At 72.2% G+C, this 56,283-nt stretch carries 52 protein-coding genes and 1 tRNA gene (1 of these 53 only partly in view); 26 read left to right on the top strand and 27 right to left on the bottom strand.

All coding sequences use genetic code 11. The annotated features are described in order from the left end of the window. Nucleotides 1–792 carry the end of a SpoIIE family protein phosphatase gene (locus tag BMX74_RS26520; RefSeq protein WP_091103465.1) on the top strand. Its footprint begins 1,302 nt before the window's first position, so only the last 792 of its 2,094 coding nucleotides appear in the window; its start codon lies off the left edge, out of view; the stop codon is at nt 790–792. Between the two features lie 242 nt (nt 793–1,034). Then, on the top strand, nt 1,035–2,672 hold the full coding sequence (locus BMX74_RS26515) for an RNA polymerase sigma factor (protein WP_082535373.1): 1,638 nt from the start codon (nt 1,035–1,037) through the stop codon (nt 2,670–2,672). Nucleotides 2,673–3,317: 645 nt separating this feature from the next. Here the strand turns inward: BMX74_RS26515 and BMX74_RS26510 are convergent. Continuing rightward, a complete protein-coding gene (locus BMX74_RS26510) occupies nt 3,318–4,055 on the bottom strand; it encodes a YaaA family protein (RefSeq protein WP_091103575.1) in 738 nt (245 codons plus the stop codon). A 59-nt stretch (nt 4,056–4,114) separates the two neighbouring features. On the opposite strand from BMX74_RS26510, the gene BMX74_RS26505 reads away from it, so the two are divergent. Beyond that, complete coding sequence (locus BMX74_RS26505) at nt 4,115–4,822, top strand: GNAT family N-acetyltransferase (protein WP_091103463.1); 708 nt, start codon at nt 4,115–4,117, stop codon at nt 4,820–4,822. Nucleotides 4,823–4,964: 142 nt separating this feature from the next. On the opposite strand, the gene BMX74_RS26500 is transcribed toward BMX74_RS26505, so the two are convergent. Further along, the gene (locus tag BMX74_RS26500; protein ID WP_055506131.1) at nt 4,965–5,195 is read right to left on the bottom strand and encodes a DUF7455 domain-containing protein; all 231 of its coding nucleotides are present in this window, start codon (nt 5,193–5,195) and stop codon (nt 4,965–4,967) included. A 248-nt stretch (nt 5,196–5,443) separates the two neighbouring features. Here BMX74_RS26500 and BMX74_RS26495 point away from each other — a divergent pair, with 248 nt between their 5' ends. Together BMX74_RS26495 and BMX74_RS26490 are read left to right on the top strand one after the other, a co-directional pair. Further along, on the top strand, nt 5,444–7,510 hold the full coding sequence (locus BMX74_RS26495) for a DNA gyrase/topoisomerase IV subunit B (RefSeq protein WP_055506130.1): 2,067 nt from the start codon (nt 5,444–5,446) through the stop codon (nt 7,508–7,510). Between the two features lie 923 nt (nt 7,511–8,433). Continuing rightward, the gene (locus BMX74_RS26490; protein ID WP_177227523.1) at nt 8,434–9,552 is read left to right on the top strand and encodes a DUF3466 family protein; all 1,119 of its coding nucleotides are present in this window, start codon (nt 8,434–8,436) and stop codon (nt 9,550–9,552) included. Between the two features lie 15 nt (nt 9,553–9,567). Here the strand turns inward: BMX74_RS26490 and BMX74_RS26485 are convergent, their stop codons facing one another. Further along, the gene (locus tag BMX74_RS26485) at nt 9,568–10,062 is read right to left on the bottom strand and encodes a beta-class carbonic anhydrase (RefSeq protein ID WP_055506128.1); all 495 of its coding nucleotides are present in this window, start codon (nt 10,060–10,062) and stop codon (nt 9,568–9,570) included. A 138-nt stretch (nt 10,063–10,200) separates the two neighbouring features. Here BMX74_RS26485 and BMX74_RS26480 point away from each other — a divergent pair, with 138 nt between their 5' ends. Beyond that, nucleotides 10,201–10,509: a hypothetical protein gene (locus tag BMX74_RS26480; RefSeq protein WP_055506127.1), complete on the top strand. Its 309-nt coding sequence runs from the start codon at nt 10,201–10,203 to the stop codon at nt 10,507–10,509. A gap of 20 nt (nt 10,510–10,529) precedes the next feature. Here BMX74_RS26480 and BMX74_RS26475 read toward each other — a convergent pair whose 3' ends face one another. The 4 genes from BMX74_RS26475 to BMX74_RS26460 form a co-directional block, all read right to left on the bottom strand. Further along, complete coding sequence (locus BMX74_RS26475) at nt 10,530–11,333, bottom strand: SAM-dependent methyltransferase (RefSeq protein ID WP_055506126.1); 804 nt, start codon at nt 11,331–11,333, stop codon at nt 10,530–10,532. A 95-nt stretch (nt 11,334–11,428) separates the two neighbouring features. After that, entirely contained in the window at nt 11,429–12,475 is a 1,047-nt protein-coding gene (locus BMX74_RS26470; RefSeq protein ID WP_091103460.1) for a sugar ABC transporter substrate-binding protein, read from the bottom strand. Nucleotides 12,476–12,580: 105 nt separating this feature from the next. Continuing rightward, complete coding sequence (locus tag BMX74_RS26465; RefSeq protein WP_091103459.1) at nt 12,581–13,144, bottom strand: thioredoxin family protein; 564 nt, start codon at nt 13,142–13,144, stop codon at nt 12,581–12,583. Between the two features lie 609 nt (nt 13,145–13,753). Further along, nucleotides 13,754–16,267, bottom strand: a complete 2,514-nt coding sequence (locus tag BMX74_RS26460; RefSeq protein ID WP_055506362.1) for a DNA gyrase/topoisomerase IV subunit A — start codon at nt 16,265–16,267, stop codon at nt 13,754–13,756. 138 nt (nt 16,268–16,405) lie between these two features. Here BMX74_RS26460 and BMX74_RS26455 point away from each other — a divergent pair, with 138 nt between their 5' ends. Beyond that, nucleotides 16,406–18,493, top strand: coding sequence for a RecQ family ATP-dependent DNA helicase (locus BMX74_RS26455; protein WP_256257271.1), 2,088 nt, complete (start codon nt 16,406–16,408; stop codon nt 18,491–18,493). A gap of 177 nt (nt 18,494–18,670) precedes the next feature. On the opposite strand, the gene BMX74_RS26450 is transcribed toward BMX74_RS26455, so the two are convergent. Further along, nucleotides 18,671–19,564 (bottom strand): carbohydrate kinase family protein, encoded by an 894-nt coding sequence (locus BMX74_RS26450; protein ID WP_055506122.1) that lies wholly within the window; start codon nt 19,562–19,564, stop codon nt 18,671–18,673. Between the two features lie 169 nt (nt 19,565–19,733). On the opposite strand from BMX74_RS26450, the gene BMX74_RS26445 reads away from it, so the two are divergent. The 4 genes from BMX74_RS26445 to BMX74_RS26430 all read left to right on the top strand — a co-directional run bounded on the left by BMX74_RS26445 (nt 19,734) and on the right by BMX74_RS26430 (nt 25,045). Beyond that, complete coding sequence (locus tag BMX74_RS26445) at nt 19,734–22,394, top strand: bifunctional acetate--CoA ligase family protein/GNAT family N-acetyltransferase (RefSeq protein WP_256257270.1); 2,661 nt, start codon at nt 19,734–19,736, stop codon at nt 22,392–22,394. Nucleotides 22,395–22,506: 112 nt separating this feature from the next. Beyond that, a complete protein-coding gene (locus BMX74_RS26440; protein WP_055506120.1) occupies nt 22,507–23,097 on the top strand; it encodes a DUF5998 family protein in 591 nt (196 codons plus the stop codon). Between the two features lie 26 nt (nt 23,098–23,123). Further along, complete coding sequence (locus tag BMX74_RS26435) at nt 23,124–24,236, top strand: alkaline phosphatase family protein (RefSeq protein WP_091103572.1); 1,113 nt, start codon at nt 23,124–23,126, stop codon at nt 24,234–24,236. Continuing rightward, the gene (locus BMX74_RS26430; RefSeq protein WP_055506119.1) at nt 24,233–25,045 is read left to right on the top strand and encodes a sulfurtransferase; all 813 of its coding nucleotides are present in this window, start codon (nt 24,233–24,235) and stop codon (nt 25,043–25,045) included. The genes BMX74_RS26435 and BMX74_RS26430 overlap by 4 nt, the downstream gene beginning before the upstream one ends. Here BMX74_RS26430 and BMX74_RS26425 read toward each other — a convergent pair. The 4 genes from BMX74_RS26425 to BMX74_RS26410 form a co-directional block, all read right to left on the bottom strand. Then, nucleotides 24,985–27,714 carry a CHAT domain-containing protein gene (locus tag BMX74_RS26425; protein ID WP_143078773.1) on the bottom strand — a complete coding sequence of 910 codons (2,730 nt, stop codon included), beginning with the start codon at nt 27,712–27,714 and terminating at the stop codon, nt 24,985–24,987. The two genes, BMX74_RS26430 and BMX74_RS26425, sit on opposite strands and share 61 nt — an antisense overlap. Before the next feature lie 62 nt (nt 27,715–27,776). Then, nucleotides 27,777–28,223: a hypothetical protein gene (locus BMX74_RS26420; protein ID WP_055506117.1), complete on the bottom strand. Its 447-nt coding sequence runs from the start codon at nt 28,221–28,223 to the stop codon at nt 27,777–27,779. Then, nucleotides 28,220–28,756 (bottom strand): RNA polymerase sigma factor, encoded by a 537-nt coding sequence (locus tag BMX74_RS26415; RefSeq protein ID WP_055506116.1) that lies wholly within the window; start codon nt 28,754–28,756, stop codon nt 28,220–28,222. The genes BMX74_RS26420 and BMX74_RS26415 overlap by 4 nt, the downstream gene beginning before the upstream one ends. A gap of 71 nt (nt 28,757–28,827) precedes the next feature. Then, nucleotides 28,828–29,841 (bottom strand): S8 family peptidase, encoded by a 1,014-nt coding sequence (locus tag BMX74_RS26410; protein ID WP_055506115.1) that lies wholly within the window; start codon nt 29,839–29,841, stop codon nt 28,828–28,830. A gap of 174 nt (nt 29,842–30,015) precedes the next feature. On the opposite strand from BMX74_RS26410, the gene BMX74_RS26405 reads away from it, so the two are divergent. After that, complete coding sequence (locus BMX74_RS26405; RefSeq protein WP_091103454.1) at nt 30,016–30,510, top strand: DUF3145 domain-containing protein; 495 nt, start codon at nt 30,016–30,018, stop codon at nt 30,508–30,510. 189 nt (nt 30,511–30,699) lie between these two features. Here the strand turns inward: BMX74_RS26405 and BMX74_RS26400 are convergent, their stop codons facing one another. From BMX74_RS26400 to BMX74_RS26360, 9 genes are all read right to left on the bottom strand, one after another. Beyond that, entirely contained in the window at nt 30,700–32,124 is a 1,425-nt protein-coding gene (locus BMX74_RS26400) for an acyl-CoA carboxylase subunit beta (RefSeq protein WP_055506113.1), read from the bottom strand. Further along, entirely contained in the window at nt 32,124–33,356 is a 1,233-nt protein-coding gene (gene fabF / locus BMX74_RS26395; protein WP_055506112.1) for a beta-ketoacyl-ACP synthase II, read from the bottom strand. The genes BMX74_RS26400 and fabF overlap by 1 nt, the downstream gene beginning before the upstream one ends. Before the next feature lie 33 nt (nt 33,357–33,389). Next, nucleotides 33,390–33,629: an acyl carrier protein gene (locus BMX74_RS26390; protein ID WP_055506111.1), complete on the bottom strand. Its 240-nt coding sequence runs from the start codon at nt 33,627–33,629 to the stop codon at nt 33,390–33,392. Between the two features lie 65 nt (nt 33,630–33,694). Further along, the gene (locus BMX74_RS26385; RefSeq protein WP_091103452.1) at nt 33,695–34,651 is read right to left on the bottom strand and encodes a beta-ketoacyl-ACP synthase III; all 957 of its coding nucleotides are present in this window, start codon (nt 34,649–34,651) and stop codon (nt 33,695–33,697) included. After that, nucleotides 34,648–35,544 carry an ACP S-malonyltransferase gene (locus tag BMX74_RS26380; RefSeq protein ID WP_055506360.1) on the bottom strand — a complete coding sequence of 299 codons (897 nt, stop codon included), beginning with the start codon at nt 35,542–35,544 and terminating at the stop codon, nt 34,648–34,650. The genes BMX74_RS26385 and BMX74_RS26380 overlap by 4 nt, the downstream gene beginning before the upstream one ends. 103 nt (nt 35,545–35,647) lie before the next feature. Beyond that, nucleotides 35,648–36,772 carry a PucR family transcriptional regulator gene (locus BMX74_RS26375; RefSeq protein WP_055506359.1) on the bottom strand — a complete coding sequence of 375 codons (1,125 nt, stop codon included), beginning with the start codon at nt 36,770–36,772 and terminating at the stop codon, nt 35,648–35,650. A 71-nt stretch (nt 36,773–36,843) separates the two neighbouring features. After that, on the bottom strand, nt 36,844–37,275 hold the full coding sequence (locus BMX74_RS26370) for a DUF350 domain-containing protein (protein WP_055506109.1): 432 nt from the start codon (nt 37,273–37,275) through the stop codon (nt 36,844–36,846). Then, nucleotides 37,272–38,420: a glutathionylspermidine synthase family protein gene (locus tag BMX74_RS26365; protein ID WP_091103450.1), complete on the bottom strand. Its 1,149-nt coding sequence runs from the start codon at nt 38,418–38,420 to the stop codon at nt 37,272–37,274. Before BMX74_RS26365 ends, BMX74_RS26370 begins: the two co-directional genes overlap by 4 nt. Nucleotide 38,421: 1 nt before the next feature. Further along, nucleotides 38,422–38,835 carry a hypothetical protein gene (locus tag BMX74_RS26360; RefSeq protein ID WP_055506107.1) on the bottom strand — a complete coding sequence of 138 codons (414 nt, stop codon included), beginning with the start codon at nt 38,833–38,835 and terminating at the stop codon, nt 38,422–38,424. Between the two features lie 102 nt (nt 38,836–38,937). Between BMX74_RS26360 and BMX74_RS26355 the strand changes: the two genes are divergently transcribed. After that, nucleotides 38,938–40,008, top strand: a complete 1,071-nt coding sequence (locus BMX74_RS26355; RefSeq protein ID WP_091103448.1) for a PHP domain-containing protein — start codon at nt 38,938–38,940, stop codon at nt 40,006–40,008. Between the two features lie 86 nt (nt 40,009–40,094). Further along, a complete protein-coding gene (locus BMX74_RS26350; protein ID WP_055506105.1) occupies nt 40,095–40,823 on the top strand; it encodes a helix-turn-helix transcriptional regulator in 729 nt (242 codons plus the stop codon). Between the two features lie 275 nt (nt 40,824–41,098). Here BMX74_RS26350 and BMX74_RS26345 read toward each other — a convergent pair whose 3' ends face one another. The 4 genes from BMX74_RS26345 to BMX74_RS26330 form a co-directional block, all read right to left on the bottom strand. Beyond that, entirely contained in the window at nt 41,099–42,619 is a 1,521-nt protein-coding gene (locus tag BMX74_RS26345; protein WP_091103447.1) for an alpha/beta hydrolase, read from the bottom strand. 166 nt (nt 42,620–42,785) lie between these two features. Next, entirely contained in the window at nt 42,786–45,533 is a 2,748-nt protein-coding gene (gene aceE / locus BMX74_RS26340; RefSeq protein ID WP_055506103.1) for a pyruvate dehydrogenase (acetyl-transferring), homodimeric type, read from the bottom strand. Between the two features lie 346 nt (nt 45,534–45,879). Further along, nucleotides 45,880–46,524 carry a response regulator transcription factor gene (locus BMX74_RS26335; RefSeq protein WP_055506102.1) on the bottom strand — a complete coding sequence of 215 codons (645 nt, stop codon included), beginning with the start codon at nt 46,522–46,524 and terminating at the stop codon, nt 45,880–45,882. Next, nucleotides 46,521–48,056: a HAMP domain-containing sensor histidine kinase gene (locus tag BMX74_RS26330; protein WP_177227522.1), complete on the bottom strand. Its 1,536-nt coding sequence runs from the start codon at nt 48,054–48,056 to the stop codon at nt 46,521–46,523. Before BMX74_RS26330 ends, BMX74_RS26335 begins: the two co-directional genes overlap by 4 nt. Nucleotides 48,057–48,156: 100 nt before the next feature. On the opposite strand from BMX74_RS26330, the gene BMX74_RS26325 reads away from it, so the two are divergent. From BMX74_RS26325 to BMX74_RS26295, 7 genes are all read left to right on the top strand, one after another. Further along, nucleotides 48,157–48,339 carry a DUF1918 domain-containing protein gene (locus BMX74_RS26325; RefSeq protein ID WP_055506100.1) on the top strand — a complete coding sequence of 61 codons (183 nt, stop codon included), beginning with the start codon at nt 48,157–48,159 and terminating at the stop codon, nt 48,337–48,339. Between the two features lie 9 nt (nt 48,340–48,348). Further along, complete coding sequence (locus BMX74_RS26320; RefSeq protein WP_091103442.1) at nt 48,349–48,756, top strand: secondary thiamine-phosphate synthase enzyme YjbQ; 408 nt, start codon at nt 48,349–48,351, stop codon at nt 48,754–48,756. Between the two features lie 117 nt (nt 48,757–48,873). Further along, nucleotides 48,874–49,302 (top strand): DUF3052 domain-containing protein, encoded by a 429-nt coding sequence (locus BMX74_RS26315; protein ID WP_055506098.1) that lies wholly within the window; start codon nt 48,874–48,876, stop codon nt 49,300–49,302. A 37-nt stretch (nt 49,303–49,339) separates the two neighbouring features. Beyond that, nucleotides 49,340–49,792 carry a peroxiredoxin gene (locus BMX74_RS26310; RefSeq protein WP_091103441.1) on the top strand — a complete coding sequence of 151 codons (453 nt, stop codon included), beginning with the start codon at nt 49,340–49,342 and terminating at the stop codon, nt 49,790–49,792. Nucleotides 49,793–49,809: 17 nt separating this feature from the next. Beyond that, nucleotides 49,810–50,118 carry a hypothetical protein gene (locus BMX74_RS26305; protein WP_091103439.1) on the top strand — a complete coding sequence of 103 codons (309 nt, stop codon included), beginning with the start codon at nt 49,810–49,812 and terminating at the stop codon, nt 50,116–50,118. A 94-nt stretch (nt 50,119–50,212) separates the two neighbouring features. Further along, nucleotides 50,213–51,154 (top strand): ROK family protein, encoded by a 942-nt coding sequence (locus BMX74_RS26300; protein ID WP_055506095.1) that lies wholly within the window; start codon nt 50,213–50,215, stop codon nt 51,152–51,154. A gap of 17 nt (nt 51,155–51,171) precedes the next feature. Next, nucleotides 51,172–51,243: transfer RNA gene (locus tag BMX74_RS26295), tRNA-Val, on the top strand. Between the two features lie 6 nt (nt 51,244–51,249). Here the strand turns inward: BMX74_RS26295 and BMX74_RS26290 are convergent. Next, complete coding sequence (locus BMX74_RS26290; RefSeq protein WP_091103437.1) at nt 51,250–52,737, bottom strand: site-specific integrase; 1,488 nt, start codon at nt 52,735–52,737, stop codon at nt 51,250–51,252. A gap of 667 nt (nt 52,738–53,404) precedes the next feature. On the opposite strand from BMX74_RS26290, the gene BMX74_RS26285 reads away from it, so the two are divergent. Further along, a complete protein-coding gene (locus tag BMX74_RS26285; RefSeq protein ID WP_143078772.1) occupies nt 53,405–53,716 on the top strand; it encodes a hypothetical protein in 312 nt (103 codons plus the stop codon). A gap of 27 nt (nt 53,717–53,743) precedes the next feature. Here the strand turns inward: BMX74_RS26285 and BMX74_RS26280 are convergent, their stop codons facing one another. Further along, nucleotides 53,744–54,265 carry a helix-turn-helix domain-containing protein gene (locus BMX74_RS26280; RefSeq protein ID WP_143078771.1) on the bottom strand — a complete coding sequence of 174 codons (522 nt, stop codon included), beginning with the start codon at nt 54,263–54,265 and terminating at the stop codon, nt 53,744–53,746. Nucleotides 54,266–54,441: 176 nt separating this feature from the next. Here BMX74_RS26280 and BMX74_RS26275 point away from each other — a divergent pair, with 176 nt between their 5' ends. The 4 genes from BMX74_RS26275 to BMX74_RS45840 all read left to right on the top strand — a co-directional run bounded on the left by BMX74_RS26275 (nt 54,442) and on the right by BMX74_RS45840 (nt 56,198). After that, nucleotides 54,442–54,720 carry a helix-turn-helix domain-containing protein gene (locus tag BMX74_RS26275; RefSeq protein WP_091103432.1) on the top strand — a complete coding sequence of 93 codons (279 nt, stop codon included), beginning with the start codon at nt 54,442–54,444 and terminating at the stop codon, nt 54,718–54,720. Continuing rightward, a complete protein-coding gene (locus BMX74_RS26270; RefSeq protein ID WP_091103431.1) occupies nt 54,717–55,055 on the top strand; it encodes a hypothetical protein in 339 nt (112 codons plus the stop codon). Before BMX74_RS26275 ends, BMX74_RS26270 begins: the two co-directional genes overlap by 4 nt. After that, the gene (locus tag BMX74_RS26265; protein WP_091103429.1) at nt 55,052–55,864 is read left to right on the top strand and encodes a phage antirepressor; all 813 of its coding nucleotides are present in this window, start codon (nt 55,052–55,054) and stop codon (nt 55,862–55,864) included. The genes BMX74_RS26270 and BMX74_RS26265 overlap by 4 nt, the downstream gene beginning before the upstream one ends. Nucleotides 55,865–56,063: 199 nt before the next feature. Then, a complete protein-coding gene (locus BMX74_RS45840) occupies nt 56,064–56,198 on the top strand; it encodes a hypothetical protein (protein WP_256257269.1) in 135 nt (44 codons plus the stop codon). The last annotated feature ends 85 nt before the right edge of the window (nt 56,199–56,283 follow it).

Here is a 56,283-nt window from a genome sequence, read left to right as displayed (position 1 = left end):
GAGGCCCTGGCCGGGCAGTGCGCCCTGGCCGTGGAGCGGGCCACGCTCTTCGAGCGCGAGCACCGCACCGCCGAGACGCTGCAGCGCAGCCTGCTGCCCGACCGCCTGCCCGTGGTCAAGGGCCTGGTGCTCGCGCAGCGCTTCCGCTCGGGCAGCCGCCACGTCCAGGTGGGCGGCGACTGGTACGACGCGTTCGTGCTGCAGGACGGCCGCGTGGCCGCGGTCGTCGGCGACGTCATGGGCAAGGGCGTCAAGGCCGCCGCCGGCATGGGCCGCATCCGCAACGCGATGCGCGCGCTGGCGCTGACCAACCCGCCGCCCGCGGCCGTGCTCACCGGGCTCGACAGGGTCTTCGAGGCGACCGAGGAGGAAGAGCAGGTCACGACGCTGGCGTACATGGTGGTCGAGCCGGTCACCGGCGAGGGCACGCTGGCGATGGCGGGTCACCCGCCGCCCGTGCTGGTCTCGCCGCAGGGCACCGCGATCCTGTGCGACGCCGAGCCGGGCACGCCGCTCGGCTGGCCGACCAGCAGGCGGCAGTTCCGCTTCGTGGTGCCGCCGGGTCACACCGCCGTGCTGTACTCCGACGGTCTGGTCGAGAACAGGAAACGCGGGCTGGACGCAGGTCTCGCAGACCTTTGCAATGTTGTGACTGAAGCGCCGCCTGAGGTGGTGAGTAGTCCGCATATGCTGCTGGACTTCCTGGTTGACCGGATGTTGTCGGGATATGAACAGGATGATGACGTTACCGCGCTCGCTATCCACGTACCGCCGGTCACGAAGAGTGACTGAATGAAACAGTCATAAGGGTTGCTTTCGGGTATCAGTGCCGCCCTTCCGTACGCACTACTGTCTTCGTCGGCCTAGGGTGGAGGTCAACCGCCGGGAGGTGGCCGTATGGAGTGCGAGGTCGTGCCAGAATGCTGTGCAGGTCCGTCGCGATCCGCACGGCCTCACCGATCTCCGAGAGAGGCAACAGCCCCCCAGCGGGCATCTGGGTCCATTGTCGCCACGCGTTCGTTCGAGAGGTGTTCGTGTCGCCTGCAAGTTCGACTCGCTCGAAGCCACAAGAGCTGAACGAGCCCGTCATTCAGCGACTGCTCGAGCGTGGGCGCTCGCAGGGTTTCCTCGAGTCTGAGGATGTCCGTCAGGCCTTCGAGGAGGCGGACATCCCCATGTCGCACGCCGCCGCGTTCTTGCGGAACCTCAGCAAAGAGGGCGTGACCGTGGTGGTGACCGCCGCGGATTCGGCTGCGCCGAAGAAGTCTCGTGGTCCAGCAAAGCGCCGCACTGCCGCCCCCGTCAAGACCAAGACGGCCGCGGCCGCCAAGGAGCAGCAGCCCGAGACCGTGACCGCGGTCGTCGGCACCGCTGAAGCCGAGCCCGCCGCCAAGAAGGCGGCCCCAGCCAAGAAGGCCGCCCCGGCGGCCAAGAAGGCCGCGGCCCCCGCCGCGCCGAAGAAGGCCGAGCCGAAGAGCGCTGGGCCTGCCGACACCAAGCCGAAGCCGGCCGAGGGCGTCGACGACGACGAGGACATCGAGCTCGACGGCGACGTCGAGCTGGACGACCTCGAGGACATCGACGTCGAGGACATCGTCGCCGACGATGTCGAGGACGGCGACGACTCCGACGACGACAGCGACGACGACGAGCCCAAGGCCGCCGAGGTCGCCGTGGCGGAGAAGGTCGAGGACGAAGTCCTCATCCTCTCCGACGACGACGACGACGCCCCCGTCGCCCAGGTCGCCGCCGCCGGCGCGACCGCCGACCCGGTCAAGGACTACCTCAAGCAGATCGGCAAGGTCCCCCTGCTCAACGCCGAGCAGGAGGTCGAGCTGGCCAAGCGCATCGAGGCCGGCCTGTTCGCCGAGGAGCAGCTGGGCGGCTCCGAGACCGACACCCTCCCGGTCGACGTGCGCGCCGAGCTGGAGTGGATCGCCGAGGACGGCCGCCGCGCCAAGAACCACCTGCTGGAGGCCAACCTCCGGCTCGTGGTCTCGCTGGCCAAGCGCTACACCGGCCGCGGCATGCTCTTCCTCGACCTGATCCAGGAAGGCAACCTGGGCCTCATCAGGGCCGTGGAGAAGTTCGACTACACCAAGGGCTACAAGTTCTCGACGTACGCCACGTGGTGGATCCGGCAGGCGATCACGCGTGCCATGGCCGACCAGGCGCGGACCATCCGCATCCCGGTCCACATGGTCGAGGTGATCAACAAGCTGGCCCGCGTCCAGCGGCAGATGCTGCAGGACCTCGGCCGCGAGCCCACGCCGGAGGAGCTCGCCCGCGAGCTGGACATGACGCCCGAGAAGGTCGTCGAGGTCCAGAAGTACGGCCGCGAGCCCATCTCCCTGCACACCCCGCTGGGTGAGGAGGGCGACAGCGAGTTCGGCGACCTCATCGAGGACTCCGAGGCCATCGTCCCGGCCGACGCCGTCAGCTTCACGCTGCTGCAGGAGCAGCTGCACTCCGTTCTCGACACGTTGTCGGAACGCGAGGCGGGCGTCGTGTCGATGCGGTTCGGCCTCACCGACGGGCAGCCGAAGACGCTCGACGAGATCGGCAAGGTCTACGGCGTGACGCGCGAGCGCATCCGGCAGATCGAGTCGAAGACGATGTCCAAGCTGCGCCACCCGTCGCGTTCCCAGGTGCTCCGCGACTACCTCGACTGACGGGCGGCCCGCTCGGGCCGCCACTCAGCCGTCCCACCGCCCCGCCCGGACCTCCGGCGCGGGGCGGCGCCGCTTCCACCACCCGTGCGGGGCGGTGCCGCTTCCACCCGCCGCCGCGGGGCGGCGTCACCTTCAGCGGCGTCCCCGCCTGGGCCGGCATCGCCAGGCCGGGCGGCGTGCAGGTACATGCGCAGGTCCCAACCCTCGGGGTTCTCCCCGACATAGGCGCGCGCCTCCTTGACGACGACCGGCCGGCCCGAGGGGTCGGCGGCGCGGTAGGCGTTGCCGCGCGGGCCGCATCCCGGAGGTGACCCGGTACCGGTTGCCGATCAGCCGCGCCGGCGCGTCTCACGCGCAGGTTCCCTCGGAGCCCCCTCCGGCGCAGTCCCGCGCCTCCGCGGCCGGGCCCGCGCCGTCGGGCGGGCGGAACGGGTCGTCCGGCGCCTGCGCGCCGTCCGGCGACGCGCACCGGGGCCCGGCGGGCGCGCCGCTCGGCCACCAGCGCGGGCGGCGCCCTTGAGCAGCCTCCACGCCTGGGCCTCAGCGCGCCGGCGGCCTTTTCAACCGCCTCCCTGCCTGGACATCAGCGCGAAGTGGCGCTTTGAGTGGTCTGCGTGCGGGTGGCGTCCCGGTGTGGAGCGTGGGTCAGGTGACGGCGACGTCGAGAGTCCAGGGGCGGCCGGGACGGGGCGGCGGGGCCAGGGTGACGTCGTGGCCGAGGTCCTTGAGCACGGTGGCCAGCTCGTCGGGGGTGGCCGGGTCGGCGCCCGACACGAGCAGCGCCCTCGCGATCTCGCCGCGCGTGGCCTTCGCCATGTGGCTGACGACCTTGCCGTGCCTGAACACGCGCACCCCGACGGCGCGCTCGCCCGGCTGCCAGGCGGCGGCGTACGTCGCCGAGCGCAGGTCCACCACCAGGCCGGGCAGCCGGTCGAGCTCCTTCGCGACGAACGGCTTCCAGAACGCCGCCAGCCCGCCGAGCGGCGGCAGGCTGACCCCCATGGACAGCCGGTACGGCGGCACCATGTCGGTGACGCGCAGCACGCCCCACAGCCCGGAGAAGATCAGCACCGACTCCTCGGCCCGCCGCGCCGCGCCCGCGTCGAGCGTGGTGAGGCCCAGGTTGTCGTACAGGACGCCGGTGTAGAGCCGGGCGGCGGGCAGGGTGGGGGCGGTCCTGAGCGCGACGTTGGCCGCGAGCTCCGAGGCGAGCCCGGGGGTCAGGCCGAGCACGTCGAGCGCGTCGCGCCGCCTCGACGCCTTGACCAGCGCGGAGACGACCCGCTTGCGGGCCCGGTCGAGCGCGGGGAAGGACAGCTCGCCGACGGGCGGGCCGCTGCCCTCCCGCGCCTTGCCCTCGGACGGCGGCAGCACGATCAGCACGGTCACCAACCCTATAAGCCCTGGCCAGCCACCGTTCACGGGAGGGATAGGCTGCGCGCGTGAACGTCGACCTTCTCGTCCACGAGGCATGGCCCGCCTACGAGCAGCACGCGCACGACGGCTGGGTGCTGCGCTACGCCGGCGGCGTGACCAAGCGCGCCAACTCGGTCCTCCCGCTGGGCGTCCCCGCCGACCTCGGCGCCGCCGTCGCCACCGCCGAGACGTTCTACGGCGAGCGCGGGCAGCGGTGCGCCTTCTCCATCGGGACGAGCGCGCCCGCCGGCCTGGACGCCGAGCTGGAGCGGAGGGGGTACGACCTGGTCGACCCCACCGTCGTGATGACCCTGGCCCGGGGGCGCGGGCCGGCCGCCGCGCCGGGTCGCGTCGTACGCGTCGAGGAGCGGCCCTGGCCCGGCTGGCTGGAGACGTGGTGGTCGGTGGACGGCCGGTACGGCGGCGGGTTCGAGGAGGCGGAGCGCATCTGCACCGGCGTTCCCGCGCTCTACGCCGCCGTCGAGGAGGACGGCGTGGCGCTCGCCGTCGGCAGGGGCGTGCCGCAGGACGGCACCCTCGGCGTCTACTGCATGGCCACCCGCCCGGAGGCCAGGCGCAGGGGCCTGGCGCGGGCGGTGCTGCGAGCGCTGCTGCGCGAGGGCGCCGCGCCCTCGGCCTACCTCGTCACGACCAGGGCGAACGTGGCGGCGCAGGCGGTGTACCGGGGTGAGGGCTTCGAGATCACGGGCGGCTACCACTACCGCGTCCGCTGACCGGTGGGGCAACAGCTCGGGAAGGACGAGACGGCGGGAAACAGCTCGGGGAAGACGAGACGGCGGGAAAGACGAGACGGCGGCCCCGGGCTCGCCGGGACCGCCGTCTCGCTCGCTATGCGGTTATGTCGGAACGAACGCCTCAGCGCTCGTCGTTCGGTGCCATGGACGGTGTTTCGCTGAGCCGAGCCGACTCGTCCAGGATGTCGGCGCCCTTCTCACGCAGCGCCGCGATGTGCTGACGCCCGTGGTGGGCGCAGAACAGCAGCTCCCCACCCACAGGCAGGGTCGCGCGAATGTAGGCCTGGGCGCCGCAACGGTCGCAACGGTCGAGGGCCGTCAGCGGCTTAACGGGGGCAAGAGCTCCAGTCACGTATCGCCTTTCGGGTCACCCCCGCCGAAGCGAGGATCTGGCGTCAGTCACTTGGAACAACATCTAACCGGACCAGGACGTTCCCAACCGCCCCCGCAGTACGCCGAGAGCGGAATGTGTCCGAAAGTAATGGTGATCAGCCCGTTGGTAACGGCAAACACGACGCCATGGCAAGCTTGTACGTGCGCGTAGGGGAAGACCGGTAAGCTACGCACTGGTGTTCGATGCTTTAAACCAGGGGAGCTGTAGTGACGCTAGTGGAGGCGGGGTACACGGCTCGGCACCTGTCGGTGCTGGAGGGCCTTGAGGCCGTCCGCAAGCGGCCCGGCATGTACATCGGGTCCACCGACAGCCGGGGCCTCATGCACTGCCTCTGGGAGATCGTCGACAACGGCGTCGACGAGGCGCTGGCGGGCCACTGCGACCGCATCGAGGTCGAGCTGCACCCCGACGGGTCCATCGAGGTCCGCGACAACGGCCGCGGCATCCCCGTCGACGTCGAGCCCAAGACCGGCCTGGCCGGCGTCGAGCTCGTCTACACCAAGCTCCACGCGGGCGGCAAGTTCGGCGGCGGCTCCTACGCGGCGTCCGGCGGCCTGCACGGCGTCGGCGCTTCCGTGGTCAACGCCCTGTCCTCGCGGCTCGACGTCGAGGTCGACCGCGACGGCCGCGTCCACCAGATCAGCTTCAGGCGCGGCGTGCCCGGCGTCTTCGACGGCGACGGGCCCACGGCCAAGTTCAAGAAGAAGTCGGGGCTGCGCGACGGCGGCCCCGCGGAGCGCCCGGGCACCGGCACCCGGGTCCGCTTCTGGGCCGACAAGCAGATCTTCCTGCCCGACGCCGAGGTCTCGGTCGATGAGATCCACGTACGCCTGCGGCAGACCGCCTTCCTCGTGCCCGGCCTGACCCTCGTCGTCTACGACAGCAGACACGAGGAGCGCCTCGAGGACGAGTTCCGCTTCGACGGCGGCATCTCCGAGTTCACCGAGTTCCTGGCCCGCGACGAGCCCGTCTGCGAGGTGCTGCGCCTGCAGGGCGTCGGCCACTTCCACGAGACCGTGCCCGTGCTCGACGACCAGGGCCACATGACGCCCACCGAGGTGCAGCGCGAGCTGTCCGTCGACGTCGCCCTGCGGTGGGGCAAGGGCTACGAGTCCACCGTCCGCTCGTTCGTGAACGTGATCGCCACCCCCAAGGGCGGCACCCACCTCACCGGCTTCGAGCGGGGCCTCCTCCGCACCGTCAACGAGGTGCTGCGCGAGACCCGCCTGCTCAAGAACGGCGACGACCCGGTCAACAAGGAGGACCTCTCCGAGGGCCTCACCGCCGTCGTCACCGTGCGCGTGCCGGAGCCGCAGTTCGAGGGCCAGACCAAGGAGGTGCTCGGCACCTCCGCGGCCACCCGCATCGTCTCGCACGTGGTCTCCAAGGAGCTGAAGGAGATCTTCGCCAACCCGCCGCGCGGCTTCAAGCAGCCGCTGCGCGCCGTGCTGGAGAAGATCGTCGCGGCGGCCAAGGCCCGCATCGCCGCCCGCGAGCACCGCGACAACCAGCGCCGCAAGAGCGCCCTCGAGAACTCCGCGCTCCCGGCCAAGCTCGTCGACTGCCGCAACGACGACGTCGACCGCAGCGAGCTGTTCATCGTCGAGGGCGACTCGGCGCTCGGCACCGCGAAGCTCGCCCGCGACTCCGAGTTCCAGGCGCTGCTGCCCATCCGCGGCAAGATCCTCAACGTGCAGAAGGCGTCCGTGAGCGACATGCTCAAGAACGCCGAGTGCGCCGCGATCATCCAGGTCGTCGGAGCCGGCTCCGGCCGCTCCTTCGACCTCGACGCCGCCCGCTACGGCAAGGTCATCCTCATGGCCGACGCCGACGTCGACGGCGCCCACATCCGCTGCCTGCTGCTGACCCTGTTCCACCGGTACATGCGGCCCATGGTCGAGGCGGGGCGCGTCTTCGCCGCCGTGCCGCCGCTGCACCGCATCGAGCTCACCAACCCCGGCAAGGGCAAGGACAAGTACATCTACTGCTACTCCGACGCGGAGCTGCAGAAGGTGCTGCGCGACCTGGAGCGGCGCGGCAAGCGCTGGAAGGACCCGGTGCAGCGCTACAAGGGTCTGGGCGAGATGGACGCCGACCAGCTGGCCGAGACCACCATGGACCCTCGGCACCGCATCCTGCGCCGCGTCCGCATCGAGGACGCCGAGCAGGCCGAGTCGATCTTCAGCCTGCTCATGGGCAGCGACGTCGCACCACGCCGCGAGTTCATCGTCAAGAGCGCCGCCGAAGTGGACCGCGACCACATCGACGCCTGACCCGGGGCGTACGCCGCCTCGGGCCAGCCGGGCCGCGCGGTGCCGGTCACCGGCACCCGGGCCTGGACCCCCACACCCGGGGCCACCGCTACCCGTCCGGGGGCGGCGGCACCCCGGGTCCCGCCATCCCGTTGGGCCACCCGGCACCGGGGGCGGGACCGAAACACCCGGCGCCCCCACCACCTCACCCACCCTCCTCACCCTTGCCGAGGGCGCAGAGCGGGCTTGCGGCTCGGCTCGGTGACCGGGTACGGCGCACGCCGTACCCGGCTGGCCCCGCACCTTGGGAGGCTCCCCGTCGTCTCAGGCACCGGACCGTCCCACCTGCCATGGCTGTGTCCCACATGCCATGGCTGCTGCCGTGCCTTCCTGTCACGGTCGTAGGGCGTTCCTGCCGCGGTTGTGCGGGGCGGCGTCCAGCGCTCCTGGACGCCAGGGGCGCCTGAAAGGCTCTCTCCGGCTCCGGCGGCTTCCCCCCTGCGCCTGGAGTCTCGTACGACCGTGTGACGGCGGTCCAGCGTGCCCAGGACCGGGTTCGGCTCAGCGGCGGGCCGGGTTTCATCCTTGGGAGGCAGGCAGGGCTTGTCATCACAGCGTGCTCGCTGCCGCCGGCTGCTCGGGGTGGCGTGGCACCGACCCTGAGCGGGCGGCCCCTCGGTTCACCTCCTGGGTCGCCCACATCAGCCCCGCGGGCCTCCCGCTGCCGAGCCGGGCCCGCTCTCGGCGCGCTCGTGGGTTCCTGACGGTGTCGTCGGCTGCTCCATCCGCGTCCGGGGTTCCCGGGGCTTTCGGGGTTCTGGGTTGTTCTTGGTTGGTTCCGGATGGGGCGGGCTTCGCGGGGGCGGGTGAAAGGGACTTGTAAGGAATTGGCGGCCTGTCGTGGATCAACATCGTCTCGAAACCCCTCTCGAAAGGTGGAGACGATGAGATCTCGGCGCCTTGCGCTCCTGCTGGGTGGTGTCGGGCTGGTGGTGCCCATGCTCACCGCGCCCTCCGCCGCCGCCAGTACGGCGGCGGTGACGACCTACACGTACGTGGACCTCGGCTGGCTCGCCCCCGCCCCGGCCGGCGCCCCGAGAAGCGGCGCCCTCGACGTGAACGAGCGGCGGCAGGTCGTGGGCTACTCCTCGAACGAGCGGGACAGCTCCGCCCACGCGTTCCTCTGGCAGGACGGCGCCATGGCCGCGCTGGGCGCGATCCTGCCCGAGGGCAGCAGCACCGCGTCCGCCGTGAACGACCACGGCGACGTAGTGGGGCAGACCCATGTGAGCACGTACGAGCCGTCTCACGCGTTCCTCTACCGGGACGGGCGGATGACCGACCTCGGCACCGGCTGGGGGAGCGGCAGCCGCAGCTCCGCCGACGACGTCAACAACGACGGCGTGGTCGTGGGCCAGCGGGGGAGGACCGGGAGCAGCCCGACCAGGGCGGTGCTGTGGAAGGACGGCGTCCTGCGTGACCTGGGCACGCTCGGGGGCCGCAGCACCGATCCGTTCAGCACGGAGAGCGAGGCGCACGCGATCAACGACAAGGGCCAGGTGGTGGGTGCGGCGCTGCCGCGCACGGGCTACCCGCTGCACGGGTTCCTGTGGGAGGACGGCCGCATGCGCGACCTCGGGTCGCTGGGCGGCGCGCCGGGCGCGACGGTCGCGTACGACGTGAACGAGCGGACGCAGATCGTCGGCCACTCGCAGAACCCGGCCGGGCGGATGAGCGCGTTCCTCTGGGAGGGCGGCGTGATGCGTGACCTCGGCGTGCTGCCAGGAGGCACGGGCAGCGTCGCGTACGGGATCAACGAGGCGGGGCAGGTCGTCGGCACGTCGCGGACGAACGACGGCTACTACGGGCAGCACGCGTTCGTGTGGCAGGACGGCCGGATGACCGACCTCAACGCGGTGACGACGAACCTGCCCGCCGACGTGTCGCTGGAGCTGGCGTACTCGATCAACGACGAGGGCGTCATCGCCGGGCAGACGTGCCTCTACTGTGAGAGCGGCAAGACGGCCGCCACGCGGGCCTTCCTCCTGATCCCGAACTCCTGACGCGTCAGGGTGGGGTCAGTCCTCGGCGGGGAGCAGGCGGCCGCTGCGGACGTCGTAGATGGCGCCCGTGACCGGCATGCCCTGCGGCAGGAACGGCGACGTGCGGATGCGCGTGAGGTCGTGCCGCAGCGCCTCCTGCTGGTCGGGGACGGTGTGGAAGTCGAGGCTGCGGGTGTCCACGCCTCTGGCCTGGGTCAGGGCGTGGACGTCGTCGTCGGTCGCCTTCGTCATGCCGCAGTCGGTGTGCGGCATGACGAGGACCCGCTCGACGCCGAGCAGGTACACGGCCAGGACCAGCGTGCGCAGCACGTCGTCGGTGACACGCGCACCGGCGTTCCTGAGGATCTTGGCGTCGCCGGGCTGCAGGCCCAGCAGGCCCAGCGGGTCGATGCGGGAGTCCATGCAGGTGACCACGGCAAGGCCGCGGGCTGCCCGGCCGCTGAGCCCGGAGTCCCCGAACGTCTCGGCGTACTTCGCGTTGGCGGCAAAGAGGTCGTCGAACGCAGTCATGGAAGAGATGATTCCTCATGCGGCGAACGTCCGAATTCCCGGGGTGGCAACTGGCGGGACTTGGCGAACGTCCCACGAAACCTGCTTACATTACGTGATGATGTCGTAGCCATCTGTACGTGATCGAAGAAGGTTGTCGTGAGCAGGTCCGAATCGCTCGCCGTGTTCCTCCGCGCCCAGGCCCGGCGCTGCCTCGACCGGGTGGAGACCAGGGATGACGGCCGCAACGCCAGACGCGCCCTGGCGCTGCTCGACGCCGCCGCCTACGCGGGAAGCCTGCCCGATGACGACCCCCTCATCCGCATGCTCGATGAGGCGGGTTGTTACCGGGGGGCGGGGTCCGAGGAGTTCGACCCGGGGGAGGACGCGGTCCGCCTCATCCGCTCGTGGGAGGGCGAACCGCACGACCTCCTGCTGACTCTCGCGGGCGCCTGGCGCCCCGTCTGACGAGGGGGCCGGGGCTCAGGTCAGCGCTTGTGGCCGACGCCGACGTACCACCACTCGCCGCCCGCGAGCGCCGTCTCCCACGGCTCCTCGGGACGCCACGCGTCCACGTGCGTGACGCCCGGGTCCACCACGTCGAACCCGTCGAACATGCGGCTCACCGCGGCGTGGCCGCGGTGCCGCAGCGGCGCGTCGGCCTGCTCGTACACCTCGCGGGCGGCGACGCCCACCTCCGGGTGCTCGTCGTCGGTGAGGTGCGAGAGGATCAGGGCGCTGCCGGGGGCCATCCGGTCGGCGAACGTCCGCACCACGCGCCAGGGGTCCTCCTCGTCGGTGAGGCAGTGCAGCACGCCGAGGAAGACCACGGCCACGGGCCGGCTGAAGTCGATCAGCCGCAGCGTGTCGGGGTGGTCGAGGATCGTCTCGGGCTCGCGGATGTCGGCGTGGACGATCGTGGTGTTCTCGTCGGTGCCGGCGAGCAGGGCCCGCGCGTGGACGATCACCACGGGGTCGTAGTCGACGTAGACCACGGGCGCGTCGGGGTGCACCTGACGGGCGACCTCGTGGACGTTGTTCTGGTTCGGCAGGCCCGTGCCCAGGTCGAGGAACTGCCGGATGCCCTGCTCCGCGACGTACCGGACGGCGCGGCCGAGGAAGCGCCGGTTGGCGAGGCAGATCTCCCGGCTGGGGCCCAGCGCCATGATCTTCTCCGCGGCCTCGCGGTCGGCGGCGAAGTTGTCCTTGCCGCCGAGGTAGTAGTCGTACATGCGCGCGGCGTTGGGGACGTTCGGGTTGATCCCCTGTGGGACGCGCGTGCGTTCGGTCATCCTGGGCCCTTCGATAGGCGCCGGCCAGTTGCTGCGCAGATCGTAACGTGCGGGCGATCAGGTATGAGCATGTTTCGGATCTGTCGGGTGCGTTGTTATTCGTCGTATTCGCCGGTCACCTTGGCGAGCGCCTCCTTGGTGCCCATGCTGAGGCCCGGCTGGACGTCGGTCATGACGGTCGCCGCCGGCACCTGGAGTCCCTGCGCCTTGCCCAGCCCCAGCTCGGCCGCCTTCGCGCCGAGCGTCTTGACCGGCAGGTAGTACGCGGCGTACCAGCGGCCCTCCTGCACGGCCTTGACCGTCTGGCGGGAGCCGCCGTTCGCGACGAACAGGACGTCCTTGCCCTTGGCCACCGCCTCGGCGCCCGCGACGGCCTGGGAGGCGCCGATGACGACGTCGATGCCGGGTTCCTTCTGCAGGACGTCCTGCATGGCCTTGCGGCCGCTCTCCTGCGTGTAGCCGCCCTCGACCTGGGCCTTGACCTCCACGCCCGGCGCGCCCTTCAGCACGGCGAGCGCAGCCTCGGTGCGCGCGTTGTCCAGCGGCAGCGCCTTCATGCCCTCCAGGAAGGCGACCTGGCACGGGTTCAGCTTCCTGCTCCTGCACGCCTCGACGCCCAGCCTGCCCAGCGTCTCGCCGTTGCGCGTGGGGACGTCCACGAGCGTGATGGTGCCCTCCACCTGCGGATCGGCGGTGTCGTACCGGGTGCCGACCGGCGTGAACTGGACGACCACCGCGATGCCGGCGCTGACCGCCGCGCGGACGGCCGGCACCACGGCCGCGCCGTCGTTGGCCTGCACGACGAAGACGTCGAAGCGCTTGGAGGTGACGGCGTCCTGGAGCTGCTGCACCTGCGTCTGGGCGTCGAAGTTCGGGTCGAGGAACTCGGCCGTCGCGCCGTGCGCCGCGGCGTACTCCTCGACGCCGGCGAACGTGGCGGACGAGAACGAGTTCGCCCTGGCGAAGCCGAAGAAGCCGATGCGCTTCTGGCCGCCCGACGACGCGGCCGCGCTCGCCGAGCCGGAGGAAGAGGCGGAGGGAGCCGCCGTGCCGGCGCTCGTGCCCGTGTTCGGGTTCACGCAGCCCGCGGCGAGCAGGGCGAGTGCGGCGAGCGCGGACAAAGCGGTGCGACGTGCGGCCATCGCGGTCTCCTTCGCGTCAGGGGCGACGTGCAGGCCGGGGGGACATGCCGGACATGATCACCTTGATCATAGGAAAAGAGATCGCCGCGTGGGGTGCTTATGCGATCATCGGGGCTCGTTGCCGGGACGCCACTTGATGCCGCACCCCATCGACGGATGCTGTGGCTCGGGCACCGGCTCGCCCGCCAGCACCGCGTCGATCGCGGCCCGCAGCGACGCGCCCGTCACCGGCACCGGGTTGCCCGGCCGCGCGCCGTCGAACTCACCCCGGTAGACCAGCAGGAACCGCGCGTCGTACAGGAAGAAGTCGGGCGTGCAGGCCGCGCGGTACGCCTTCGCGACCTCCTGCGTGTCGTCCAGCAGGTACGGGAAGGCGAACCCGGCGCGGGCCGCCTGCTCGGCCAGGTGGGTGGCGTCGTCGTCGGGGTAGTTCACGCTGTCGTTGCTGCAGATGGCGACGACCGACAGCCGCGAGCCGTAGTCGGCCGCGAGCGCGCCGATGCCGCGCTCGATGTGGCGTACGTACGGGCAGTGGTTCGACAGGAACACCACGAGGGTCGCGGGCGAGCCCTTGAGGTCGTCCAGGGAGACGCTGCCGCCCTCGATGGCGGTCAGGTCGAAGGCGGGCGCGGGTGTGCCGAGCGGGACCATGAACGAGTTGGCAGCCATGGCAGCCATTCTCACCCGGCCACCCCGGAGCCACGCGCGCCGACCCCCACGCCCGGCCCTGACCCGGCCCGCGCCCCGCGCATCAGCCGGACTCGACCGCCGCGGCGGCCACGTTCCGGACCCGCATCGCCGCAGCGGGCACGTCCCGGCCCCGGCATCGCGACACCGGCAGGACCCAGCCCAACATCGCCGCAATCGGCCCGCATCGCCGCAACGGGCCCCGGATCGCCGCGATCGGCCCGCATCACCGCAACGGGCCCCGCACCGCACCAAGGGACCCCGCATTGCCGCGGCGGGCCGGTTCCGGGCCCGGCCCCCCTCCCCGAGGGCCGGGTCCGGACGTTCGACGGCCGCCCGGCCGGTGGCTTTCCCTGGCCCGCCAGGCCGCCGACACGGCCCGGCCCGCCGCTGACGGGCCCGGCCACGCCGACGACGCCCTGTGGGGCGCGCGTGCCTGGTACGCCGCCGGCGCACTGCGGACGGCAGACACCTGGCCTGTCACGCCCGGTGGCGCACTGCAGACACCGGGCCTGATACACCGTCGGCGCACTGCGGGCGGCAGGCGTCAGGCCTGTCACGCCCATGGCGCGCCGCGGGCGGCGGGTCCTGTTACGCCGGCGGCTCGTCCTGAGCGTCGCCGGTGGGCCTGGCGGACGGTGACGAGGCGGGGCGCTCCCACGAGGCCAGGGCGCCGCCGACCGCGCCGATCGTGTGCGTGAGCCGGACTCCCGAGCCGTCCCTGCGGCCGAGCTCCTCCGGCAGCGGCACGGGCTTGCCCACCGCCGACACCGCCTTGGCCGGCGCCGGGCCCGCCCAGGCCAGCAGCAGTTCGTCCTCGCCCTTCAGGAAGCGCTGGGCCCGCACGCCGCCGGTGGCCCGGCCCTTCGGCGGGAACTCGGCGTAGTCGGACACCTTGCCGCCGCCCACCTGGGTGCCGGGCAGCGCCGTGGACGAACCGGCCACGGTGACGACGAGCGCCGGACGCGTGGGATCGACGGCCCCGAACCAGATGACCCGGGCGCCGTCGTCGAGCCTGATGCCCGCCATGCCGCCCGCGGGACGCCCCTGCGGCCGCACCTGCGACGCCTGGTAACGCAGCATCTGCGCGCCGGAGGTGATGAAGACCAGGTCGTCGGACTCGGACTCCAGCTCGACGGCGCCGACCACCGTGTCGCCGTCCTTGAGGGTGATGACCTCGAACTCGTCGCGGTTGGCGGGGTACTCGGGCACCACCCGCTTGACCACGCCCTGCGCCGTGCCGAGCGCCAGCCCGGGGCCGTCGGGGTCGAGTGAGCCGAGGCCCACGACCTTCTCGCCGGGTTGCAGCGAGACGTACTCGGAGACCGGATGGCCGCCCGACAGCGTGGGAGGGTTCTCGGTGGGCGGCAGGATCGGCAGGTCGATCACCTGGACCCGGATCAGCCGCCCGAACGAGGTGACGACGCCCACCTCACCTCTGGCCGAGGTGCGGACCGCCGCGACCAGGACGTCGTGCGCCGCCCGCTCGCCCTCGCCCGGCAGCGGCGCGGCGTCGGACGTGCGGGCCAGCAGGCCCGTGGACGACAGCAGCGCCAGGCACGGGTCGTCGGCCACCTGCAGGTCGACGAACGCCGCCCGCGGCGCGCCGGACGCCTCCAGCAGGACGGTGCGGCGCGGCGTGCCGTACTTCTTGGCGACGTCGGCCAGCTCGCCGGAGACGACCTGGCGCAGCTTCGCGTCGGACGACAGGATCTCCGTCAGCGCCGCGATCTCGTCGGTCAGGGTCTGCTTCTCGCGGTCGAGCTCCAGCTTGTCGTACCTGGTGAGGCGGCGCAGCGGCGTGTCGAGGATGTACGCGGCCTGCGTCTCGCTCAGCTCGAACACGTCCATGAGGCGCGTCCGCGCGTGGGAGGAGTCGTCGGAGGAACGGATGACCTGGATGACCTCGTCGATGTTGAGCAGCGCGACGATGAGGCCGTCGACGAGGTGCAGGCGCTCCTCGCGCTTGCGGCGGCGGAACTCGGACCTGCGCCGCACCACCTCGATGCGGTGGTCGACGTACACCTGCAGCAGCTCGCGCAGGCCCAGCGTGCGCGGCTCGCCGTCGACCAGCGCGACGTTGTTGATGCCGAAGGTCTCCTCCATCGGCGTGAGCCGGTAGAGCTCCTCCAGCACCGCCTCGGGGATGAAGCCGTTCTTGACCTCGATGACCAGGCGCAGGCCCTTGTGCCGGTCGGTGAGGTCCTTCAGGTCGGCGATGCCCTGCAGCTTCTTGCTGGTCACCAGCTCCTTGATCTTGGTGACGACGCGCTCGGGCCCGACGTTGTACGGCAGCTCGGTGACGACGATGCCCTTGCGGCGCGGCGTGATCTGCTCGACGGTGCAGGTGGCGCGCATGCGGAAGGTGCCGCGGCCCGTCTCGTACGCGTCGCGGACGCCCTGCAGGCCGATGATCATGCCGCCGGTGGGCAGGTCGGGGCCGGGCACGAACCGCATGAGGTCGTCGAGCGTGGCGTCGGGCTTCTTGATCAGATGCCGCGCGGCGGCCACGACCTCGGCGAGGTTGTGCGGGGCCATGTTGGTGGCCATGCCGACCGCGATGCCCGTGGTGCCGTTGACCAGCAGGTTGGGGAACGCCGACGGCATGACCGTGGGCTCGGTCTCCTGGCCGTCGTAGTTGGGCTTGAAGCCGACGGTGTCCTCGTCGAGCGACTCGACCATGAGCATCGCCGCCGGGGCCAGCCTGGCCTCGGTGTAGCGCATGGCGGCGGGCAGGTCGTCGGGCGAGCCGAAGTTGCCGTGGCCGTCGACGAGCGGCAGGCGCATCGAGAACGGCTGCGCCAGGCGCACCAGCGCGTCGTAGATGGCGGTGTCGCCGTGGGGGTGGAGCTTGCCCATGACGTCGCCGACGACGCGGGACGACTTGACGTGCCCGCGGTCGGGCCGCAGGCCCATCTCGCTCATCGAGTAGAGGATGCGCCGCTGCACCGGCTTGAGGCCGTCGCGGGCGTCGGGCAGCGCCCTCTGGTAGATCACCGAGTAGGCGTACTCGAGGAAGCTCGTGCGCATCTCGGAGGAGACGTCGATGTCGACGATGCGCTCCTCGAAATCCTCTGGCGGGGGTGCGGTCGTGCGTCGGGCCATGTCGAACATTGTGCCGAAGAGAAGGGGTGCCCGCGACTCGCCTCCTGAGGGGACCGGTTCCTACCGGTTCGGGACGGATGTCCCGGCCGGGGTCGCGCGCGGGCGCGAATCGTCGGCCGGACCTGGTAACAAGGACGCATGATTGACGCGCCCGACGCCGCGATGCTCAGACCAGAGGCCGAGGAGCGCCTGCGGGCGCTCGCGGGGGAGCACGCGAGGCTCCGTGACGACCAGTGGGCCGCCATCGAGGCGCTCGTCGTCGACCGGCGCAGGGTGCTGGTCGTGCAGCGCACCGGCTGGGGCAAGTCCGCCGTCTACTTCGTGGCCACGGCGCTGCTGCGCGACCTGGGAGAGGGGCCCACGGTCATCGTCTCGCCGCTGCTTGCGCTCATGCGCAACCAGATCGCCGCCGCCGAGCGCGCGGGCATCAGGGCCGTCACCATCAACTCCGCCAACCCCGAGGCGTGGGAGGAGATCTACGGCCAGGTCGCCGAGGGCCTGGTCGACGTGCTGCTGGTCAGCCCCGAGCGGCTCAACAACCCCGACTTCCGCGACAACGTCCTGCCCGAGCTGGCCGAGAGCGCCGGGCTGGTCGTCGTCGACGAGGCCCACTGCATCTCCGACTGGGGCCACGACTTCAGGCCCGACTACCGCAGGCTCGCCACCCTCTTCGACGACCTGCCGCCCGGCATCCCGGTGCTGGCCACCACCGCCACGGCCAACGCCCGCGTCACCCGCGACGTGGCCGAGCAGATGGGCGAGGGCACGCTCGTCCTGCGCGGGCCGCTGGAGCGCGAGAGCCTCCACCTCGGCGTGGTGCGCCTGCCCACCGCCGAGCAGCGGCTGGCCTGGCTGGCTCAGACGCTGCGCGAGCTGCCCGGCTCAGGCATCGTCTACACCCTCACCGTCGCCGCCGCCCACGAGATCGCCGGCCACCTGCGCGAGCAGGGGCTGGAGGTCGCCGCGTACACCGGGCAGACCGAGCCGTCCGAGCGGCTGGAGGCCGAGGAGGCGCTGCTCGCCAACAAGGTCAAGGCGCTGGTCGCCACCAGCGCGCTCGGCATGGGGTTCGACAAGCCCGACCTCGGGTTCGTCGTGCACGTCGGGGCCCCGCAGTCGCCCGTCGCGTACTACCAGCAGGTCGGGCGCGCGGGCCGCGGCGTGGAGCGGGCCGAGGTCATCCTGCTGCCCGGCGCCGAGGACCGCGAGATCTGGGCCTACTTCGGCTCGCTGGCCTTCCCGCCCGAGCCCGTCGTACGGGCCGTGCTGCAGACGCTGGAGGAGCGCGGCGTGCTGTCCACCCAGGCCCTGGAGACGGCCGTCGACCTGAGCAGGAGCAGGCTGGAGATGATGCTCAAGGTGCTCGACGTCGACGGCGCGGTGCGCAGGGTCAAGGGCGGCTGGGAGGCCACCGGCGAGCCCTGGGCGTACGACGCCGAGCGCTACTCCCGCATCGCCGCCGAGCGGAAGGCCGAGCAGGAGGCCATGCTCGGCTACCTCACCACCACCGAGTGCCGCGAGCAGTACCTGCGCAGGCACCTCGACGACGACACCGCCACGCCGTGCGGCCGCTGCGACAACTGCACCGGCAGGCACCGCTCGGCGGAGATCGCCGCCCCCGCCGTCGAGTCGGCGCGGGCGCGGCTGAGCAGGCCCGGCGTCGAGATCGAGGCGCGCAGGCAGTGGCCCACCGGCCTGTCCGACCTGTCCGGGCGGATCAAGCCCGAGTTGGGCGCCGAGCCGGGCCGGGTCCTCGGCAGGCTGACCGACATCGGCTGGGGCAACCGGCTGCGCGACCTGTTCGCCGGCGGCGACGGGCCGCTGCCCGACGACGTGTTCAAGGCCGTGGTGCAGGTGCTCGCGTCCTGGGAGTGGCGGGAGCGGCCGGTGGCGGTGGTGAACGTGCCGTCGGCGACGCGGCCGCTGCTCGTGCGCGGGTTCGCCGAGCGGCTGGCGCAGGTGGGGCGGCTGGCGTACCTGGGGGAGCTGGGCTACCGCGCGGGCTCGCCCGGACGGCAGTTCAACAGCGCCAAGCGGGTGCAGGCGGTCAGGGCGACGCTGGCCATGCCGCGGGAGCTGGGCGCGGCGGTGGCCACGTGCGGGGGGCCGGTGCTGCTGATCGACGACCGCGTCGACACCGGCTGGACGATGACGCTGGCCGCCGCGCTGGTGCGCCACGCGGGCGCCCCCGCCGTGCTGCCGCTGGCCCTGGCCACCACCTCCTGACCCGAGCCCACCGCCTCGTCGGAGCGCTCTGGTCACCATCTCCTGACCTGAGCGCACCGCCTCGTCGGAGCGCCCTGGCCACCGCCCTCCTGGCCCGCGCCCGCTGCCTTACCGCGAGGCGGGCCGCAGGGCCGGAGGGGAACCGCTGATTCCGAAAGCGGACCGGGGCGGGGGCGGTCAGAGGCGGGGGCGGGCGCCGAGGTGCATGATGGCCTTGGCGGCCAGCCCGCAGCCTGCGGCCAGCGCCTCGGCGGGCGGCTTGCCCTCCAGCCACGGCGGAAGGAACCCGGCGCAGAACGCGTCGCCCGCGCCCGTGCCGTCGACCACGCGGTCCACCGGCTCGGCGGCCGCGCGCACCGGCTCGGGCCTGCCGTTGCTGAACCAGAGCGCGCCCTCGGTGTTCATCTTGATCACGACCTGCGGGAACCAGGCGGTGAGCACCTTGGCGGCGGCCTCGGCGTCGTCGCGGCCGGTCAGCACCTTCGCCTGGTCGATGTTGGCGAACAGCAGCTTGACGCCGTTCGTCCACTCCAGGAACGGCTCGGCGCCGGTGCGCTCCAGCGGCGCGGAGGAGGCGCAGTCGACCGAGATGGACATGCCGGTGCGGCGGGCCATGTCGAGCGCGGCGAGGCCGGCCTCGCGCGAGCCCTCATTGATGAGCGTGTAGCCCGACAGGTGCAGGTGCGCGCCGTTGGCGAACAGGTCGCGCGGGAGGTCCTCGGGGGAGAGCGCGGCGTTGGCGCCCGGGTCGGAGAGCATGGTGCGCTCGCCCTTGTGGGTGACGAGCACGACGCAGGTGCCGGTGGGACGTTCGGGGTCCATGACGAGCCTGGCGTCGACGCCGTAGCCCATCAGCTCCATGTCGCGGTTGCGACCGGTGATGTCGGCGCCCCTGCGGCCGATGAAGGCCACCTCGGCGCCCTCGACCGCCAGCCACGAGGCGATGTTCGCCCCGGAGCCGCCGCCGTGCATGGTCACGATCGCCGGGGTGTCGCTCGCCCTGGCGAGCGCATAACGGGCGCGCGCGACCGCGTCGGTCATGAGATCGCCCACCACGACGACCCGCGTCATGATGTCACCACCTTGCTGACTACAAGAACGAGCCTGGCCAACGGCAAAACTAACAGCTTCCGGGCTGCTCGTGGGGCCGTCCCCCTACACCGGGTCTGAGTCGATGCACAAGCGTTGTCCAAGCGGGCCGGCGGTCTTGCCATGTGAGAAGCCGGTTTACCCTCTGTCTGTGGAGGCTCAGTATCCGGCCCACTGGGAGGCCGACGTCGTCCTGGCCGACGGAGGCACCGCGCACGTCCGGCCGATCAAGCCGGAGGACGCCGACCGCCTGCGCGCCTTCTACTCCCGCCTGTCCGAGGAGAGCATCTACTTCCGCTTCTTCGGCCCGCGCCCGCGGCTGTCCGACCGCGAGGTCGAGCGGTTCACGAACGTCGACTACGTCACGCGGGTGGCGCTGATCACCACCATCGGCGAGGAGATGGTGGCGGTGATCCGCTACGACCGCATCGAGCCGGGCGAGGCCGAGATCGCCTTCCTCGTGGAGGACGCGCACCAGGGCAGGGGCGTGGCCTCGGTGCTGCTGGAGCACCTCGCGGCGACGGCCCGCGAGCACGGCATCCAGCGCTTCATCGCCGACGTCCTGCCCGCGAACGCCAAGATGATGGGCGTCCTGCGCCAGGCCGGGTACACGGCGGAGAGCCGCTTCGCCGACGGCGTCGTCCGCATGACGCTCGACCTGACGCCCACCGAGACCTCCGAGGAGGTCACGGCGGCGCGCGAGCACCGCGCCGAGGCCAGGTCCATCGCCAGGCTGCTCACCCCGGGCTCGGTCGCGGTGATCGGCGCGTCGCGCGAGCCGGGCGGCGTCGGCCAGACCGTCCTGCGCAACCTGCTGGGCGCCGACTTCACCGGCCCCGTCTACCCGGTGCACCGCGAGGTGCGGGCCGTGGCGGGCGTGCGGGCCTACCCGAGCGTGACCGCCATCGACGGCGAGGTGGACCTCGCCGTGGTCGCCGTCCCGGCCGAGAGCGTGATCGGCATCGTGCAGGAGTGCGCGGAGAAGGGCGTGCACGGCCTGGTGGTGGTCTCCTCCGGGTTCGGCGAGACCGGGCCGCAGGGCCGGGCCAGGCAGGACGAGCTGGCCAGGCTCGCCCACTCGTACGGCATGCGCGTGGTCGGCCCCAACTGCCTCGGCATCGCCAACACCGACCCGGCCGTCAGGCTGAACGCCACGCTCGCCGCCACCGTGCCCGGCCGCGGCAGGGTGGGGTTCTTCAGCCAGTCGGGCGCCCTCGGCACCGCGCTGCTGCAGCGGGTGGCCCAGCGCGGCATGGGCATCTCGACGTTCGTCTCCGCCGGCAACCGGGCCGACGTGTCGGGCAACGACCTCCTGCAGTACTGGGAGGAGGACGACGCGACCGAGGTGATCCTGCTCTACCTCGAGTCGCTGGGCAACCCGCGCAAGTTCACCCGGCTGGCCAGGCGCATCTCGCGCAGGAAGCCCATCGTGGCGGTCAAGAGCGGCGGCACCCCCGCCGGTCACTCGGCGCGCGAGCTGCGCCTGCCCGACACCGCCATCAGCGCGCTGTTCCAGCAGGCAGGGCTCATCCGCGTCGACGACATCTTCCAGCTCTTCGACGTCGGCCAGCTCCTCGCCTACCAGCCGCTGCCCGCGGGTCCGAGGGTCGCCCTCGTCACCAACTCCGACGCGCTCGGCCTGCTCGCCTCCGACGCCTGCGTGGCGGCGGGCCTGGAGCCGCGGCCCGCGGTCAACCTGGGGGCGGCGGCGGGCGCGGCCGAGTTCGGCAGGGCGCTCGGCGGCGAGCTGGAACAGCCCGAGGTCGACGCGGCCGTCGTGATCTACATGCCGCCCATTCCCGGCGAGGACGACGCCGTGGCCGCCGAGCTGCTGCGCGTCTCGCACGGCTCGGCCAAGCCGGTGCTGGCCACGTTCGAGGGCCACCACGGCGTGCACCCGTCGCTGGCCGTGGCCGAGCCGGGCACGCGGCCCGCCCGTGGCTCGATCCCGTCCTACGGGGCACCCGAGGAGGCGGTGCGCGCCCTCGCGCACGTCACCAGGTACGCCCTGTGGCGGGCCCAGCCCGTCGTGCCGCCGCCCGAGCTCGACGACGTCGACACCGCCCGCGCCAGGGAGCTGGTGCGCGCGACCCTCGCGGGCACCGCCCCCGACGAGACGTCCGCCGCCTTCGCCCAGCCCGGGCCCAAGGTGGAGATCGAGGCCTCCGAGCTGCTGTCGTGCTACGGGCTGACCGTCTGGCCCGCCGAGGTCGTACGCTCGCCCGAGGGGGCGGTGGCCGCCGCGGAACGGCTGGGCTGGCCGGTGGTGCTCAAGGTGGCCGACCCTGAGGCGTCCCGCCGCGCCGGCACCGTACGCCTCGGGCTGACCGGCCCCGACATGGTGCGCCACGCGTACGCGGAGTTCGCCGAGCAGCTCGGCGAGCGGGTGGAGCTGGCCGTGCAGCGGATGGCGCCCCAGCCGGCGGTGCCGACGGTGGTGGGCGTCGCCGAGGACCCGGCGTTCGGCCCTGTGGTGTCGTTCGGCCTCGGCGAGGTGACCGCGCGCCTGCTGCAGGACCAGGCCTTCCGCCTGGCGCCGCTGACCCGCGACGACGCCGCCGCGCTGGTGCGGTCGGTGCGGGCGGCGCCGCTGCTGTTCGGCGAGTACGGCTACCCGCCGGTCGCGGTGGCCGCGCTGGAGGAGCTGCTGGTCAGGGTGGGCCGCCTGGCGCACGACCTGCCCGAGGTGTGCCGCCTCGACCTCGACCAGGTGCTCGTGGGGGAGTCCGGGGTCATGGTGCTGGGCGCCCGCGCGACCCTGCGCACGCCCGCCGGGCCGCGCATCGACGGCGGCCCCCGCCGCCTCACCTGACCAGGCGGCGCCCGGCGGGAGCCCGGCGCGACGGCCGTGTCCCCTGGGAAGACGTTATAGAGCGTTATCCAGGGCGGGTGAGGGCACCGCCGGTCCCTGGCAGGATGGAGGCATGAGGGAAACCCGACTGTCGGCCGCGGGCCTGCGTGAAGCGATCGAGCGCAGCGGCTACTACCCCGACCTGGTCACCGACGCGGTCGAGTCAGCGCTGGGCAAGGAGGCCGTCACCGCGTTCGTGGTGCACCACGAGGCCACCTTCGATCCGGCGATGGAGGTGCGCAGGCACGTGACCGTCCTGGTGCTGTCGGCGACGCGGCTGCTCGTGTGCCACACCGACGAGCATCCGGCCGTGGAGGGAGTCTCCGCCTCGCACGCCTCCACCACCACGGAGGCGGTCAGGCTGAGCCGCGTGCAGTCGGTCGCGGTCACCCGGGTGGTGCCCGACCCGGCGGCGTACGCGCCCGGCGTCCCTCCCACGGAGGTGACGCTCACGATCGGCTGGGGCGCCATCTCCCACGTCGACCTCGAACCGGCCACCTGCGGCGACGAGAACTGCGAGGCCGACCACGGCTACACCGGCGCCATCACCGCCGACGACCTCTCGCTGCGCGTCAGCGAGGCCGCCGACGGGCCGGAGGCGGTCGGCCACGTGCTGGCCTTCGCCAAGGCGCTGTCCGAGGCCACCGCCCGCGCCGCCTCCTGAGCGGGGCCGGCTTGGACGACCAGGTGATGACGGTCCCGGGCTACGGCGGCAGCTCGCTGCCCGACCTTCCGGGGTCGCTGCTCGCCGCGCTGGGCCTGCCCGAGCCCAACGCCCTGGCGCTCGCCCCGGCGGCACGGGTCTGCCTGTTCCTCGTCGACGGCCTCGGCGCCGAGCTGCTGCGCGCCCACGCCGGAGCCGCGCCGTTCCTGTCGGGCCTGCCCGGCCCGGTGCTCACGGCCGGGTTCCCCGCCACCACCGTCACCAGCCTCTGCTCGCTCGGCACGGGGCTGCCGCCGGGCGAGCACGGCATGCTCGGGCCCACCCTCGCCGTGCCGGGCACCGGCCACCTGTTCAACTGCCTGCGCTGGACGTTGCCCGACGGCGCGTACATGGACCCCGAGCGCTGGCAGCCGGCCGCCACCGTCTACGAGCGGGCGGCCGCGGCGGGCGTCACCTGCTCGTACGTCGCCCCCGGCGGGTTCGCCGACACGGGGCTCACCAGGGCCGTCTACCGGGGGGTGCGCCACCTGGCGGCGGAGACGCCCGCCGAACGCGTGGCCCGCGCGCTGGAGGCGCTGCGCGAGCCGCGCGCCCACGTCACCGTCTACTACGGCGACCTCGACACCGCCGGGCACCTGCACGGCTGGGGCGGCGAGGAGTGGCTGTGCGAGCTGGCGGCCGTCGACGAGATGGCGCGGCGCCTGGCCGAGGGCCTGCCGCCCGGTTCCGCCCTGTACGTCACCGCCGACCACGGCATGGTCAACGCCGGGGAGAAGATCGACGCCGACACCGTGCCCGAGCTGGCCGAGGGGGTCGCGCTGGTCGGCGGCGAGGCCAGGGCCAGGCACGTCTACGCCCGCCCCGGGGCCGCCGCGCGCGTGCTCGACGCCTGGCGCGGCGTGCTCGACGGCCGGGCGTGGGTGGTGTCCAGGCAGGAGGCGGTGGAGTCGGGCTGGTTCGGGCCGAGGGTGCTCGACGCCTGGCTGCCCCGCATCGGCGACGTCGTGGCCGTCCCGTACGGTGATGTGGCGATCGTCGCGTCGTCCACCCGCCCGGTGGAGGCCGGTTTAACCGGCTACCACGGCTCGCTGACGGCCGCCGAGCAGTACGTACCACTTCTGGAGATGAGCACCCGATGAGCCCGTTGATCACACCCGCCGAGCTCGCCGCGCTCGGCGGCGCGACCGTCCTCGACGTGCGCTGGCTGCTGGGCGGCCCGCCCGGCGTCGAGCTGTACCGCGAGGGGCACCTGCCGGGCGCCGTCTTCTGCGACCTCAACGCCGACCTCGCCGCGCCGCCGGGGCCCGCCGGGCGCCACCCGCTGCCCGAGGCGGGCGACTTCCAGCGCGCCATGCGCCGCCTGGGCGTGTCCGGCGGGCGCCCGGTCGTCGTGTACGACGACAACGCCTCCATGGCCGCCGCCCGCGCCTGGTGGGCGCTGCGTTACTTCGGCCACCGCGACGTGCGGGTGCTCGACGGCGGGCTCGCCGCCTGGAGGCAGGCCGGGCTGCCGGTCGTCAAGGACGTCCCCGACGTGGTCGAGGGCGACTTCACCGCCCGCCCGGGCGGCATGCCGGTGCTCGACGCCGACGAGGCGGCGGCGCTGGCCCGCGAGGGCGTGCTGATCGACGCGCGGGCGGCCGAGCGCTACCGCGGCGAGGTCGAGCCGATCGACCCGGTGGCGGGGCACGTCCCGGGCGCGGTGAACGCGCCGACCACCGGCAACGTCGGCCCCGACGGGCGTTTCCTCGACCCGGAGGAGCTGCGGGCCCGCTTCGCCGCGGTCGGCGTCGCCGAGGGCGCCCGGGTGGGCGCCTACTGCGGGTCCGGCGTCACCGCCGCGCACGAGGTGCTCGCCCTGGAGCTGGCGGGGGTGCCCGCGGCGCTCTACGTCGGCTCCTGGTCCAACTGGACGGCCGACCCGTCGCGTCCGGTCGCCACCGGCTGAGTCGCCGCCCCACCCTCGGGGCGGCGGGAGCCGTCCCACAGGGGGCGGTCGGCGGCGCCGAAGCAGGCGAACGAGAGCACGCCGGTCTTGGCGGCGGCCTGGGCGAGCGCCGCGTCCGGCGCCTGCCCGGCGGCGATCAGCTCGTGGAAGGCGGTCATGAGCGCGAGCGCGTCCTCGTCGGGCACGGGCAGCAGGCCGCCCACGACGCACGCCGACCCGCGTGACAGGAACGTCCCGGCCAGGCCGAGCGGCGCCCCGTCGGCCGGGGCCCTGGCCATGCCCGAGTCGCACGCCGACAGCACGACGAGCCGCGCCGACCCGGCCAGCCCGAGCAGGTCGTACGCCATGAGCTGACCGTCGTCCAGGGTGATGCCCGACAGCAGCGGGCTGTGCGCGTGGAAGACGCCGTGCGCCGCCAGGTGCAGCACGTCGGCGGTGCGCAGGGCCTCCAGCACCGCCCCGATCCGCGCCGGCACCTCGCGCCCGCCGGGGTGGCAGGCGAGCACCCGCTCCACCTCGGCGTGGGCGTGCGCGAGGGCGGGCCCGGCCGCGGCGACGACGGGGCCGTCGCCCCGCGCGGCGCGTGCGCGGGCGGCCAGCCACGCGGCGGCGCCGGCGGCCACGCTCACCGGACGTTCCCGCAGCCCCGGCAGCGCCCCCCACGGCACCGTGTGCAGCGCCCCCACCGGCACCAGCACGAGCGGCCTGTCGCCGAGTTCGGCCGCCAGCGGCCGCAGCAGCAGCGCCTCCAGGTCGGCGGCGGCGGGCACGGCACTGCCGGGCTCGGCCCTGCGCAGCGCGTACCGCAGCCGGACGATGGCCTCCCTGACCTCCAGCAGCCGGCCGACGCGCCGCAGCGCCACCCGCCCGGCGGTGACCACGACGGCCAGCAGCTCCGACTCGTCGGTCACGAACTCGACCAGCGCGGCCGGCCCGAGCGCCGCCCGCAGCCGCTCGGGCGTCACCGGCTCCCCGGCCAGGTCGGGGGCGGTCACGGCGCGCCACCGCTCCGCCCACTCGAACACCTCGTCGGCGCAGCCGTCGCGCACGGCGAGGCCCAGCCCGAACGCGGCGAGCCGCTCCCCGGCCCTCGCCGCGTGGGCGCGCACCGACGGGTCGTCGAACGGCTCCACCTGCGCGCCCACCTCGGTCAGCCCCTCGTGGACGGCGCGGAACGCGGCGGCGACGTCCTCCTTCATCGCCGCCTCCAGGGCCACGGCGTGCCGGCGGATCAGCGCGGGCACCTGCGGGTCGGGGGCGAGCTGGCTGGCCTGCAGCGCGGACGCCAGCGCCGTGCGGCCCGCCCCGGAGGCCGGGCGCTCGCCGCGCCCGGCGTTCGCGGTGAGCAGGGCGAGCTGCGCCGACGCGGTGCGGCGGTCGTCGAGGGCGAGCGCGGTCTCGGCCGCGGTCAGCCGCAGCGCCGCCGCCCCCGCGAGGAAAGCGGGGGACGACTCCAGCTCGTCCGCGCACTCGACCAGCTCCCGCAGCAGCGCGGGCGTGGGCGGCCCGGACGCCAGCCTGGCCCGCAGCACCACCTCCCTGGCCAGCGGCAGCCACGACACGCGGTCCTGGTCGCGCAGCTCGTCCGCTGCCTGCTCGGCCGCCTGCCGCGCCCGGTGCGGGTCTCCGGCGAGCAGCTCGACCTGCGCGAGCTTCAGCCGCGCCTCGGCCAGCGCCACCCGAGCCTGCGCGGCCTCCAGGTCGGGGACGGCCAGGCTCAGCAGCGCCCGCGCCTCGCCCGGCAGGTGGGCGGCCAGCAGGGCGCCGGCGAAGTCGGCCCGCATCGTCGCCAGCCGCTCGGGGAAGCCGAACAGGGTGTCCTCGGCGGCGCGGTAGTGGGCGAACGCGCCGGCGATGTCACCCTGGCGCACGGCGAGGAACGGCAGGTTCGCGGCGGCCAGGCGGGCCAGGTGGTGCAGCCCGGCGTCGTCGGCGATCTGCAGGCAGGTCGTGACGTCGCTCATGGCGCGCCGCCAGTCGTGGCGGTAGGCGTGGACCAGCCCGCGGTTGAGCAGGCCGCCCGCGAGGAACCTGCGGTCGTCGATGGTGCCGGGCGCGGACGCGAGGGCCCGCAGCGACCGGTCGCAGGACGCGACGGCCTCCTGGTAGCGGCCGAGATGCGCGAGGGCGACCGCGCGCTGCGTGTCGAGCTTGGCGCGGTCGAGCGGGGAGAGGTACGCCCAGGCCAGCGCGGCGATCCTGAGCGCCTGCAGCGGGTGGCCGAGCTCGGTGCGTACGGTGACCAGCGACAGCCTGGCCTGCGCGACCCGGTCGGAGGGAGCTCCGGGGGTGGCCAGGGCCTGGCGGAGATACTGCTCGGCGGCCTGGAGATCGCCCAGCTCGCGCGACGCCAGGGCCATCGCCCTGAGGGCGACCACGGCGGCTTCGGGGGAGCCGACGCGGACGGCGGCGTCGAAGACGGTGCGGCCGGCGTACAGCGCCTGGTCGGGATCGACGTGGGAGCGGAGCAGCGCGGCCTCTGCCGCGGCGATCAGGATGTCGCCGCCGGGGACGTGCGCTTCTGCAGCGGCGACAGGGGGTTCGCCGGCAGTGAGGTGTGTTTCTGCAGCGGCGACAGGGGGTTCGCCGGCAGTGACGTGTTCTTCTGTCGCGGCGATCAGGGGGTCGCCGCCGGGGACGTGTTCCTCCGACATGGCTTCCTTCGACATGGGGGGCCTTGTCCGAAGGGCCGGGAGAGCTGGGTGCACCTCTCCCGGTAACAGGTGTCGCATCAGGGACGGATGCGTACCCACCTTGTCTGCACCGGGGCGTGCCCGGGGCGGTGACAAACCACGCTCAGCCAGCCAGGGGGCAGGCCGGTGACAGCGAACTCGCCGGTGTCGGCGAGCCGCCTGGTGAGTGTCAGATGCGGTGTCCGCACGTCGACGTGGGCTCCCTCCCCTGGATTGGGGAAGACCTGCCCGGTCACGTCGATGAGGCCGTCGCCCACCGTCACCTCCAGGTCGAAGGTGAGGCCGGCTGCGACGAACCGTACCGAGTGCGAACCGTTCTCACCCCGCTCGGCCCGCGCCACCGGGCGTTCCGCGGGGTCTGCCGTGACCGCTCCCGGCACCCTGAGGTCGTACGCCTCACGGGCGGCAGCGGACACATGCCCGGGGATCGGATCGTTCCCGGCGGCCAGCCGGAGGGCCGCCAGGAAGTACTCATCGTTGATCATTGCGCTGTCTCCTGTGGTGATATCAGAAGGCGCAGTTTCTCCAGGCATCTCGCCCTGGTAGGGCCGATGCTGCCCAGGGGCAGCCCCAATCTCATCGCCATTTGCCGGCTCCCAAGATCCGTCGCTACCAGCTTCAGGAGGGTGCGGCACGGCTCCTGAAGGGTGGAGACCGTTTTCCAGAGCAGCCGGCTGCCATCGGCTTCCAGCACCGCGGACGCTGGATCCGCGTCGTCCACGGTGCCGAAGGAGGGTAGCGCGGCCTGCTCTTTCCTCCGGATCATGAGTGCCTCGCGACGAGTGGTTGTCGCCAGCCAAGCGCTCACGCGTGCCGGATCTCTGATGCTGTGCAGATGTTGCAGCAGACGCAGCCAGGTTCCCTGGACCGCGTCGGCCGCATCGGTGGCGTCCAGCCCGCACGCGCGGGCCACCGCCCACATGCGCGGACCGAACCTGGACTCCAGCTCTGCCCAGGCCGTCCGGTCTCCGTCGGCCGCGGCTTGCAGCAGCTCCGCGGGCGCGCGCGTGTCTGTCATGCGGCCTCCTTTCCTCCGTCGCGGCGAGGCATGATGCCTCACCGTGATTGGCCGAGGACTGAGCGTAAACTCTACAGACTCGCGGGGACGAGAACCCCCAGATCGGGAATTTGCCGGGTCTTCTCCGGGTCAAGGACCTGCTGAGCCGCCTGCCGCGCGGGCAGGCCGCGCGCGGCGTCGGCGATGGCGCCCGCCACCAGGGCCGTGGCGAACGACGTGCCGCTCCACGACGCGTAGCCGGAGAACTCGCCGCCGTCGAGGTAACTGCTGGTCAGCCAGTCGCCGCGGGCGCAGGCGTCGACCCACAGGCCGTGTCCCGAGTAGGGCGCGGGGCGCTCCCCGGTGGCGTCGAGCGCGCCCACCCCGACGACACGGGGCAGCGCCGCCGGCCAGAGCGGGCGGTCGGAGGCGGTGTTGCCCGCGCACGCCACCGCGACCGTGTCGGGCAGCGCGCGCAGCGCGTCGGTCAGCAGGGGCGGCGGGCGGTCGTCGGCGGTGTGGCAGCCGAAGGACAGGTTGAGCACCGCCGGAGGCTGCTCGCGCATCCGGTTGAGCGCCCGCACCACGGTCGCCTCGTCGCCCACGCCGTCGCCGTCGAGCACCCGGACGACCCGCAGCGACACGCCCGGGGCGCGGCGCGTCAGCAGGCCCGCCAGGAACGTTCCATGGCCGGCCTGGGCGCCCTCGGCCGCGTCCGCCTGCCCGGGGCCCACGTCGGCGTACCAGTCGCTGCCCGACCACCACCGGTGCCTGGCCACGCCCGTGTCGAGCAGGCCGACCACCACCCCGGAGCGGCCCCTGGCCGGCCGGTACGGCACGGGCGGCGCGGGGAACGGCCGCGAGGCGGGCCCGCCGAAGAACAGCGGCTGGCCGCGCATGACGTGGTTGGGGGAGGCGCGGAAGCCCTGCTCCCGCAGCTCGGCCGCGACGGCGTGGGGATCGGCCCCCGCTGACAGGTGCACGACGCACACGCCGTCGGCCTCGGAGACCGACCGCGCCCAGCGCGACGCGGCCGACACCGCGGCGCGGTCGGTCAGCACCTGGCCGGGCCGGATGTACGTGCCACCGGCGGATAGGAGTTCCATGACGCCGTATGTTTCCCCACATCGCGCGGCGTCACATGTCACTCCGGCACCAAGTTGGTATGGCCCCCCTCTGGTGTCATCTAGCGACCGACGGTAGTCTCTCCCTAGTCACTTGTGATCATCCCGGGACGAGGCCGTTGGGGAAGGCGCACCTCGTACCAAACGGGAGGTCCGGTGTCTGCTCGTGGCGTCCTTTACGTCCACTCGGCTCAGCCCGCGCTGTGCCCGCACATCGAATGGGCGGTCGCGGGAGTCCTTGGCGTGCCCGTAGACCTGACGTGGACACCCCAACCGGCGGCGCCCAACGTCGTACGCGCGCAGGCCGAATGGGAGGGGCGTCCCGGCATCGCGGCCGCCATCGCGTCCTCCCTCATGGGCTGGCAGCGCCTCAGGTTCGAGATCACCGAGGACGCCTCGCCCGGCGTCGACGGCTCCCGCCACGCCTACACGCCGACGCTGGGCGCCTTCACGGCGGTCATCGGCGCGTCCGGCGACATCATGATCCCGGAGGACCGCCTGCGGGCCGTCATGATGATGGCCGCGCAGGGGCGGTGCGTCCTGGAGGAGGAGCTCGACAAGATGCTCGGCAAGCCCTGGGACGAGGAACTGGAGCCCTTCAGGTACGCCGGGGACGGCGCGCCCGTCCGCTGGCTCCACGCGGCCGTGTGACGCCTCCCGGCGGGTGCTCACCCGCCCGCCCGAGACCGCGCCCCCCAGGCCGCGCCCCGAGACAGCGCCCCCAGATCGCGCCCCCAGATCGCGCCACTGAGCCCACGCCACGGGCAGACGCGAAGGCCCCGCACCCGGTAGCCGGGTGCGGGGCCTTCGAAGATCATGGGCAGCCGGGACGGGCCCGGTTCACAGGGGGATGTTGCCGTGCGCGCCCCTCGCGGGGGTGGCCTGGGCGAGCACCTTGGCGATCGCGCCGCGGGTCTCCTCCGGCTTGATCACCTCGTCGATGACCCCGATGTCCTGCGCCTTGGACAGGCCGCCGGCGAGCTTCTCGTGCTCGGCCGCCAGCCGCTGCTCCAGCTCCGCGCGCTCCTCCTCGGGGGCGGCCGCCAGCTCGCGCCGCTTCAGGATGCGCACCGCGGCGACCGAGCCCATCACCGCCACCTCGGTGGTCGGCCAGGCGAACACCTTCGTCGCGCCGAGGGCTCGCGAGTTCATCGCGATGTACGCCCCGCCGTACGCCTTGCGGGTGACCAGCGTGACGCGCGGCACCGACGCCTCGGCGAACGCGTGCAGCAGCTTGGCGCCCCTGCGCACCACGCCGTCGTGCTCCTGGCCGACGCCCGGCAGGTAGCCGGGCACGTCCACGAGGACGACCAGCGGCACGCCGAACGCATCGCACATGCGCACGAAGCGGGCGGCCTTCTCGGCGGACGTGGCGTCGAGGCAGCCGCCCAGCCGCATCGGGTTGTTGGCGATCACGCCGACGGTGCGGCCGCCGAGCCGGCCGAGCGTGGTGACGATGTTCGGCGCCCACTTGGGGTGCAGCTCGACGCCCGGCTCGTCCAGCAGGCCGTTGACGAGCGGCTTGACGTCGTAGGCGCGGCGGGCCGACTCGGGCAGCAGCGACGAGAAGTCGACCTCGCCGAGCTCGCCCGCGCGCACCCGGCCCTGGTGGCCGAGCAGGGTGGCGAGCTGGCGCGCCTTGACGAACGCGTCGGTCTCGCTCTTCGTGACGACGTGGACGACGCCGCTGCGCTTGCTGTGCGGCTCGGGGCCGCCGAGCGCCGCGCTGTCGACGTCCTCGCCGGTGACGCTGCGGACCACGTCGGGGCCGGTGACGAAGATGCGGCCGGAGTCGGCCAGGATCACCAGGTCGGTGAGCGCGGGGCCGTAGGCGGCGCCGCCCGCGGCCGGGCCCACCACGACGGAGATCTGCGGCACCACGCCGGACGCCTTGGTCATGGCGGCGAAGACGCGGCCCACGGCGTGCAGCGACTCGACGCCCTCGGCGAGCCGCGCGCCGCCGGAGTGCCAGACGCCGATGACCGGCACCCGCTCGCGCACGGCGACGTCGTACGCGTGGACGATGTGCTCGCAACCCTCGCTGCCCATGGCGCCGCCCTGGTAGCGGGCGTCGCTGCAGAAGGCGACGACGGGCACGCCTTCGACGCGGCCCATGGCGGCGAGCACGCCGCTCCTGTCCTGCGGCGTGATCAGCCGGAGCGAGCCCTCGTCGAGCAGCGCGGTCAGGCGCACGACGGGGTCGCGGGGATCGACGGGCTCCTGGTCGGCGCCGGGCGTCGCCACCCGGTTGTCGAGCACGGTCATTAAGCCCCCTTAAACACGACGGCCACGTTGTGGCCGCCGAATCCGAACGAGTTGTTGACCGCCGCGATGTCGCCCTGGGGCAGCGCGCGGTTCTCCCCATGGACGAGGTCCACGTCGACGCCGTCGTCGAGGTTCTCGATGTTGATGGTGGCGGGGACGATGCGTTCCTGCAAGGCCTTGATGGTGAAGACGGACTCGATGCCGCCCGCCCCGCCGAGCAGGTGCCCGGTCATGGACTTGGTCGAGGTGACCAGGGGGTGGGTGCCGATGGCCTTGGCGATGGCCTGGGCCTCGCCGACGTCGCCCGCCGGGGTGGAGGTGGCGTGGGCGTTGACGTGCCTGACGTCCCGGCCGGTGATGCCCGCGTCGGTGAGCGCCTGGGTCATCGCCATGATGATGCCCCGGCCCTCCGGCTCGGGCTGGGTGATGTGGTGGGCGTCGGCGGAGTAGCCGACACCCGCGGCGTAGGCGTAGATGCGCGCGCCGCGCGCCTTCGCGTACTCCTCGGACTCCAGTACCACGATGCCCGCGCCCTCGCCGAGGACGAAGCCGTCGCGGTCGCGGTCCCACGGCCTGGACGCGCGGGCCGGGTCGTCGTTGCGCTGGGACATGGTCCGCGCGGCGGCGAAGGCGGCGATGTTGAGGCCGTGGATGGCCGCCTCGGTGCCGCCCGCCACCACGACGTCGGCCCGGCCCGCCCTGATCATGTCGACGGCGTGGCCGATGGCCTCGGCGCCGGACGCGCACGCCGACACCGTGGCGTGGACGCCCGCCTGAGCCTTCAGGTCGAGGCCGATCCACGCGGCCGGGCCGTTGGGCATGAGCATCGGGACCGTGAACGGCGACAGCCGGTTCCAGCCCCGCTCACGGTAGGTGTCGTAGGCCGACAGGGTGGTGGTGATGCCGCCGATGCCGCTGGAGACGACGACGCCGAGCCGCTCGGGCGCGACGTCGGGGGCGCCGGCGTCCTGCCAGGCCTCCCGGGCCGCCACCAGGGCGAACTGCTCGCTGCGGTCGAGCCGTCTGGCCTCGGGCCGCGGCAGCACCTCGGCGGGATCGACCTTGGCCGTCCCCGCGAACTTCACGGGGACGGTGTCGATCCAGTCGGCGTTCAGGGTCGCGACACCCGACTGACCGGCGAGGAGCGCCGTCCAGGTCGAGGTGACGTCCCCACCGACGGGCGTCGTCGCGCCAAGCCCGGTGACGACGACACGTACCCGGTTCGCACTCATCTTTCGCGCTCCTTACTGGTCAGTGGGTGGTGATCAGCCCTGGATGAAGGTGAGGACGTCCTTGACCGTCTTCAGGTTCTTGAGCTGGTCGTCGGGGATCTCGACGCCGAACTCGTCCTGGGCGGCCACGGCGATCTCGACCATGGACAGGGAGTCGATGTCGAGGTCGTCCACGAAGCTCTTCTCGGGGGTCACCTCGGACGCCGGAATGCCGGTGATCTCGTTGATGATCTTGCCGAGGCCCGCGAGGATCTCCTGCTCGGTGGCAGCCATGTCGCTAGTTCTCCTTTGGTTTTTCTGTTTCTGCACGGACGTCGCCGTGCAAGCTCTGTCGGATCCTACGGAATCTCGATGACCTGGGCCGCGTAGGTGAGCCCCGCGCCGAAGCCGAGCACCAGCGCGAGGTCGCCCGTGCGGACCTCGCCGCGCTCCAGCATGCGCGAGAGCGCCAGCGGGATCGAGGCGGCCGAGGTGTTGCCCGCGTGGACGATGTCGCGCGCCACGACGGCCTTGTCGGCGCCGAGCTTGCGGGCGATCGTCTCGATGATGCGCAGGTTGGCCTGGTGCGGCACGAACGCCGCGAGCTCCGACGGGTCGACGCCGGCCCGCTCGCAGGCCTCCTTGGCCACCGGGTGCAGCGCGGTGGTGGCCCAGCGGAAGACGGTCTGGCCCTCCTGGCGGAGGAAGTCGTGGCGGTCGCGGATCGCGATGGCCTCGAACTTGTCGCCGGCGCTGCCCCACACGACGGGGCCGATGCGCGGCTCGTCGGAAGGGCCGACGACCGCGGCGCCCGCGCCGTCGGCGAAGATCACGGCCACGGACCTGTCGGTCCAGTCGACCCACTGCGACAGCTTCTCGGCGCCGATGACCAGGACGTGCCTGGCCGACCCGCCGCGTACGGCCGCGCTGGCCGTGGCGAGCGCGTAGCAGAAGCCGGCGCAGGCGGCGTTGACGTCGAAGGCGCCGGGGGAGGTGATGCCGAGCCGGTGCGCCACGACCGCCGCGGCGTTGGGGATCTGGGTCTCGAGCGTGCAGGTGGCCACGATCACGAGGTCGACGTCGGCGGGCGACAGGCCGCTCGCGGCGAGCGCCTTGCCCCCGGCCTGCACGGCCATGTCCTCGACCGACTCGCCCGCGGAGGCGATGCGGCGCTCCTTGATGCCGACCCTGGACTGGATCCACTCGTCGTTGGTGTCCATGGTCTTGGCGAGGTCGTCGTTGGTGACGACGGTGGCCGGCTGGTAGTGGCCGAAGGCCAGCACCTTGGCGCCCGGGGCGATGTCGGGGATCCTCACTTGATCAGCTCCCTGGCCGCGTCGAGGTCGTCGGGGGTCTTCAGCGCCACTGTCTGGACGCCGCGCATCCCGCGCCTGGCCAGGCCGGTCAGTGTGCCGCCGGGCAGCAGCTCGATCATGCCGGTGACGCCGAGCCCGGCCATGGTCTCCATGCAGGAGTGCCAGCGGACGGGGCTGCTGACCTGCCTGACCAGGCGGTCGACGAACTCGGCGCCGCCCGCGACGGCCTGGCCGTCGGAGTTGGACAGCAGGGTGACCCGCGGGTCGGCGGGCGTGACGGAGGCGGCCGCCTCGCGCAGCGCCTCGACGGCAGGAGCCATGTGGCGCGTGTGGAAGGCGCCCGCGACGGACAGCGGGATGAGGCGGGCGCGGGCGGGGGCGTCGTCCTTGAACGCGGCGAGCTGCTCCAGCGTGCCGCCCGCGACGATCTGGCCGGCGCCGTTGATGTTGGCGGGGGTCAGGCCGTGCCTGTCGATGGCGGCCAGCACCTCGGCCTCGTCGCCGCCGAGGACGGCCGTCATGCCGGTCTCGGTGACGGCGGCGGCCTTGGCCATGGCCTGCGCCCGCTCGCGGACGAGGGTGAGCGCCTGCTCCGGGGTGAGCACCCCGGCCAGCGCGGCCGCGGCGAACTCGCCGACGCTGTGGCCCGCGACCACGTCCGGCGCGGCGCCGAGCGCCTCGGCGGAGGCCAGCGCGGCGGCCACGAGCAGCGGCTGGGCGACGGCGGTGTCGCGGATCTCGTCGGCGCCGGCGGTGGTGCCGTAGGCGATCAGGTCGAGCCCGACGACCTCGGACCACGAGCCGAGACGCTCGGCGAGGCCGGGCAGTTCCAGCCAGGGTGTCAGGAAGCCTGGAGTCTGGGCGCCTTGGCCCGGAGCGACGAGTACAAGCACGAAATCCACCATGCCCCTGTAGAGGTCCGACACGCGGTGGAGATCCGTACGAACTTTGTCCAGGCCGATTTGTAGGATTCCTACAGTGGGGATTTCGGGATGGTTACGTTAGGGCGCGCCATTGCGCGGCGGTTTCCGAGAGCCTGCCGAGGATCAGCCCGACCTGGAGGGTGAAGGCCGAACGGCCCTCGGTCGGCTGGTAACCGGTCAACTCGGTGATCTTCCTGAGCCGGTAGCGGACCGTGTTCGGGTGGACGAACAGCAGCCGCGCCGTCGCCTCCAGCGACGTGCCCTGCTCCAGGTACGTCGCCAGCGTGTCGAGCAGCGGCGTGCCGGCGAGCGGCAGGTACACGCTCTCGATGAGCTGCTCCCTCGCGTCGGCGTCGCCGTCGAGCGCCCGCTCGGCCAGGAGGTCCTCGGCGTGCACGGGACGCGGCGCGTCGGGCCAGCCCGCGGACGCCTTGAGCCCGGCCAGCGCCGCCCGCGCCGACCTCGCGGCGGCGTGCAGGTCGGGAACCTCGGGGCCGATGACGATCGGCCCCTGGCCGAAGCGGGCCACGACGTGCCTGGCCGCGTCGTTGACGCTGCCCGCCCCGCCCACGATGACGATGAGCCTGTCGGCCTGCACCCCGGCCAGCAGGTCGAGGCCGATGCGGCGGCCCTTCTCCCGCAGGCCGTCGATGACCGCCCGCGGGTCGCCCTCGGGCGCCTGGCCGGCGATGACGACCACGGGGGCGGAGGTCCAGCCGAGCGCCGCGGCCCAGGAGTGCAGGCCGTCGTCGACCTCGCCGCGCACCAGCGCGTCGACGATCAGCGCCTCCAGCCTGGCGTCCCACGCGCCGCGAGCCTCCGCCTCGCGGGCGTAGACCTGGGCGGCGGCGAAGGCGACGTCGCGGGTGTAGCGGAGCATGGCCTGCTGGAGCTGGTCCTCGCCGCCAGGCGCGGCCAGCTCGTGGGTCTGGGCCTCGACGACCTCCACCACGACCCTGACGATGTCGACCGTCTGCTGCAGCGAGATCGACCGCTTGAGCTCGCGCGGAGCCGTGCCGAAGAACTCGATGCTGGGCGTGGGCCGGTCCTCGCCGGCCATCGAGAACCACTCGACGAACGCGGCGATGCCGGCCTGGGCGACGAGGCCCACCCAGGAACGGTCCTCGGCGCTGAGCGCGCGGAACCACGGCAGCTGGTCGTCCATGCGAGCCATCGCCGCCGTGCCCAGCGCGCCCATGGCGCGTTCGAGCCTGCGTGTGGTGTCCTCCCGGGCGCGGTCTGTCACGCCTCCTAGAGTGCCAGGTCGACTCAGATGACCGCGACGGCGGTGATGAGCCCGATCATGACGTGGGTGACGGCCAGCAGGCGCGCGCCCGGCTGCAGCTCGGGCTCCTGCACCAGCTTGCGCACCGAGATCCCCACGATCTTGTCGAACACCATCATCGCGACGGTCTGCACGACGATGCCGACGAGGCCGAACACGGCCGTGCCGGCCAGGCCCTCGGCCAGCCTGCCGCCCGACGACCAGATGGAGGCCGCCACGATGAGCCCCACCGCGACCATGGCGGAGGTGGCCAGCAGGGTGGCGTTCGGGTTGCGCTGGCTGCGGATGACGTGGCTGAGCTTGCCCGGCGTGGCGAAGTCGATGACGTAGAAGCCGACGATCATGAGGATGACGCCGACGGCGGCGTACGAGCCGATCAGGCCGGCGCCGCGGGCGAGGGTCTCCAGGAGGGTCATGGTTGCTCGATTCGGTGAGGGACGAAGGAGGAGGTGTCGTCGGTGATCAGGCCGGAGGTCTCCCTGATGCCGAGCCCGGCGGCGGCGTCGCCGACCACCCAGGCGCCGAGCACCGGCCGCTGGCCCTCGAAGCTGGGCAGGGCCTCGAAGCCCTGGTGGACGTAGCCCTCCCGGCCGTACGAGCCGGGGGTGCTCTCGACGCCGCCCGGCGTGACGACGCGCATGGACGCGCCCTCCCTGCCGAGCAGGGGCTTGGCGATGTACGAGGTCAGGTCGCGGGGGCCGTCGAGGTAGGCGGGCAGCAGGTTCGGGTGTCCGGGGTAGAGCTCCCACAGGACGGCGAGCAGCGCCTTGTTCGACAGCAGCGCCTTCCACAGCGGCTCGATCCAGGTGGAGTGGCGCACCGCCTGCCTGCCGAAGTCGTCGGCCAGCATCCACTCCCAGGGGTACAGCTTGAAGGCGGAGCGGATCATCCGCTCGTCGAGGTCGACGAAGCGCCGGTTGAGCGCGTCCCAGCCGATGTCCTCCATGGCGACGGCGCAGGTCTCGCGGCCCGCCTGCTCGGCGGTCTCCTGCAGGTAGGCCACCGTCATGGCCTCCTCGCCCGTCTCGTCCATGTTGGTGAAGGCGAAGTGCGTGGGGCCGGGCGGCAGGTGCAGCTCGCGCCAGCGGTCCACGAGCCGCTCGTGGACGGAGTTCCACTGGTCGTCACCGGGGTGGACGTCCTGCAGCCAGTACCACTGCACCACCGACGACTCCACCAGCGACGTCGGCGTGTCGGCGTTGTACTCCAGCAGCTTGGCCGGGCCGGTGCCGTCGTAGCGCAGGTCGAAGCGGCCGTACAGGTAGGGGTCGCGCCGCTCCCAGGATCGCGCGACCTCCTCCGCGGCCCACTTGGGGATGGCGAAGTCGGCGAAGCGCCCGGCCGAGACCACGTGCTCGGCGGCGCTCAGGCACATGCGGTGCAGCTCCTCGACCTGCTCCTCCAGCGCGTCCACCTCGTCCATTGAGAAGACGTAGTGGACGGACTCGTCCCAGTAGGGGCGCGAGAGCCCCTCGGGGTGGGCGAGCCGGTGGTAGGCGAGCCCCTGGCCCTCGATCGTCTTCTCCCAGCCAGGTCTGGGAGTGCCGTGCTCGCGGCGCACGTCAGCTCCCGCCGCCCCAGTGGCTGCCGAAGCCGCCCCGCTGGATGCTCTTGCCGCCGCGGCTGCTGATCGACACGTCGGCGGGCCGGATGGTGGTGCCGCCGCTGACCCCGTGGCCGGAGCGGGTGCCGCCGTAGTACCAGTGGTAGGCGCCGCGCGAGCCGCCGTAGTAGGAGTGGCCGCTGTGGCCGCCGCCGTCGTCGTCGTCATCGTCGTCGTCGCAGTACTCGTCGTCGACGACCTCGTACGAGCCGTCGGGCAGCACCATGCTCGTGTCGACGCAGTCGGCGGTGACCTCTTCGTCGGTGGCGCAGGAGGCCACCAGCATGACGGACAGGACGCCGAGCACGGTCAGCGGGATCGCCTTGGAGGCCTTGCGCTCGGGAGGCTGATGCGCGGGAGGGGGATTGCCCATGTGATTCCTGCTTTCCTGGGTCGATCAGCCTAGCGGCGCGTCTCGGCGCGGATCAATTTCTACCTTCAACCGGTTGCAACCGGTTTGGGTATGGCTTGACGCATGGATCCCGTCGAGGCGTTGCGTGAGATCGCCTTCCTCCTGGAGCGGGCGGGCGAGCCGACGTACCGCGTGCGCGCGTTCCGCCGCGCGGCGGCCGTCGTCGCGGGCCTGCCGCCGGGGGAGGCCGAGCGGCTGGCCCGCGAGGGCGGGCTCACCGGCCTGCCCGGCGTCGGCAAGGTGACGGCGCTGGCCGTCACCGAGGCGCTCGCGGGCCAGGTGCCGACCTACCTGCGCAGGATGCGCGCCACCGAGGGCGTCGAGCTGGACGCCGAGGCCGCCGCGCTGCGCGCCGCGCTCAGGGGCGACCTGCACGGCCACTCCGACTGGTCGGACGGAGGGTCGCCGATCGAGGAGATGGCGCGGGCCGCCCTGGCGCTCGGCCACGAGTACTGGGCGCTGACCGACCACTCGCCCCGGCTGACCGTGGCAGGGGGCCTGTCAGCCGAGCGGCTGGAACGCCAGCTCGGCGTGGTGGAGGAGCTGAACAGGCGGCTCGCGCCGTTCAGGATCCTCACCGGCATCGAGGTGGACGTCAACGCGGACGGCACCCTCGACCAGGACCCCGCGCTGCTCGACCGGTTGGACGTGGTGGTCGCCGGCGTGCACTCCAAGCTGCGCATGAGCGGGCCCGAGATGACCCGCAGGATGGTCGCCGCCGTCGCCGACCCGCGCGTGGACGTGCTCGGCCACTGCACCGGCAGGGTGGTCAGGGGCAGGGGCGCCGGGGACGCAGGAGAGCGGGTGCGCCGGCCGGAGTCGGAGTTCGACGCCGAGATCGTCTTCGAGGCGTGCAGGCGTTTCGGGGTCGCCGTGGAGATCAACTGCAGGCCGGACCGGCTCGACCCGCCCAAGCGGCTGCTGCGGCTGGCGTACGAGACGGGGTGCCTGTTCTCGATCGACTCCGACGCGCACGCGCCGGGACAGCTCGACTGGCTCGGCTTCGGCTGCGAGCGGGCCGCCAGGTGCGGCGTGGAGGCGGAACGCGTCGTCAACACCTGGCCGCTGGAGCGGCTGCTCGACTGGACGCGGGGGAGCGGCGCGGCCGGCCGCCGGGACCTGCCCGGCGCGTGAGACCAGGGTGTCCGCGCGGTGAGCGCCCTGTCGCGGCGTCCCGCGCGCCGGCGCGATTGTCGGTGGCGCGGCGTAGCGTCGCGGCTGTGAACCGTACCGACCGGCTCTACGCGCTCGTCGAGGACTTACGCGCCATCGCGCCGCGCCGGCGCTCCGCCAGCGAGCTCGCGCGGCGCTTCGAGGTGAGCGTCCGCACGATCGAGCGTGACATCGCCGCGCTGCAGGAGTCGGGGGTGCCCATCTACTCCGAGCCCGGCCGCGCGGGCGGCTACGCGATCGACAAGAACGTCTCGCTGCCGCCGCTGAACTTCACCCCCGCCGAGGCGGTGGCCATCGCGCTCGCGCTCAGCAGGGCGGGCGACCAGCCGTTCGGCAGGCAGGCGCGCAGCGCGCTGCGCAAGGTCGTGGCCGCCATGCCGGGCAGGGAGGGCGAGCTGGCCAGGGAGCTGGCGAGGAGGGTGCGCGTCGTCAGCCCGCCGCCCCCACCCGAGGGCGAGGCCCGGCCGCTCGGCGCCGAGGGCGTGTCCCGCGCCATCGAGGAGGCGCTGCTGCGCCGCCGCGTGCTCAGGCTCGACTACGCCGACGCCAAGGGCGCGCTCACCTCGCGCGAGGTCGAGCCGGGGGTGTTCCTGGGCGGGCGCGGCGGGTTCTGGTACCTCGTGGGCTGGTGCAGGCTCCGCGACGACGTCCGCGTCTTCCGGCTCGACCGCATCGTGAGCGCGGCCGTCCTGGCCGAGCGCTGCCCCGAGCGGCCCATCGAGGGCTTCGCCACCGGGGTGCCGGAGGCCGTCATGCAGGGCACGCTGCTCGACTGATTGTTCGAAAACACCGACATAGGGTTGTCGGTGTAGCTGGATATCGTTGACTTGTTCGAAAACGCGCCACGGGTGACCTCCGCCCCGGGCCAGGGACAGGCGCCTTCCCCGCCGGCCCCGGCCCCGGGCGGGCCGCTGGGAGCAGCGGTTCACCCCGCCCCGGGCACGCCGCCGATCGCCGAGCGGCGGCGCACCCGGGGCCCCGGCACGCTCAGTGCCCGTGCTCCGGGCTTCCACGCGCGGCGGCGCCCCTGCCCAGGGCGATCCCGGCCGGCCTACGCCGACGGGCAGTCGGCGCCCTTCTGCGGCATCCTGCCCTCCAGCAGGTAGCCGTCCACGGCGCCCGCGACGCACTTGTTGCCCGACAGGTACGCGCCGTGCCCCACGCCCTCGTACGTCAGGAGGGTGGCCGTCCTGAGCGCGGCCGTCATCTTCGGCGCCCACTGGTACGGCGTGGCCGGGTCGTGCCTGCCGCCCACCACGAGGATCGGCGCCGAGCCGGTCGCGTTGACGTGCTTGGCCTGGTTGCTGCCCTTGGCCGGCCACACCCGGCACAGCCCGCCCGAGCCCTCGCTGCCGAACAGCGGCGAGATCTTCAGCGCCGCCGCCTCCGTCGCGCGCAGCTCGGCCTCGCTCGGCCGCTCGGCCGTGTCGACACAGGTGATCGCGGGGAAGCTGGTCATCTGCGTGTTGTACGTGCCGTCGGACCGCCTGCCGGTGTAGTTGTCCGAGAGGTACAGCAGGGCGTCGCCCCTGCCCTTCATCGCCTCGGCGAGCGCCGTCTCCAGGAACGGCCACGACAGCTGCGAGTACAGCGCCGCCGCCACGCCGGTGGAGGCGAGGCCCTGCGTCAGCTCGCGGTTGCCGACGCGCAGCGGCTTGGCGGCGAGCTGCCGCATCAGCTTCTCGACGTTGGCGTCGGCCGCGGCGTAGTCCTTGCCGAACTCGCAGGACTCCTTCACGCAGTTCTTGAGGAAGCTCTCGTAGGTCTGCTGGAAGCCGCGGGTCTGGGCGATGGTGCGCTGGCGGAAGCTCACCTCGGGGTAGAGCGGCGCGTCGAGCACCATGCGCCCCACCTTCTTGGGGAACAGAGTCGCGTACACGGCGCCGAGCTGGGTGCCGTACGACATGCCGAAGTAGTTCAGCTTGGGGTCGCCGACGGCGGCCCTGATCCTGTCCATGTCGCGGGCGGCGTTGACCGTGCCGACGTACGGCAGGATGTCGCCGGAGTCGCGCTCGCACAGCTTGGCGAACTGCTTGTTCGCCTCGTCGGTCTCGCTGCGGGTCTTGGCGCCCTGCGGCAGGGTGTTCATGGCCATGAACCGGTCCAGCTCGGGGCCGCTGCCGCAGCGCACACCCGCGCTGCGCTCCACCCCGCGCGGGTCGAAGCTGATCAGGTCGTAGCTGGTGCGCAGCGAGGCGAGCGCCTTGGCGGCCTGGTCGAGCGTGTCGACCCCGGACGCGCCGGGGCCGCCGAAGTTGAACACCAGCGAGCCCACGCGGTCGCCGGGCTCGGCGGCCGAGATCTTGATGAGCGCGATGTCGATCTTCTCGCCGTCGGGCTTGGCGTAGTCGAGCGGCACCGGCAGCTTGGCGCAGCGCACGGCAGGGTCCTGGCTGGCCGGTTTCTCGCCGTTGGCCCTCGTGATGTCGGTGCAGGGCCCCCAGGCGATCCTCTTGGCCGCGCCGCTCGTGTCGGCGCCGGTCGCGAAGTCCGTGGCGGGCGCGGCCGGCACGCCCGAGCAGGCGGTGGCGGTGGCGGTCACGAGCAGACCTGCGGCTAGGACGCGTCGCATACAACTATCCCCTCGTCATCTCAGGGGGAGGTAGAGCCCACAATACGTGAGGTCCTGGCCAAAGCCGGTGATGCGGCACGTACCCCTCCCCAGCTGTGCCGCGGGTCCCCGACACGGCGGCGCCCCCGCGAAGAACCCTTCGCGGGGGCGCCGGTCCTTACCGGACTCAGACTCCCATGGACTGGGTGTCGTTGCTCTCCGCGCCACCCGCCTCGGTGACGCCGTTCTTCAGGTGGTAGCGGGCGACCGCCTCACGCAGCACCTCGCCGTCGATCTCGCCACGCTTGGCCAGCCTGGTCAGCACGGCCAGCGTGATCGAGGCGGCGTCGACGTGGAAGTGGCGGCGCAGCGCCGAGCGGGTGTCGGACAGGCCGAACCCGTCGGTGCCCAGCGAGCTCCAGTCGCCCGGCACCCACTGCGCGATCTGGTCGGGGACCGCCTTCATGTAGTCGCTGACGCCCACGAACGGGCCCTGCGCCTGCGACAGCACCTGCGCCACGTACGGCACCCGCTGCTCGGCGTCGGGGTTGAGCAGGTTGTGCTCCTCGCAGGCCAGCGCCTCGCGGCGCAGCTCGGACCAGGAGGTGGCCGACCAGACGTCGGCCGACACGCCCCAGTCCTCGGCCAGCAGCCGCTGCGCCTCCATCGCCCACGGGCCCGCCACGCCGGAGGCGAGGATGTTGGCCTTCGGGCCCTGCGTCCGCGGGCCCTCGGCGAACCTGTACAGGCCCTTGAGCAGGCCCTGCACGTCGAGGTCCTCGGGCTGCGCCGGCTGCAGGTACGGCTCGTTGTAGACGGTCAGGTAGTAGAAGACGTCCTCGGGCTGGTCGCCGTACATGCGGCGCAGGCCGTCCTTGACGATGTGCGCGATCTCGAACGCCCACGCCGGGTCGTACGAGACGGCGGCCGGGTTCGTCGAGGCGATCAGCGGTGTCTGGCCGTCCTCGTGCTGCAGGCCCTCGCCGTTCAGCGTGGTGCGGCCCGCGGTGGCGCCGAGCAGGAAGCCTCGGCCCATCTGGTCGGCCATCTGCCACATCTGGTCGCCGGTGCGCTGCCAGCCGAACATCGAGTAGAAGATGTAGATCGGGATCATGTGCTCGCCGTGCGTGGCGTACGCGGTGCCCGCGGCGATCGTCGAGGCCATGGAGCCCGACTCGCTGATGCCCTCGTGCAGGATCTGGCCCTGCACGGCCTCCTTGTACGACAGCAGCAGCTCGCGGTCGACGGCCTCGTACGTCTGGCCGTGCGGGGAGTAGATCTTGGCCGTCGGGAACATCGCGTCGAGGCCGAAGGTGCGGGCCTCGTCCGGGATGATCGGCACGAACCTGTGGCCGATCTCCTTGTCGCGCATGAGGTCCTTCAGCAGGCGGACGAACGCCATGGTGGTGGCCACCTGCTGCTTGCCCGAGCCCTTGCTGAACGTCTTGTACGCGTCGTCGCCGGGCAGCTGCACCTGCTTGGCGCGGACGACGCGCTTGGGCAGCACGCCGCCGAGCGCCGCGCGGCGCTCCTTCATGTACTGGATCTCCGGGTCGTTCTCGCCCGGGTGGTAGTACGGCGGCAGGTCGCCTTCCAGCGCGGAGTCGGGGATCGGCAGGTAGAGCCGGTCGCGGAACTCCTTCAGCTCGGCCTTGGTGAGCTTCTTCATCTGGTGCGTGGCGTTGCGCGCCTCGAAGTCCTTGCCGAGCGTCCAGCCCTTGATGGTCTGGGCGAGGATCACCGTGGGCTGGCCGACGTGCTCGCGCGCCGCCTTGAACGCCGCGTAGACCTTGCGGTAGTCGTGGCCGCCGCGCGACAGCTTGCGGATCTCGTCGTCGCTGAGGTGCTCGACCATCTTGCGCAGGCGCGGGTCGCCGCCGAAGAAGTTCTCGCGGATGTAGCCGCCCGACTCGACCGAGTAGGTCTGGAACTGGCCGTCGGGGGTGGTGTTCATCTGGTTGACGAGCACGCCGTCGACGTCGGCCGCGAGCAGCGGGTCCCAGTCGCGGCCCCACACGACCTTGATGACGTTCCATCCGGCGCCGCGGAAGAACGACTCCAGCTCCTGGATGATCTTGCCGTTGCCGCGCACCGGGCCGTCGAGCCGCTGCAGGTTGCAGTTGATGACGAACGTGAGGTTGTCGAGCTCCTCGCGGGCGGCCAGGCCGATCGCGCCGAGCGACTCGGGCTCGTCCATCTCGCCGTCGCCGAGGAACGCCCACACGTGGCTGCGGGAGGTGTCCTTGATCTGGCGGTTGAGCAGGTAGCGGTTGAACCGCGCCTGGTAGATCGCGCCGATGGGGCCGAGGCCCATCGAGACCGTCGGGAACTCCCAGAAGTCGGGCATGAGCCGCGGGTGCGGGTACGAGGGCAGGCCGTGGAAGCCGTGCGACAGCTCCTGCCTGAAGGCGTCGAGCTGCGCCTCGTTGAGGCGGCCCTCGAGGAAGGCGCGGGCGTAGATGCCGGGGGCCGCGTGGCCCTGGAAGAACACCTGGTCGCCCGACTCGCCGTGGTCCTTGCCGCGGAAGAAGTGGTTGAAGCCCACCTCGTACAGGGACGCGGCCGAGGCGTAGGTGGCGATGTGGCCGCCCACGTTGGTGCGGGCGTTCGCGCGGGACACCATGACGGCGGCGTTCCAGCGGATGTAGGCGCGGATGCGCCGCTCGACGTGCTCGTCACCCGGGAACCACGGCTCCCGCTCCGGCGGGATCGTGTTGATGTAGTCGGTGCTGCGCAGGCCCGGTACGCCGACCTGGTGCTCGCGGGCCCGCTCCAGCATGCGGAGCATGAGGTACCGGGCCCTGGTGCGGCCCTCGGTCTTGACCACGTTGTCGAGGGACTCGAGCCACTCGTTGGTCTCACTGGGATCGACATCAGGCAGCTGGCTGGGTAGGCCGTCGCTGATGATCGAGAATCGCTGGCGTCCGGAAGCCACTGGGTCTCGCCTTCCGAGAATGACTGATGTCTTGGTCTGGGTCGCCTTCCATCCTGGTAGCTGTCAGCAGAAAGTGCATCTCTACTGGCCGGTAACCAGGATGTCCCTGCTGGCAGGGGCACCATCGGTGGCCTAGACCACCGATCGTAGGACGAATCGCCACCAAAGGTTACATCGTGAACTGATTTTAACAAGACCGGAAAAGCTACGAAATTTCGCCCGTCCGGCGCATACATGCCCCGAAAGGGTGGGCCGTATCCTGATCCATCGCTCAGGTGGCAAGACGGGCGAGTCTAGCGGCCCGTCCCCCCGCCTCCCGCCCCAGCCCCTCCCGCCCGCCGGAGCGTCAGCCCAGCGCCTCGTCCAGCGGGACGAGCCCCTGCTGCAGGGCCACGATCGCCGCCTGCGTACGGTCCGCGACGCCGAGCTTGGCCAGGATGCTGGAGACGTGCGTCTTGACCGTCTCCCTGCCCATGCCGAGCGCGCGGGCGATCTCGGCGTTCGACCGGCCGCGCGCCAGCGCCTCCAGCACCTCCCGCTCGCGCGGCGTCAGCCCGTCGAGCGGGCCGCGCCGCGCGCCGTGGCGCAGCAGCAGGGCCGCGACCCCGGGAGCGAGCACGCTGCCGCCCTCCGCCGCCGCCCGCACCGCCGCCACCACCCGGTCCACCCCCGCCGTCTTCGGCAGGTACGACAGCGCGCCCAGCCGCATCGCCTCGACCACCCTGTCGTCCTCGTGGAAGGAGGTGAGCACGATCACCGCCGGACGCCCCGGCTCGTCGCGCAGCGCCCGCAGCACCCCCAGGCCGTCCACGACCGGCATCACCATGTCGAGCAGCAGCACGTCGGGGCGCAGCGCGCGCACCGCCGCGAGGGCCCGCGCGCCGTCCTGGCTCTCGCCCGCCACCTCGACGCCGTCCTCCTGCTCCAGCACGAAACGCAGCCCCTGCCGCACCACCTCGTGGTCGTCGGCGATCAGCACCCTGATCGTCATGGCGCCCGCTCCGGCAGCACCGCCACCACCGTCGTGCCTCCGCCTGGCCCGCCGCGCACCTCGAACCCGCCTCCCAGCTCCGTCACCCGCTCCCGCATGAGCGTGAGCCCCATCCCGTGCCTCGCCCGCGCCTCGCCCGGGTCGAACCCGCGGCCGTCGTCGGCCACCTCCAGCACGACCTCGCCCGGCCGCCCCGCCGCGCCGTCGCGGCGCGACAGCCGCACCGCCACCTCGCCCGGCGCGGCGTGCCTGACCGCGTTGCCGACCGCCTCCTGAACCACCCTGAGCACCGCGTGCTCGGCCTGCGGCGACAGCGCCACCTCGGCCAGCTCGCGGATCACCCGTACGCCGAGGCGCGTCTCGTACGCGGCGCACACCTCCTCCACGGCGGGCAGCAGCCCGGCGTCCTCCAGCGCCACCGGGCGCAGCTCCAGCAGCAGCGCCTGCATCTCCCGCATCGCCCGCGCCGACACCTGCTCCATCGACTCCGCCCGCGCCCGCAGGGCCTCCGGAGCGGCGCGGCGCATGCCGCCCGCCAGCAGGCTCAGCGAGAACAGGTCCTGCGAGATCGAGTCGTGCAGCTCCCTCGCGATGCGGCCGCGCTCCGCCTGGCGCGCCTCCGCCCGCGCGGCCAGCCCGGCCGCCTCCACCGCCCGGCCGAGCCTGTCGGTCATCGCGTTGAACGAGCGCTCCAGCGTCGCCACCTCGTCGGCCCCCCTCACCGGGACGCGAGGGCGGAAGTCGCCCGCCGCCACCGCCGCCGTGACGTCCGCGAGCCTGCGCACCCTGCGCGTCAGCCCGCGGGTGGCCAGCATGCCGAACACCAGCCCGACCGGCACCACCACGGCCAGCACCACGCCGCCGGGCGCGAGCAGCGGAGCCAGCCACTCCCCGGGGACCGGCGGCGGCAGCCACCCGGGCGGCGCCTCCACGTAGACGTACCCGGCCGTCCTCGGCGGCGCGCCCTCGCCTGCCCGCAGCAGCACCGGGCTCAGCCACCACGTCGCCCCGCCGCCGGACGCGTCGCGCACGCCGCCGCCATCCCCTCCGCTGGGGAGCGCCACGCCGAGCCGCCCGCCCGCCGCGTACCTTCCTGGCGCGGTGCTCCTCACGATCTCCCCGTACGCGTCCGTGAGCACCTCGGCAGGGCCGCCGGGGGCGGCCGCGGGGATCACCGGGGCGGGGGAGGAGGAGGGCGACGTCGGCGCGGGAAGCTCCGGGGCCGGGGGCGCGTCGGGGCCCCACTGTCCCGCGCGCCGCAGCGGCCCGCGCCCATCCAGGCCGGTGCCCCTGACGTCGGCCCCGGCCAGCAGGTCCCGCTCGGACCGGTTCGCGCCGCCCCCCGAGACCGCCAGGCTGAGCACCTTCGCGTCGGCGGACGCCTGCTCCCGCACGATGGACATCAGGTCGTCGCCGCTCGCCCGCGGCGCCAGGTAGGCCAGCACCAGCACCGTCTCGACCAGCAGCACGGCCGTGGCGGTCACGAGGACGTACGACGCCGCCATCCGGCCGCGCAGCCCGAAGCGCCACATTCCGGCAGCGTAACGGTTCGGCCAACTTTCGCCCTCCCCCGTGCGAGGGAGGGGTGCATCCCCCTTTTCGCCTGTCCCGTCCCGTATCAATCTGGGTGGTATGAATGCGACGGTAGGGGACCGACTCGTGGTCCACGGCAAGACCGTAGGCGAGGTGGACCGGCAAGGCGTCATCATCGAGGTCCACGGCGCGGACGGCGGGCCTCCGTACATGGTGCGCTTCGAGGACGGCCACACCGGCCTCGTCTTTCCCGGCCCGGACGCCGTCGTGGTCCATCAGTAGGATTTCCACGTGAAGTCTGAACTCATCTCTGTCGCCACGGGCTCACGCGAGACGGTCCACGACATCACCGCCGCATGCGAGGAGTTCGTCAGGGCACAGGACGGAGATGGGCTGCTGCACGTCTTCGTGCCGCACGCGACCGCCGGCGTGGCCCTGCTCGAACTCGGATCGGGCAGCGACCATGACCTGGTGGCCGCGCTGCGCGACCTCCTTCCGGCCGACGACAGGTGGCGGCACGCGCACGGCTCGCGCGGCCACGGCAGGTCGCACGTCATGCCCGCGCTCATCCCGCCGTACGCCACGATCCCCGTGGTGGGCGGGCGGATGGCGCTCGGCACGTGGCAGTCCGTCGCGATCGTCGACCTCAATGTCGACAATCCGCAACGCCAGGTTCGGCTGTCGTTTCTGTCCGATTGATTCCGCCCGAGTAGGGCCGTACCCGTGGCGACCGTTGACGACTGAGGGTCACAGCGTGTGGACTGTGCCGAAGCGATAAACCGCATAAGCGGGGCCACTCAAGCAGGAGGGATAAACGTGAGCGCGACCGCGGGTCAGGCGCAGGGCGAGCGCGGCCTGGCCGAACGACTCAGCCTCAAGCCGGGTCAGGTGGTGCAGGAGATCGGCTGGGACGAGGACGTCGACGACGAACTCCGCGAGTCCATCGAGGAACTGACCGGCAACGAGTTGCTGGACGAGGACAGCGACGACGTCGTGGACGTGGTGCTGCTGTGGTGGCGCGACGGCGACGGGGACCTCTTCGACGCTCTCAGCGACGCCATGCGAGCACTCGCCGACGGCGGTCAGATCTGGCTGCTGACTCCCAAGGCCGGACGCGAAGGCCACGTGGAGCCGAGCGACATCGGCGAGGACGCAGCCACCGCGGGCCTGTCCCAGACCAGCAGCATCTCCGCGGCGCCCGACTGGTCCGGCACCAGGCTCGTCGCGCCCAAGGGCCGACGGTAGGGAGCCGACGGCACCCGGCGTACGGCAGGATGGTGCCGTGAACGCGCATCCTGCCGAGGTCGGCGCCCAGGCTCCGGACTTCGAGCTACAGGACCAGCACGGCACCCCGGTGCGGCTCTCGCAGTTCCGGGGCAGGAACGTCGTGCTGGTCTTCTACCCGCTCGCCTTCACCGGCGTCTGCCAGGGCGAGCTGGCCGCGCTGCGCGACTTCGACGCCGACGCGCAGCTCCTGACCGTCTCCGTCGACTCCGTGTTCGCCCACCGCGCGTGGGCCGACCGGGAGGGCTACACGTTCCCCCTGCTCTCCGACTTCTGGCCGCACGGACAGGTCGCCCAGGCGTACGGTGTGTTCGACGATGCGAAGGGGCTCGCGCGGCGAGGGACCTTCGTCATCGACGGCGAAGGCGTCATCCGGTGGTCGGTCGTCAACCCGAACTCCGAGGCGCGCGACGTCGCCGACTACGTCAAGGCACTCGCCGAGATCTCCTGACTCCACCGGAGGGAACGATGCCCTGCTACCGCTGCGGGGCCTGGCAGACCGACCCGGTCCGCGGCGCCAGCCCCTGGAAGCGCGGGGTGCGCGACGAGACCCAGGTGCTCATCTGCCCGGACTGTCAACGCCTGCCCGGCCTCGACCTCGACACGTGCTCCACGTGCCGTTCCACGGCGCTCGTCTGCCGGCTGGGCGAGGTCGAGTGCCGCTCCTGCGGGGCGGTGCGCCCGGCCCGCGCCACGGCCTTCGCCACGCCGCCACCGCCGCCGGGGCTGTCGGCCGAGGTGGAGGCGGCACTCAACCGCGTCCTCGGCCGCGCCTGACGCCGGCGTCTCGTGGGGTCGCCGGTGGGCTCGGTGGCAGCCGACTTTTCCCGGCATCCAGTGACCTGCGCTATCGTCTCCTTCCGTGTCCGCAATGAGTTCGTTCGTCGTCGCTCTCGACGTCGGTGGCACGTCCATGAAGGGCGGCCTCGTCAGCGAGACAGGCGCGGTGCTGCACAGCGAGCGGCGCCCCACCCCCCGAGCCGAGGGCCCGGACGCCGTGGTGGCCGCCATTCGCGACTTCATCAGCCACCTCGCCACCGCCGGCGACGGGACTCCGGAAGGCGTCGGCCTGGCCGTCCCCGGCCTGGTGTCGGAGACCGCCGCCAGCTACGCCGCCAACCTCGGGTGGCGCGACGTCCCCGCCTCCGACTTCACCACCCTGGACGTCCCCGTCCTCCTCGGCCACGACGTCCGCACCGGCGGCCTCGCCGAGAGCGTCTTCGGCGCCGGACGCGGCATCTCCGACTTCCTCTTCCTCCCCATCGGCACCGGCATCGCCGGCGCCATGATCATCGAGGGCGCCCCGTACGGCGGCTCCTCCGGATGGGGCGGCGAGATCGGGCACGTCCCCGTCTTCCCCGACGGCGAACAGTGCGCCTGCGGCCAGCTCGGCTGCCTCGAGACGTACGCGTCGGCCGCCTCCGTCGGCCGCCGCTACAGCCTGCGCGCCGGCCTGGAAGGCGTCCGCGCCGAACAGGTCGTCTCCTCCGACGACCCCATCGCCATCGAGGTCTGGGACGAGGCCGTCGAAGCCCTCTCGCTCGCCCTGGCCACGTACACGCTGCTCCTGGACCCCAGCCTCATCGTCCTCGGCGGCGGGCTCTCCGAAGCCGGCCCGGCCTTGTTCGACCCGGTCCGCACGCGCCTGGTCAAGCGCCTCACCTTCCGCGACGCCCCACCCCTGGTGCCCGCGGCGCTGGGCGTCGACGCCGGCATGCTCGGCGCCGCCCTGCTCGGCTGGCGCGCCGCCGGCCGCCCGGACCTCGGCCCGGACTGGAGCACGGATGTGCGATCGGCCCCTTCGGTGTCGTAAGGTGTAGTGCCGATCAGGGGCGGTTAGCTCAGCGGTAGAGCACTCGCCTTACAAGCGAGGGGTCACTGGTTCGAACCCAGTACCGCCCACCCAGGTCAGACCACCTTTTTAGGCCGCGGCCGAAGATCCGAAACAGGCGAGTGGGAGATTTTTGGGAGATCAACTCCCGGCGCCCCGCTCCGGAACGGCTCCAGAAGATCATCCAAGAGGGGTACCGGAGACCGGCCCCCGCCGATCGCGGCCCGCTCCCGAAGCGAGGCCTCCCACCGTTCCTGAAGGCTCGTCGTGATCCGGCGGACCATCTCCGGCGAGGTGTGCGAATAGGTGCCGATGATCCCCGGTAGCTCGTGGCCGAGACGCTCCTCCGACGCCACCGCGGGGATGTCGTCTTCGTCGAGCCACACCTTGTGTCCGTGGCGCAGGCCGTGCACCTTCAGGCCGGGCAGGATGGGCAGCCACGAGACGACGTGGTGCTGTTCGATGTCGTAGCGCCAGAACCCCTGCCGCCGCGGCGGCGCGAACTCCTGGCCGGGCACTGCGGCAGGCCACGACCGCCGCACGATGCCAGGCCATGGTGCCTGTGCCACGTCTGCCAGCACCGGATAGCCGGGCCGGTCCTTAGCGTCGGCGAACCGGCCGTCCACCGCAGGTCGGAACCGGCGTCGGCCGAAGTTGCTGCGCCGCTCGTGCGTACCGTCCTCCCCGAGGAACACGTACTGGCCGCCGCCGCACCCCTGCGGGCCCTTGCACGCGCAGGCCCCGCTCTCGTGCGCCTGGAGCTGACGGGACAGCAGATCGGACAGGAACGGCGGCAGGTGAATCGTCCGGTAGCTGTCATCCTTGGGCGCCTTCTTCACCCAGCGCCCGCGGTGCTCGTACACCTGCTGCTCCACGCGGATGGTCGACAACCTGAAGTACTTGCGCTCCAGCCCGATCGACTCGGCCCAGCGTAGACCGGTGTAAGCGATCGTCACGAGGTGGATGAGCTCGTCAGGGCGGCCGGACAGGAGTGAGGCCCGCTCGGCGACGAGCAGCGCCTGCAAGGGACTCGCCCACACCTCTTCGGGGCCGCGGATGCGGCTCTTGCCTGCCTTCTTGCCGCGGTTGCGCGGGCGGACGGCGGGGTTGGCCGGGATGAGCCCGGCGGCGACTGCGTCCGACAGGATCGTGTGGAGCAGGGTGCGGGCTGACGCCGCGGACGTCTTCCCGCATACGCCAGTCCGGTGCAGGCTTAGCTCCCAGGCTGCGATGTCGAGCGCGTTGAGCAGGCGGAGCTGGACCTCGCCGAAGTACGGAAGGATGTGCACTTCGATGTGCCAGCGGTACCCGTCGAGGGTGGTCTCTTCGAGGTCTTGGGCGGGGTACCACCTGTTCACCCAGTCGGTGAGGGTGATGTCGCCAGCGCGGGGGTCTCGCCACAGGTTGCGGCGGATGTCTGCTTCTTGCTCGTTGCCGTACGCTTCGGCTTCTTTTGAGGTGGTGAAGCGGTGACCGTCGTCGCCGCGGGTGGCTGACGCCCAGGTGCCGTCTGCTCTCTTGTATCGGACGCGCCAGTACTTGCCGCGTTTCTCCGCGTGGGCCATTGGGAGATCCTTGAGGGGGTGGGGGTCGCTGGGTCCTCAGGAAAGCATGTGTGGCCTAGTGCCTGCGACGGGTTCGTCTGGGATGGTGGGGGCGGGCCGCACGGCCGGGACCTGCTCCTGGGGGGACGTGATCACCAGCCGTGCGGCGTCCTTGGCGCCCGCGCACCCGATATTGCTTCCGGATAGTAGCGCCGCATTCGCTCTCTGTTAAGAGAGATATACCGGAGAGGGCAAGGACTCCAGGTTTGGAGGGGTCTCTTCATCCGTGACTAATTCGTAACAAGAAGACCTCTGCATTCACTCCAGTCCCAAGCTGGACATTTCGGGCGTAATTGAATAGTGCAATTTTGCCCAATTGGGACACGGTGAGGTCACGGTGCGTAGCGGATAACAGCGCTATGCGTCTGCCGGAAATGTCGGGCCGGAATATCAATCCGACAGGTGTTCCATAACTTCGCAGCGGTGCTTACAGTGGACCAACCTGTCACCTGGCGGGGCAGACAGCTCAAAGGGTCGAACCGAGACACGGCCCAACGGGAGGTTCGATATGGGTCACACACGCCCGCAGCCAACGGCGGCTACGGCTTTGGCCCACGGGATAGCGGCGAAGATCGCTCCCGTAGCGCTTGCCCTGACCTGCACTGCCCTGGTTGCCTGGGCGGCTGTAGTGCACACACTCGTCATCGACGCCGACAGCCGCTTGGTCCTTGCAGCAGTCGGCGCCGCGATCAGCTTCATCGTAGCGGCCGTCGCCTCCTGGTGCATGGTCGTCTTCCGCGTCATCGTTGACGGTCACGCTGACCGCATGGAATCCGCTGCGCACTTCCAGGTGGCCGGCATCCGCCAGGAAGTGCGGAACGTCAACTGGCTCACAACGAACAAATTCAGAGGGGAGGCTCGCGCCTTCATCGACGCGGCCAACGCCTACGGCGACCCGTCCGAAACCGGGCCCATGAGGATCATCAACGGGGCCGGGTAGATAGCACTCAGTGAGAAGCCGCGAGACCTACTCTCGCGGCTTCTTCTTTTGCTGTCGGACGTCCTCGAAGATCTGGCGTCTCATCTGCGCATAGGCCAACAGCCACCGGTTCTTGAAGTCATCGTCGAACTCGGTTGCTTCGAGGATCTCCTTGACCAGCGGGTCGTCCTCGATCTGATCGCTGAGGCCGAGCTGGTCGGGGCGGGCTAGGCCGCGCTCAACGAGTACATCGCCGAGTGTGGCTCTGTGTGCCCGGGGCGCCGGCTGTGGGGGGCCGGCGGGGCGGTCTGGGGTCGTGGCCTGCGTCAGGGCCGGTTCTCCCCCTCGGAGGATTTCGTCCACGCTGCCGTGCTCCCAGCCCAGGGCGTTCTCCAACTGGGAGTAGGTCAGCCCTCGGTAGCTGTCTCGGCTGGCGGCTTCGATGTTGCGGATGGTCGCGATGGAGGGGCCGCCACGCGAGGTGACGTCCTGCTGTGTGAGGCGTAGGAGCTCGCGGCGCTCCCTGACGTAGCGGCCGAGGCGCTGCCAGTCGCCCGTCTTCGTGGTCACCAGCACAGCATGCATGACAGCGGCAGACAGGTCCACCTCTTCTTTGGGATGTAGCGCTGATATAGCCGCAGGTAAGCGCACGATTCCCTTTGACAACATAGGTAACTAGCGCCTCAGTAGCGGTTTTTTAGCGCCAAAAGCTTGCGCGCTGTCTGGTGCTGTCATAAGTTAGCGCCATGACAGCGCCAAGCTTCATCGGTCCTCAGGTAAGGATCAGAGACCTCAGAAAGGCCCACGGTCTCACCATCCCGGCCCTCGTCCAGCGGATCCGCACCTTCGGCGTGACCGTCCACAAGGACACGATCAGTAACGTCGAACTCGGCTACCGCCGCGCCAGCGACGAGCTCCTGACCGCATGGGCGAAGGCCCTCGGCATCAACCCGCTCGACGTGTGCCAGCCGCCCGCCGACCAGGACGCCTACTCCGGTGTCGACCGCGAGGCAGGCGCGGCGTGAAGCCCCTGGAGCGCGTCTTCACGGTGCAGCAAACCGTTGAGCTGCTCGGTGGAGAAGAGATCGTCACCCCGCACTGGATCAAGCAGGCCGCCCGCCGGCACGGCATCGGCACCCTGATCAAACGTCGGCTGGTGTTCACCGAGAGCCAGGTACAGGCCCTGCTCGACGCCCAGGCGCTCGACGCACAGCAGGGGAGCAAGCCGCGTCCCGCGCCCAAGAGCACCATCAGGAAGCCGAAGGCCGCCAAGCCGCAGCCCATCCCCGCCCCTGCCGCCAACGTCACGCCGCTCCAGGCTCGCCCCGAGCGCGCGCGCTCCTTCGGGAGGCCCGCATGAGCGAGATCCAGCGCTTCGAGTTCCCCGGCACGGGCCAGCCCATCCGCTCCGTGCTGATCGACGGCGACCCCTGGTTCGTCGGCAAGGACGTTGCCGAACTCCTCGGCTACGCCAACCCGCGCGACGCCATCGCCAAGCACGTCCCCGCACGTCACCGGGGGGTGTCGCGAATCGCGACCCCCTTCGGAGAGCAGGAGATGACGGTCATCGGCGAGGCCGGCGTCTACCGGCTGGTGATGCGCAGCAACCAGATCCAGGCGGAGGCGTTCCAGGATTGGCTGGCCGAGGAGGTCATCCCGTCGATCCGCCGGACCGGCGGCTACGGCAAGGTGTCCACGTTCGACCCGACCGACCTGGAGCACGTCGCCCAGCTCGCCCGGATCGCCGCTGACCAGAAGCGCGAGATCGAAGCGCAGGCGCAGACGATCGCCGAGCTGGAGCCGAGGGCGGCGCAGGCCGACCACCACCGCGCCGCTGATGGGCTGAAGGCGGTCGGGGACTTCGCCAACGACATCAAGGCGTGGGCGAAGCAGACCCACAACGTCGTCGTCACCCACAAGCAGGTGTGGGACTTCCTCGCCCACCTGAAGATGCTGATTCGCGGGAACACCGTCCGGCACAACCACCCGACCGCGCACGCGATCGAGAACGACTGGCTGAGGACGAAGGAGACGACGTTCCAGCGGGGCGACCACGAGGAGACGTCGGTCAGCCCGCGGCTCACGCCGAAGGGCGAGGGCTACGCCTGGGACCGCATCACCCGCTACATCGCCGAGAACGGCCACCTGCGCTTGGAGCGTGCGGCGTGAGTGCCGCCGAGTTCGACCAGGCATGCGCTGAGGCGTTCGCCGCCCACTGCCTGCGGCTTGATCTCGACGACGCGCTTGAGATCGCCGCCGAGTTCCAGATCTCCACCCCCTGAGCGGACGCGGGCTCAGCAGACGCAACCTGCCGAGCCCGCGACAACCCGCTCACCCCAGTCGGACCACGACTTAAGGAGCAAGGTCCATGCACAGCGTAATCCCTGCCCCGTGGGATGTCGCCGCTCAGACGGCGATCTGGGAGGACATGAAGCGCCTCTCGCCCCGCGCCTACGTGCAGGCCGTCATCAACATCGAGAACCGGGTGGGTGAGGCCAAGTGACCGCCACGACCACGGGTCTGGTGATCCGTACCGCCGCCGACCTGGAGGTGGGGGACATCCTGCACCGGAGCGAGATCTACAGCGT

Source organism: Nonomuraea pusilla, assembly GCF_900109355.1.
GTDB classification, from domain to species: Bacteria; Actinomycetota; Actinomycetes; order Streptosporangiales; family Streptosporangiaceae; genus Nonomuraea; species Nonomuraea pusilla.
This window is presented reverse-complemented; position numbering and strand designations above follow the sequence as displayed.

Excerpts from the sequence above, each read along its gene's own strand:
- BMX74_RS26410 (WP_055506115.1), bottom strand. The coding sequence starts at position 29,841 with ATGGAACTCCTATCCGCCGGTGGCACGTACATCCGGCCCGGCCAGGTG.
- BMX74_RS26360 (WP_055506107.1), bottom strand. The coding sequence starts at position 38,835 with ATGGGCAATCCCCCTCCCGCGCATCAGCCTCCCGAGCGCAAGGCCTCC.
- BMX74_RS26290 (WP_091103437.1), bottom strand. The coding sequence starts at position 52,737 with ATGGCCCACGCGGAGAAACGCGGCAAGTACTGGCGCGTCCGATACAAG.
- BMX74_RS26415 (WP_055506116.1), bottom strand. The coding sequence starts at position 28,756 with ATGACAGACACGCGCGCGCCCGCGGAGCTGCTGCAAGCCGCGGCCGAC.
- BMX74_RS26425 (WP_143078773.1), bottom strand. The coding sequence starts at position 27,714 with ATGTCGAAGGAAGCCATGTCGGAGGAACACGTCCCCGGCGGCGACCCC.
- BMX74_RS26265 (WP_091103429.1), top strand. The coding sequence starts at position 55,052 with ATGAGCGAGATCCAGCGCTTCGAGTTCCCCGGCACGGGCCAGCCCATC.
- BMX74_RS26275 (WP_091103432.1), top strand. The coding sequence starts at position 54,442 with ATGACAGCGCCAAGCTTCATCGGTCCTCAGGTAAGGATCAGAGACCTC.
- BMX74_RS26305 (WP_091103439.1), top strand. The coding sequence starts at position 49,810 with ATGCCCTGCTACCGCTGCGGGGCCTGGCAGACCGACCCGGTCCGCGGC.
- BMX74_RS26375 (WP_055506359.1), bottom strand. The coding sequence starts at position 36,772 with ATGGGCGCGCTGGGCACGGCGGCGATGGCTCGCATGGACGACCAGCTG.
- BMX74_RS26435 (WP_091103572.1), top strand. The coding sequence starts at position 23,124 with ATGACGGTCCCGGGCTACGGCGGCAGCTCGCTGCCCGACCTTCCGGGG.
- BMX74_RS26465 (WP_091103459.1), bottom strand. The coding sequence starts at position 13,144 with ATGGCTGCCAACTCGTTCATGGTCCCGCTCGGCACACCCGCGCCCGCC.
- BMX74_RS26325 (WP_055506100.1), top strand. The coding sequence starts at position 48,157 with ATGAATGCGACGGTAGGGGACCGACTCGTGGTCCACGGCAAGACCGTA.
- BMX74_RS26485 (WP_055506128.1), bottom strand. The coding sequence starts at position 10,062 with ATGACTGCGTTCGACGACCTCTTTGCCGCCAACGCGAAGTACGCCGAG.
- BMX74_RS26455 (WP_256257271.1), top strand. The coding sequence starts at position 16,406 with ATGATTGACGCGCCCGACGCCGCGATGCTCAGACCAGAGGCCGAGGAG.
- fabF (WP_055506112.1), bottom strand. The coding sequence starts at position 33,356 with ATGAGTGCGAACCGGGTACGTGTCGTCGTCACCGGGCTTGGCGCGACG.
- BMX74_RS26475 (WP_055506126.1), bottom strand. The coding sequence starts at position 11,333 with ATGACCGAACGCACGCGCGTCCCACAGGGGATCAACCCGAACGTCCCC.
- BMX74_RS26430 (WP_055506119.1), top strand. The coding sequence starts at position 24,233 with ATGAGCCCGTTGATCACACCCGCCGAGCTCGCCGCGCTCGGCGGCGCG.
- BMX74_RS26450 (WP_055506122.1), bottom strand. The coding sequence starts at position 19,564 with ATGACGCGGGTCGTCGTGGTGGGCGATCTCATGACCGACGCGGTCGCG.
- BMX74_RS26355 (WP_091103448.1), top strand. The coding sequence starts at position 38,938 with ATGGATCCCGTCGAGGCGTTGCGTGAGATCGCCTTCCTCCTGGAGCGG.
- BMX74_RS26400 (WP_055506113.1), bottom strand. The coding sequence starts at position 32,124 with ATGACCGTGCTCGACAACCGGGTGGCGACGCCCGGCGCCGACCAGGAG.
- BMX74_RS26490 (WP_177227523.1), top strand. The coding sequence starts at position 8,434 with ATGAGATCTCGGCGCCTTGCGCTCCTGCTGGGTGGTGTCGGGCTGGTG.
- BMX74_RS26390 (WP_055506111.1), bottom strand. The coding sequence starts at position 33,629 with ATGGCTGCCACCGAGCAGGAGATCCTCGCGGGCCTCGGCAAGATCATC.
- BMX74_RS26370 (WP_055506109.1), bottom strand. The coding sequence starts at position 37,275 with ATGACCCTCCTGGAGACCCTCGCCCGCGGCGCCGGCCTGATCGGCTCG.
- BMX74_RS26460 (WP_055506362.1), bottom strand. The coding sequence starts at position 16,267 with ATGGCCCGACGCACGACCGCACCCCCGCCAGAGGATTTCGAGGAGCGC.
- BMX74_RS26440 (WP_055506120.1), top strand. The coding sequence starts at position 22,507 with ATGAGGGAAACCCGACTGTCGGCCGCGGGCCTGCGTGAAGCGATCGAG.
- BMX74_RS26420 (WP_055506117.1), bottom strand. The coding sequence starts at position 28,223 with ATGATCAACGATGAGTACTTCCTGGCGGCCCTCCGGCTGGCCGCCGGG.
- BMX74_RS26300 (WP_055506095.1), top strand. The coding sequence starts at position 50,213 with ATGAGTTCGTTCGTCGTCGCTCTCGACGTCGGTGGCACGTCCATGAAG.
- BMX74_RS26345 (WP_091103447.1), bottom strand. The coding sequence starts at position 42,619 with ATGCGACGCGTCCTAGCCGCAGGTCTGCTCGTGACCGCCACCGCCACC.
- BMX74_RS26335 (WP_055506102.1), bottom strand. The coding sequence starts at position 46,524 with ATGACGATCAGGGTGCTGATCGCCGACGACCACGAGGTGGTGCGGCAG.
- BMX74_RS26470 (WP_091103460.1), bottom strand. The coding sequence starts at position 12,475 with ATGGCCGCACGTCGCACCGCTTTGTCCGCGCTCGCCGCACTCGCCCTG.
- BMX74_RS26330 (WP_177227522.1), bottom strand. The coding sequence starts at position 48,056 with ATGTGGCGCTTCGGGCTGCGCGGCCGGATGGCGGCGTCGTACGTCCTC.
- BMX74_RS45840 (WP_256257269.1), top strand. The coding sequence starts at position 56,064 with ATGCACAGCGTAATCCCTGCCCCGTGGGATGTCGCCGCTCAGACGGCG.